This is a genomic window from Pseudomonas sp. GM74, from assembly GCF_000282455.1.
Lineage (GTDB): Bacteria > Pseudomonadota > Gammaproteobacteria > Pseudomonadales > Pseudomonadaceae > Aquipseudomonas.
This window is the reverse complement of the sequence record NZ_AKJG01000051.1, coordinates 1-57671: the sequence shown is the minus strand read 5'-3', so window position 1 is coordinate 57671 and position 57671 is coordinate 1. Positions and strand designations below refer to the sequence as shown.

The window sequence follows — 57671 nt, the reverse complement described above, 5'->3', positions numbered from 1 at the left end:
TGACCGGCCTCTGGCATCAACGACGGTTTCAGTGCATCCAACAGATTGCGGCTGGTGGAAAGGTCATCTGACAGCGGTACCAGCGTGTGGGCACTGCCGGCGTAAACAACGATGGCGGTTTGCGCGTCGCTGCGAATCTGCAGCAGGTCAAGCAGCTTGCGTCGTGCCTGTTCCAGTCGGTTGGGCGTGACGTCGGTGGCGAGCATTTCCGGGGTCAGCTCGAGAATCACCACCAGCGGATCGGCGGGCTTTTGACTGGTCTGCTCGACGCGCTGCCAGCTCGGACCCAACAGGGCGAGCACGGTCAACAGCCATGCCAGACCGAGGGCGATCCAGGGCAATTTACTGTCGCGACCACTGCCACCGCTGAGCAGTGCCGCGTGAAAGGCCGGTGGCAGGATCATCTGCCAGCGCCCGGCGCGCTTCTTGCGGTGCCAGAGTTGCCAGAGCAGCCAGCCAAGCACCGGCAGCAACAACAGCCACCAGGGGCGGAACCAGTAAGGCCACAGCGCACTCATCGGCGCCTCCGCAGGCGCAGGCGTTTGAGCCGTTGGCGCCAGTCGGGCAGCAATTGCGTTTGCAAAAACAGATCCTTGGTAACCAGGCGTTGCAAGGGGTTGTCCGGCCAGAGTACGGGGACCAGCAGCAACATGCTCAACCACAGCGCCAGGGCCAGTGGCCAGTGATACAAGGCTTGGGCCGGGCGGGCCTGGGTCGGTTGCTGGGCCACGGGTTCCAGTTGATCGAGGGTGTCCTTGATCGATTGCAGTTCCTTGCCATCGTGGGCGCGGAAATACTGGCCGCCGGTGGCTTCGGCGATGGCTTTGAGAGACGGCTCGTCGAGGTCCAGGCTCGGATTGACGCCGAGAAAGCCGACCGTGCCACTTTGCTCCGGATCGGCACCGATGCCGATCGGGTAGATTTTCACCCCTTCCTTGGCCGCCAGCCGCGCTGCGGTAAGCGGGTCGATTTCACCGCCATTGTTGGCGCCGTCGGTGACCAGGATCAGCACGCGGCTTGTTGCCGGGCGCGAGCGCAGGCGTTTGAGGGCAAGGCCGATGGCATCGCCGATGGCGGTGTTTTTGCCGGCAATGCCGATGCGTGCTTCGTCGAGCCAGACGCGTACGGTGTGGCGGTCGAAGGTCAGCGGGGCTTGCAGGTAGGCCTGGCTACCGAACAGGATCAGGCCGACCCGGTCACCTTCGCGGCTTTCGAGGAAATCGCCGAGCAGGTGCTGGACCAACGCCAGTCGGCTCACTTCTTCGTTCTGCCACTGCATGTCAGGGAAGTCCATGGAACCGGAAACGTCCACGGCTACCAGCAAGTCACGGCCACTGGCGGCTATCGGCAAGGGTTCGCCGAGCCACTGCGGGCGCGCCGCCGCGACCAGCAGCAACAGCCACAGCACGATGAAGGGGGCTTGCTGGCGCCATGCCGGCAGGTTGGCCCGGGCGCGACGCCCGGCGAGGCCTTCCAGGTCGCTGAGGAAGCTGACCTTGAGCGCCGGTTCGCCACTGTCGGCCACCGGCAATACGATGCGCATCAGCCACGGCAGCGGCAACAGGGCGAATATCCACGGCCAGGCGAACTCAAACATGCTTGCGAATCCATGTGTCGACGGCCTGGGTCAGGCCGGCGATGGCCTTGTCGTCGAGTTTGCATTCGGGTTTGTAGGCGCCTTCGACCAGCACCATCCAGCGGGTCAACCCGGCTGCCGGGCAGCGGTTGTCGAGGAATGCCAGCCATTTGCGGCCGTTGAGGGTGTGGCTCTGGCTGTAGGGATAGTGGTTGCGGCACAGGCGCTTGAGTAAACCGTTGAGTTGCTGCAGCCAGGCACCGGCCGGCGCACCGTCGTAGGGTTTGGGCATCAAGGCCAGCTCTGCAAGGGCGGCCAGGCGCACCGGGTCCAGCGGCTGTTCAGCGCGCACCACCGGGCGTTTGCGTGGAATGAAGTGTCGCAGCTTCCACAGGCCCAACCCGATCAGTGGCACCAACAAAAGCAGCAACCACCAACCCGGTGCCGGAGGCCAGAATTCCACCGGTGGCGGGGAAATCAGTGGTTGCAGTTGATCAAGGCCGCTCATCGACCTTTCCCCGAGTTCTGTGGGTTCAGGTACTCGCGCAATTGCTCGACCATCTCGCTCTGGGTGCTCAGGGGCATCAGCAGCACACGCAGTTTCTGCGCGAGCAGCTCCCAGCGAGCGATGCGTGCTTCGGCCTGGGCCCGGTAGGTCTGGCGCAGGTCGAAATTCAACGTGTCGAGCTCCAGTTGCGCACCGCGCTCGGCGAAACGTAAAAGGCCGGCGGCGGGCAGGGCATGATCCAGCGGATCGGACAGCGGCAGCAGCAACAGGTCGCAATGGCGCGATAACAGGCTCAGCTGTTGCTCGGCACTGTCCGACAGGGCGCGTTCATCGCAGATCACGATCACCAGGCTGCCCGGGCGTGACACTTCCCGAGCGCGGCGCAGGGCGATACCGAAGGCGTCGCGGTCCGGTTCGCCTTCGGTGGTCAGCGACTGGTTGACCCGCACCAGCCGGTTGAGCAACTGCAACAGGCTTTGCTTGCTGCGCCGAGGCTTGATTTCGTAGTGCACATTGTCGCCATACACCAGGCCGCCGACCCGGTCGTTGTGCCCCAGGGCTGCCCAACCGATCAGGCTTGCGGCCTGGGCGGCGAGCACCGACTTGAACATCAGGCCCGAGCCGAAAAACAGCCGGCGGCTTTGTTCGACCATGATGAAAATCGGTCGCTCACGTTCTTCGTGGAACAGCTTGGTGTGGGGTTCCTGGGTGCGCGCGGTCACACGCCAGTCAATGGTGCGCACATCGTCGCCGGCCTGATAGACCCGCACCTGATCGAAGTCGACGCCACGTCCGCGCAATTTGGAATGGTGCAGGCCGATCAGCGGGCTGCGTTGGCTCGGCGTGGAAAACAGCTGCACTTCGCGCACGCGATGGCGCATCTCGATCAGGTCGGCGAGGCTGACACGGATGCCCGGCTCGGGCGGCAGGCTGGCGTTCATCAGGGTCAAGCGACGGCTACGACGTCGAGAATCCGCTGGACCACCCGGTCCTGATCGATGCCAGCGGCTTCGGCTTCAAAGGACAGAATGATGCGATGGCGCAGCACGTCGAACAACACGGCCTGGATATCTTCGGGGCTGACGAAGTCGCGTCCGGCCAGCCAGGCGTGGGCGCGGGCGCAACGGTCCAGGGCAATCGAACCGCGCGGGCTGGCGCCGTAGGCGATCCACTCGGCCATCTCCGGATCGAACTTGGCCGGGGTGCGGGTGGCCATGACCAGTTGCACCAGGTATTCCTCCACGGCGTCGGCCATGTACAGACCGAGGATTTCCTTGCGTGCGACAAAAATCGTCTGTTGAGTCACCCGACGCTCAGGCTTCGCTTCGCCGTTGAGCGCTTCACCACGGGCCTGTTGCAGGATCTTGCGTTCAACCGTCGCGTCCGGGAAACCGATCTTCACGTGCATCAGGAAGCGGTCGAGCTGGGCTTCCGGCAGCGGGTAGGTGCCTTCCTGCTCGATCGGGTTCTGCGTGGCCATCACCAGAAACAGCGGCGACAGCTCATAGGTGCTGCGCCCGACACTGACCTGCCGCTCGCCCATGGCTTCGAGCAAGGCCGACTGGACCTTGGCCGGGGCGCGGTTGATTTCGTCCGCCAATACCAGGTTGTGGAAGATCGGGCCTTGCTGGAACACGAAACTGCCGGTTTCCGGGCGGTAGATTTCCGTGCCGGTAATGTCGGCCGGCAACAGGTCGGGGGTGAACTGGATGCGGTGGAACTGAGCTTCGATGCCTTCGGCAAGTTCTTTGATGGCCTTGGTCTTGGCCAGGCCAGGAGCCCCCTCGACCAGCATGTGGCCGTCGGCGAGCAGGGCGATGAGCAAGCGCTCGATGAGCTTTTCCTGGCCGAGAATCTGCGTTGAAAGAAAGGTTCGCAGCGCCAGCAGCGCTTCACGATGTTCCATCGATGACTGTTCCTGCAAAAGGGTGGCCGAGGACGTTCGAAAGACGCCAGGGCTGGGGGCGTTACTTTAATCCATCGCGGGGGGCGCCGACTAACGGCATTTTGCGCAAAGTGCAGGAAATGGTTGGCAATCGTTGTAGGAACTTTCTACAGGTTGCAGGCTGGTGGTGTTCTTTCGAGCCTCTTCGCGAGCAAGCCCGCTCCCACATTTGATCGCATTCTTGCCGGATTAACGCGGTCAACTGTGGGAGCGGGCTTGCTCGCGAAGGCGCCCGCTCAGGCACCATCAGATCTGGCTGATATAGGTGCCAGTACCCTTGAGAATGTTCTGCAGGGTTTCTTCCACTTCGGCCAGATCCGTCATGTCGGCATCAAAAGTGATCTCCAGCACATCATCCCCATTCAGCGCATCGGCATCGGCAGCCGCTATTTCGATCTTCAGCAGGGAAGGGCTCAGGGTGACTTTCACGCCATCCAGGGTCGAAGGTTCGCCGTCGAGGGTGATTTCCAGCTCTTCTTCATCCGGGTAGCGGCTCATCAGGAACATTTCGCCCTGGTCGCTATGGCAGCAGAGCATGGCCATGTTGTCTTCTTCGTCGTCGCAAGGGTTGACGATCAAGAGGGCGGTTTTCATTTTCATGGGAAATTCCTGGCTCGACGGGCGTGGTAAACGCAGTAAAGGGCGATTCTGCCAGCCCGCGCACATTTCTGCTCGTCCGGGTGTCAGAGGATGAGTTGTGACCGAGCAAAGTGTTGCTGGTCATTTCTGGTACGGATGTCCCGTAAAACCGGACGGAAAACCGTCATTTTCCTGTGCGAATGCTAGTGTTGTTCGATACGCCGCCCTCAAGCTGCGTGCCGTTGACCGAATATGTCGCAGCACCGCAAGCACGGGCCTTGCCGCACTCGTTAAGCTGCGCAACGGATGAGCACCTGTAAAGACATTGCGCTGCACGCAGCCCAGTCGTTTTTGCAGATGCCCATTCACGGAAGGTGAATGTGACCTGAGTGTCTCGTCCAGCTTCACCCACCTGTCACCCTGTTTCCTCTGCCCGAGAATCAGGAGCCGGGTGACGGCTAGCTTTGAAACGTAGCCCCGAAAGGGGTTTCGCGCGACGCTTTCATCAATAACAAGCCCAAGCGGAGTACCACAGATGGCGTTCTTCACCGCAGCCAGCAAAGCCGACTTCCAGCACCAACTGCAAGCGGCACTGGCGCAGCACATCAGTGAACAGGCACTGCCACAAGTGGCGCTGTTCGCTGAACAATTCTTCGGCATCATTTCCCTTGACGAGCTGACCCAGCGTCGGTTGTCCGACCTTGCTGGCTGCACCCTTTCTGCATGGCGCCTGCTTGAGCGCTTCGATCACGCGCAACCGCAAGTGCGCGTCTTCAACCCCGACTACGAACGCCACGGCTGGCAGTCGACCCACACGGCGGTTGAAGTGCTGCACCACGACCTGCCATTCCTGGTGGACTCGGTGCGTACCGAGCTGAACCGCCGCGGCTACAGCATCCATACCCTGCAAACCACCGTGCTGAGCGTGCGTCGTGGCAGCAAGGGCGAGTTGCTGGAAATCCTGCCGAAAGGCACCCAGGGCGACGACATTCAGCAAGAATCGCTGATGTACCTGGAAATCGACCGCTGCGCCAACACCGCCGAGCTCAATGTCCTGAGCAAAGAGCTGGAGCAGGTGCTCGGTGAAGTCCGCGTGGCCGTCGGCGATTTCGAGCCGATGAAGGCCAAGGTCCAGGAGATCCTGACCAAGCTGGACAACAGCCAGTTCGCCGTCGATGGCGACGAGAAGAACGAAATCAAGAGCTTCCTGGAATGGCTGGTGGGCAACCACTTCACCTTCCTCGGTTATGAAGAGTTCGTGGTCAGCGATGAAGCCGATGGCGGCCACATCGTCTACGACAAGGATTCCTTCCTCGGCCTGACCAAGCTGCTGCGTGCCGGCCTGACCTACGATGACCTGCGCATCGAAGACTACGCCGTGAACTACCTGCGCGAACCGACCCTGCTGTCGTTCGCCAAGGCTTCGCACCCAAGCCGTGTCCACCGTCCGGCTTACCCGGATTTCGTGTCGATCCGTGAAGTTGACGCCAACGGCAAGGTCATCAAGGAATGCCGTTTCATGGGCCTGTACACCTCGTCGGTGTATGGCGAGAGCGTGCGGGTGATCCCGTACATCCGCCGCAAGGTCGAGGAAATCGAACACCGTTCCGGCTTCCAGGCCAAGGCCCACCTGGGCAAGGAACTGGCGCAGGTGCTCGAAGTGCTGCCGCGCGACGATCTGTTCCAGACCCCGGTGGACGAACTGTTCAGCACCGTGATGTCGATCGTGCAGATCCAGGAACGCAACAAGATTCGCGTGTTCCTGCGCAAAGACCCGTACGGCCGTTTCTGCTACTGCCTGGCCTACGTGCCGCGTGACATCTACTCCACCGAAGTGCGCCAGAAGATCCAGCAAGTGCTGATGGATCGCCTGAAAGCGACCGACTGCGAGTTCTGGACCTTCTTCTCCGAGTCCGTGCTGGCCCGCGTGCAGCTGATCCTGCGCGTCGACCCGAAAAACCGCCTCGACATCGACCCGCTGCTGCTGGAAAAAGAAGTGGTGCAGGCCTGCCGCAGCTGGCAGGACGACTACGCCGCACTGACCGTCGAGAGCTTCGGTGAAGCCCAGGGCACCAACGTGCTGGCCGATTTCCCGAAAGGCTTCCCGGCCGGTTACCGCGAGCGTTTCGCCGCGCATTCCGCTGTGGTCGACATGCAGCATCTGTTGAGCCTGAGCGACAAGAACCCGCTGGTGATGAGCTTCTATCAGCCGCTGGGCCAGGTCGCCGGTCAGCGCCAGCTGCATTGCAAGCTGTACCACGCCGATACTCCGCTGGCACTGTCCGACGTCCTGCCGATCCTGGAAAACCTCGGTCTGCGCGTGCTGGGCGAGTTCCCGTATCACCTGCGTCACAGCAATGGTCGCGAATTCTGGATTCATGACTTCGCGTTCACCGCCGCCGAAGGCCTGGAACTCGACATCCAGCAACTCAACGACACGCTGCAGGACGCATTCGTCCACATCGTGCGTGGCGAAGCCGAGAACGACGCGTTCAACCGTCTGGTGCTGACCGCCGGCCTGCCATGGCGCGACGTCGCGTTGCTGCGTGCCTACGCCCGCTACATGAAGCAGATTCGTCTGGGCTTCGACCTGGGCTACATCGCCAGCACCCTGAACAACCACACTGACATCGCTCGCGAGTTGACCCGGTTGTTCAAGACCCGCTTCTACCTGGCGCGCAAGCTGACCGGCGACGATCTGGGAGACAAGCAGCAACGCCTGGAACACGCGATTCTCAGCGCCCTGGACGACGTCCAGGTACTGAACGAAGACCGCATCCTGCGTCGCTACCTGGACCTGATCAAGGCCACCCTGCGCACCAACTTCTACCAGACCGATGCCAACGGCCATAACAAGTCGTACTTCAGCTTCAAGTTCAACCCGCACTTGATCCCTGAACTGCCGAAGCCGGTACCGAAGTTCGAAATCTTCGTTTACTCGCCGCGGGTCGAAGGCGTGCACCTGCGCTTCGGCAACGTGGCCCGTGGCGGCCTGCGCTGGTCCGACCGTGAAGAAGACTTCCGTACCGAAGTCCTGGGCCTGGTAAAAGCCCAGCAAGTGAAGAACTCGGTGATCGTGCCGGTGGGTGCGAAGGGCGGCTTCCTGCCGCGTCGCCTGCCACTGGGCGGCAGCCGTGACGAGATCGCAGCCGAGGGCATCGCCTGCTACCGCATCTTCATTTCGGGCCTGTTGGACATCACCGACAACCTGAAGGACGGCGCCCTGGTGCCACCGGCCAACGTCGTGCGTCATGACCACGATGACCCGTACCTGGTCGTGGCCGCGGACAAGGGCACTGCGACCTTCTCCGACATCGCCAACGGCATCGCCATCGACTACGGCTTCTGGCTGGGTGACGCGTTTGCGTCCGGTGGTTCGGCCGGTTACGACCACAAGAAGATGGGCATCACCGCCAAGGGCGCGTGGGTTGGCGTTCAGCGCCACTTCCGCGAGCGCGGCATCAATGTCCAGGAAGACAGCATCACCGTAGTGGGTGTCGGCGACATGGCCGGTGACGTGTTCGGTAACGGCTTGCTGATGTCCGACAAGCTGCAACTGGTCGCGGCATTCAACCACCTGCACATCTTCATCGATCCGAACCCTGAGCCGGCGTCGAGCTTCGCCGAGCGTCAGCGCCTGTTCGACCTGCCGCGTTCGGCCTGGTCGGACTACGACACCAGCATCATGTCCGAAGGCGGCGGCATCTTCTCCCGTAGCGCGAAGAGCATTGCGATTTCCCCGCAAATGCAGGAACGCTTCGACATCTCGGCCGACAAGCTGACCCCGACCGAACTGCTCAACGCCTTGCTCAAGGCGCCGGTGGATCTGCTGTGGAACGGCGGTATCGGTACTTACGTCAAAGCCAGCAGCGAAAGCCACGCCGATGTCGGCGACAAGGCCAACGATGCACTGCGCGTGAACGGCAACGAACTGCGCTGCAAAGTCGTGGGCGAGGGCGGTAACCTGGGCATGACCCAACTGGGTCGCGTCGAGTTCGGCCTCAATGGCGGCGGCTCCAACACCGACTTCATCGACAACGCCGGTGGCGTGGACTGCTCCGACCACGAAGTGAACATCAAGATCCTGCTCAACGAAGTGGTTCAGGCCGGCGACATGACCGACAAGCAACGTAACCAGTTGCTGGCGAGCATGACCGACGAAGTCGGTGGCCTGGTGCTGGGCAACAACTACAAGCAGACTCAGGCCCTGTCGTTGGCAGCCCGCCGTGCATTGCCGCGGATTGCCGAATACAAGCGCCTGATGAACGATCTGGAAGGCCGCGGCAAGCTGGATCGCGCCATCGAGTTCCTGCCGGCCGAAGATGCAATCAACGAGCGCATTGCCGAAGGCCATGGCCTGACCCGTGCCGAGCTGTCGGTGCTGATCTCCTACAGCAAGATCGACCTCAAGGAGCAGTTGCTGGGCTCCCTGGTGCCGGACGACGACTACCTGACCCGTGACATGGAAACCGCTTTCCCGCCAACGCTGGTGAGCAAGTTCTCAGCGGCCATGCGCCGTCACCGTCTGAAGCGTGAAATCGTCAGCACCCAGATCGCCAACGATCTGGTGAACCACATGGGCATCACCTTCGTTCAACGACTCAAAGAGTCGACCGGCATGAGCCCGGCGAACGTAGCCGGCGCCTACGTGATCGTGCGTGACATTTTCCATCTCCCGCACTGGTTCCGTCAGATTGAAGCCCTGGACTACCAGGTCTCCGCCGACGTGCAACTGGAGCTGATGGACGAGCTGATGCGTCTGGGCCGTCGCGCTACGCGCTGGTTCCTGCGTGCCCGTCGCAACGAGCAGAATGCTGCCCGTGACGTCGCGCACTTCGGTCCGCATCTGAAAGAGTTGGGTCTGAAGCTCGACGAGCTGCTCAGTGGCGAGATCCGCGAAACCTGGCAGACCCGTTATCAGGCTTACGTCGAAGCCGGTGTGCCGGAGTTGCTGGCACGTATGGTGGCTGGCACTTCGCACCTGTACACCCTGCTGCCGATCATCGAGGCTTCCGACGTGACTGGCCAGGATCCGGCAGAGGTGGCCAAGGCCTACTTCGCCGTGGGCAGCGCGCTGGACATCACCTGGTACATGCAACAGATCAGCGCTCTGCCGGTTGAAAACAACTGGCAGGCCCTGGCCCGTGAAGCGTTCCGCGATGACGTCGACTGGCAGCAACGTGCGATCACCATCTCGGTCCTGCAACAGGGCGACGGCACCCAGGACGTGGAAACACGGCTCTCCCTGTGGATGGCGCAGCACGAAAGCATGATCGAGCGCTGGCGTGTCATGCTGGTGGAAATCCGTGCCGCCAGCGGCACGGACTACGCCATGTACGCGGTGGCCAACCGCGAGCTGCTGGACCTGGCATTGAGCGGTCAAGCGGTAGCGCCTGCCACTATCGCCGCCGAGCTGGAACCGGCTGCCTGATCAGGCGTTGAATGAAAAAGCCCCGCATTGAGAGATGCGGGGCTTTTTTCTGTCGGAGGTTTTCTGGTGACTGGCCGGACGCCTTCGTCGGAACGCCACCCGGACCAAGCCCGCTCCCACAGTGATTTGTGTCGTGCGCATCACCCATGTACACCAAATCAACTGTGGGAGCGGGCTTGCCCGCGAAGGGGATATAAGCACCCATTAATTACTTGAAGACTGAAGTTTTTTCAGCGTTCATCGATACATTACTTGTCGGGCTGGTCAGTAAATTACTGAGCGACTGGTCAAACCTTTGCAGCGCCCGGACTTGCACGTTCTGTTGTTCGTTAATGTCCGCAACTATCTCTTCACTACGTTTATAGTCCGCCCAGACTGGACTAAGTGCTTTAGCATCGTGACCTTTTGCAGTACCGATGTAATTGAAATTTTTGTCATAGAAATCCGCACTGACATCCGCCTGTATATCCGAACTACGCGACGTTATCAGTTGACTACGGGTGTCGACCACCGCCATCACATCCGGTTTTGCCGCCCTGAGGCTCTGCATGTCCGGATACACCGTAACCGAGCCGAATTGCCGCTGCAGGGAGGCCTTGACCCAATCCACGGCCAGGTCTGGCCTGGAAGTGGCTACGTAGGCGTCATGAATCGGCTGCACCAGCAGACTCTGACCGAAACCCGTGCCGGCGTTGGCCTGGTAGTCCCGAAGGTAGGCGCGGTTGGTCTGAGTATTCTGGCTGTAGACGATGCCCAGCGAGACATGGCTGCCGTTGGTTATACGGGTGGCACCGCTGCGGCCTACCGGTTCGGTAAAGATACCGTTCAGCGAAGAAACCGCTGTCGGCGCGGTGGGGATCGAGCAACCGGTTAAAACAACGGCCATGGTCAACGTACTGGCAAGCACAAGTTTCATGGTGTTTCTCCAGTGAATCAACTTCAGTCGAAAGTTAAAGTTGCCGGTGTTGTGCCGGCGGTGACTCAAGACTAAACCCTGGATGATTTATTTAAATAGCCAATATCCACCCTTGTCCGGCGACCAATAGTTTTGTTTGGTTTAAAAGCTTTCGGTTAATTGCGTGAGGAAATTAAAAGGCCCGAATTCGCGATTCGAGCCTTTTTATTTATAGCTGTACGTTCAGCCATCAGTGTTCCAGTGGGATCAACACTTTCTCGTCGGGGGCCAATACCATGAACACCAGCAACCTGGCCGGTTGGGTCGCGCTGGCATTTTTCGACACCATGTGTTCCGACCCCGCCGGCTCATACCAGAACTCACCGGCCTTGTAGGTTTTCGCCGCCTCGCCTTTGACTTGGGAAATGATCTCTCCCGAAAGGACATAAGCCATGGCGGTACCTTCGTGCTTGTGGGCGATGGAGGACTGCCCGGGCTCGTAATCGACTTCGATCATCAGCGCTTTTTTACCGGGGACGTTTTTCAACATCTCGTCTTGCAGGATAGTGACCTTTTCCGAAGGGTCATGGGCAAAAGCCGATGCGCAGACCATCAGGGCCAGGGCAGCAAGGGGGGCAGCACAAAAGCGCAATATGTTCATGGTTGTTTACCTGCGGTGGGTTAGTTGTCGTAAACAACAGTAGTGCGCAAGCAATAGAGGTTAAACAGCCAATATTCGGGAAGGTGGGGGGACCAATTGCAGAAGATTTCGGGCCAATGAAGAACGAATTGTGGCGAGGGAGCAAGCTCCCTCGCCACAGGTATTGGTTAAACGATCGGAAAACTGTTGAAGTCCACGGCATTGGCCAGTTGGCTATCGATCAGGCTGATGAAGCCCTGGACTTCGGGGCAGTTGAAATGCGATCGCATGGCCGCTTCCGATTGCCAGTGGGCGCTGACGGTCCAGCGATTGGTGTCCTCGGGGCAGCGGTCGACCATATAGGATTCGCAGCCGGGCAATTCACGCAGGGTTTCGACAATCTTCTGCAGTTGCTTGCCCAGTTCATCCGAGCGGCCGGCGGCGGCCTGTACCTGTACGGTATTGATCACTTCATAGGACATTGCTCACACTCCTGAATCAGGCCGGACGAATCCTGCTCATTGAGGGATAACGCCTATGCAGGATAGGCCTGCACCCCGGGACCGCCAATAGCCAATCGCCGGATAAAGACGCAGGCCAATCCGTCAGGCCACCTGTTGCAGGATGTCGCGCAAACGGTCCAGGGCGATGTCGATGTCGAGGGTTTCGATGGCGCCAAAACCGAACCAAAGCCCGGCCCTGGGCGCTTGCTGATAGAAAAAGCTGTCGATGGCATAGAGCCCGACTTCGACTTTTTTCGCCAGTTCGATCACTAATGGAATATCCAGCGGCACTTTGCACATCACCGTCATGTGGAAGCCGGCAGTGGTCGGCACGGCCTCCAGCCAGGGCGAGAGGTCGCCGGCCATGCGCGCCAGGATCCGCTCACGGCGGCCGGCATAGATCGTATGGCAGCGCCGAATGTGCTTGAGCAGGCAGCCTTCGGCGATGAACTTGGCCAGCGCCCATTGCGGCAGGGTCGAGGTGTGCAGGTCGGTGAGCTGCTTGGCGCGCACCACGGCCTCAAGGATCGCCGGTGGCAAAATCGCATAGCCCAGGCGCAGTTCGGGCAGCAGGGTTTTGGAAAAAGTCCCGACGTACGCGACGACCCCGCGTTCATCCATGCTTTGCAGGGAATCGGTGGGACGGCCCTCGTAGCGGAACTCGCTGTCGTAGTCGTCCTCGATGATGATCGCGCCCAACTCGTGGGCCTTGGCCAGCAGTGCCACCCGGCGCGCCTGGCTCATCGGCATGCCCAGCGGGAACTGGTGCGAAGGGGTGACGTAGATCAGGCGCGTGCCGTGCGGGATTTGGTCCACCACGATGCCTTCGGCGTCCACCGGCACGCCGATCACCGTCGCGCCATGGGTGCCGAACAGCAGGCGCGCCGGCGGGTAGCCGGGGTCCTCCATGGCGACCAGGCTGCCCGGACTGATCAGCACCCGGGCGATCAGGTCCAGCGCCTGCTGCGCGCCGTTGCACACCACCACATCCTCATCCTGGCAGTTGACCCCGCGGGAGAACGCGATGTGCCGCGCAATGGCGTTGCGCAAGGCCGGCAGGCCCTCTGGCAAGCTGTAGAAGCCCTTGGAACCGGCAATCTGGCGTAGTGCATGGGAGGTGCAGCGCCGCCAGTCATCCTGGGGAAACTGACCCTTGCTGGTCGCACCACCGATGAAGTCGTAGCGCAGCGAGCCTTCCAGGGTCGGGTGACGCAGAAACACCGGCAGGTTGCGCCAGGATTCGATCACCTCGAAACCGGCGAGCTCGCAATGGCTCTGTTTACGCTGCACCTTTGAGGTGCGCGCGTTGACGTAGGTGCCTTTGCCGACCACTCCGGTGAGGAAGTTTTCGTAGGTCAGCTGAGCGTAGGTATCGGATATGGTCTTGCGCGAAATACCCAATTGTTCGGCCAGCAAACGACTGGGCGGCAGCTGCGTCCCGGCGGCCAGGCGACCGGACTCGATGGCGCTGCGCAGTTGGTTGTACAGCTGGCCGGCCAGGTCCTTGCGACCGTTGATGACAACATGTAGTTCCATACCGGCGAGGCTCCGGGGCGAATGAGGCGCGTGTGCGTCGCGCAAGATTACCCTTATCCGCCGGTGGTGCAGAAGTTGTGCGGTGGAAAAACCGTCAATTGGTCTGGTGGCGGTGGTCCACGGGGAAATCGCCGAATTGGATCTGTCATGCCCCCGCGCCAGCGGCTACCGTGAAGATCACCTCACGGCTGCACGAGATCGTTCCATGAACCCCCGTCTGGATTACTACAGCGCGTCCCCCAAAGCGATGAAAGCCATGATCGCCATGGAGGCCCTGACCAGCAGCCTGAGCATCGAACAGAGCCTGCTGCACCTGATCAAGATTCGTGCTTCGCAGCTCAATGGCTGTGCCTTTTGCACTGACATGCACTCGGTGGATGCACGGCGCCTGGGTGAAAGCGACCGGCGTCTGTATGGCATTGTGGTCTGGCGCGAAAGTAACTTTTTCAATCCGCGGGAAAGAGCCGCGCTGGCATGGACCGAGGCGGTCACCTTGCTCTGCGAAAGCCACGTGCCGGACGATGTCTACGCGCAAACCCGGGAGCAGTTCAGTGAAAGCGAATTGGTCGACTTGACCATCGCCGTCACCACCATCAACAGCTGGAATCGCCTGGCCGTGAGCTTTCGGCAAACACCCAGCGCCTGAGTCATTGTCACAGCAGGTTCATGAATGATCCGCAGGATGCAACTGTCATTGCAAGGTCGACAGGGAGTCCTCGATGTCAGTCATGGAAATCAGCTCCCACCAGGGGGCTGCCGAGTATCGTATAGCCATCGATAAAAATGCGTCATGGCGCCAGTTGGCTGCGGGGCTCGACCCCGAACTGGCGCTGTATTTCACCGTCAGTGCCCGTTGCGGTTGTTTCATGCAGGCCGCCCGCAGTCTCAACATCAAGGCCACCCGCCTGCGCAGGCAATTGGTGCTGCTGGAAACACAGCTGCAGTGTTCGCTGTTCAACCATTCAGACAATGGCTTGAGCCTCAGCCGCGATGGCTTGCGCTTGCACGCACAATTGATAGCCCTGGCCCATGAGCGCAACTTGCCGGTGATCGAGCAGCCGTTGATTCGGCTGGCCGTGGCGGACTCGATCCTGCGTGACGTTCTCGGTCGCGACCTGGTTGCGCTGCTGCGGCGCAACGCCAGTGTGCGACTGGACATCATGACCCTGGACAGCGAATTGTCATTGCAGGCAGTCAGCGCCGACGTGGTGGTGTGGCTGGGCGAGACCGGATCGCCGTTACCTGGGCCGAGCTTTGCCACCACAGAACCCCGGCGCCTGGCGCAACTCGATTACCTGCCGCACATTGCCAAGCGCTATTCGCGGGTTGCCTCCAGGCCGGAACGCCTGGATGACCTGGCAGATTTTCTGCTGGTGCAATGGCGGCAGGATGGCCATGTCGAAAGCTTCCGGCCATGGAATGCACTGGTGGATGAACGCCTGGCCGGGGTGGTGCATCTGCAATCCTGGGAACTGATGCTGGAGATGATTCGTTGCAGTGCCTGCATCGGCCTGCTGCCGCACTACATGAGCCACTTCGACCGCGGGCTGATTGCCTTGCCGGACCTGTTTGACCAGCCGATGCGGCGTCAGGTGTGGATGGCGGTCAACGCCGATTCCGGGAACGACGCGCAGGTACGGATGATCGTCGAATTGATCGAAAACACCTTCAGCGAGCGCCGGGAGTGGTTCGAAAGCTGAGTGCTCCCACATTGGTTCTCGCCATACTGGAAGGAAGCGTTATAGAGTGAACGGCCATGTCTGCTTCAAGGATGATTCACCCATGCCAGCCACTGATCCCGTCATCACCCTCGAACGCTTCAACGAATCCCATATCGAAGGCATTACGGCGCTGTACAACGATCCTGCAATCGCCCGCCAAACCCTGCAAATGCCGTTTCAGACCACCGAACTCTGGCGCAGTCGCCTGGCGCTGGATAACGAACGCCTGGTGAAAGTGGTGGCCCTGCATCAAGGTACGGTCATCGGCAACATTGGCCTGGAGCAGTTCTCGCGCATTCGTCGCAGCCATGCCGGCAGTTTCGGCATGGGCGTTGCGGTGGCGTGGCAGGGCAAGGGCGTGGGCTCCAGGCTGCTCACTGCGGCGCTGGATATCGCCGACAACTGGATGAACCTGCAGCGCGTCGAGCTTTCGGTGTACGCCGACAACGAAGCGGCCATTGCGCTGTATCGCAAGTTCGGTTTCGAATCCGAAGGCCTGTTGCGTGATTACGCCGTACGCGACGGCGTGCTGGTGGACACCTTGAGCATGGCGCGCCTGCGTCGCATGCCCAAGGTCGGCTGAGTCACTCGCCCAGGGCGCTCGCGTACCTGCTGGTTGATCAGGCGGTAATACTCGGCGCTGGACTCCCGGCTCATGCCGCCGATCAGGCCGATGGTGCGCATATCGTGCTCCGTTTGTCAGGTGAAGTGCGCACCTGCAGTGCCCGCGATTACGCGACGGTGCAAACTGTCGTCAGGTATTAGTCGTACGCAGCGTGCGCGCATCTGCCATGCTCGAAGTCCGCAGTACCGCTCCAACCAAAGGAACACCGCAATGGACGACGTACGGCAACTGGGCGAGATGCTTCGCCACTACGCAGAAAGCGAAGCGCACAAGAAACAAGTGTTTGAGGCGCAATCGGCCGAGTGGGCGACGCGCATCGGCGATTTGTTCGATCAGATCCAGCAATGGCTGGAGCCGGTGCTGGCGCCGAATCTGCTGGAGGTGACACGTGAAGCCTATGTTGCGTTCGGGCCGAGCGTGCCGGTCGAGACGTCGACGTTCAAGACCGAGAAACTGTCCATAGCGATTGCCGGAAAACCGGTGGAGTTCGTGCCGGATGTGATGGGCGCCGGTGGGCAGATTTCCCTGGCAGTGATGGGCTTTACCGCTGCGCGCTATGGCAGCGTTTCGCTGGTGTGCCTGCCGCCGTCGAACGCCTGGCAGTGGCGCAAGACCAATGGCTTGAAGGACCCGGATACCTTTGCGTTCGATGCGGATTTTCTGGCGCAGCAGCTACAGGTTTTGATCCCCCGGGATCGTGTCTGACGGGTTCCAATTGTGTAAACAATAAATAACCCATGTGGGAGCGGCGGTGTTGCATCAGAAATCAGTGTTTCCCCAGCCTGGCTTCACCTCTTCGGGCGCCACTGCATTGATGGTCTTCCCGGTAGCCGCCTCCACCCGTCGCGCCACCTCCGGGTCGTCGGCAAACGGGATCAGGCTGGCGTCGTCGAGGCTCTTGGTAGTCTGGTGGCGCAGGCAGTATTCGATGGCGAACCACAGAAACGCCATACCCAGCAGGTTCAGCACGACTTCAGTCATCAGGCTGTCTGCGCCTCACGTTCCACCATCGCCACGTCCGAGACCCGCACCGTGCGCCACACGTTGTAGGCCATCAGCAACATGCCCGTGAGGAAGAGCACGCCGCCGGCGAAGCGCACCACAAACCCCGGATGGCTGGCCTGCAGGGCTTCGACGAACGAGTAGGTCAAGGTGCCGTCGTCGTTGATTGCACGCCACATCAAGCCCTGGGTGATGCCGTTGACCCACATCGAGGCGATGTACAGCACAGTACCGATGGTGGCGAGCCAGAAGTGCAGGTTGATCAGCGGCGTGCTGTGCATCTGCTCACGGCCGAAGATTTTCGGCACCATGTGGTATGTCGCACCGAAGGTGATCATCGCCACCCAGCCGAGGGCGCCGGCGTGTACATGGCCGATGGTCCAGTCGGTGTAGTGGGAGAGGGCGTTGACCGTCTTGATCGCCATCATCGGCCCTTCGAAGGTCGACATGCCGTAGAACGCCAGGGACAGCACCAGAAAACGCAGGATCGGGTCGGTGCGCAATTTATGCCACGCACCCGACAGCGTCATCATGCCGTTGATCATGCCGCCCCAACTCGGCGCCAGCAGGATCAGCGACATGGCCATGCCCAGCGACTGCGCCCAGTCCGGCAGCGCGGTGTAGTGCAAGTGGTGCGGACCGGCCCAGATGTACAGGGTGATCAGCGCCCAGAAATGCACGATCGACAGGCGATAGGAATACACCGGCCGACCGGCCTGTTTCGGCACGAAGTAATACATCATGCCGAGGAAACCGGTGGTCAGGAAAAAGCCCACGGCGTTGTGTCCGTACCACCACTGGACCATGGCGTCGGTAGCCCCGGAGTACACCGGGTAGGACTTGAACCAGCCCACCGGAATCGACAGGTGGTTGACCACGTGCAGCATCGCAATGACCACGATGAACGCACCGAAGAACCAGTTGCCGACATAGATGTGTCTGGTCTTGCGCTGCACCACGGTGGTGAAGAACACGATGGCATAAGCGACCCAGACCACGGTCATCCACACCGCGCCGGAGAACTCGATCTCGGCGTATTCCTTGGTGGTGGTATAGCCCAGCGGCAGGGTGATCAGCATCACCACAATGACCGACTGCCAGCCCCAGAAGGTGAAGGCGGCGAGTTTGTCCGAGAACAGCCGCACCTGACAGGTGCGCTGCACCGCGTAATAACTGGCGGCGAATTGTGCGCTGCCGGCGAATCCGAAAATCACCAGGCTGGTGTGCAACGGGCGCAAACGACCGAAAGTGGTCCACGGCAGATCGAGGTTCATCTGCGGCCACACCAGTTGCGAGGCGATCCACACACCCATCGCCATCCCGACGACGCCCCAGATCACGGTCGCCACGACGAATTGGCGCACGACCTTGTAGTTATAGGCCTGTCCAATAGTTGCTGTGCTCATGCTCAATGCTTCCACGGTTGCAATGCCGTGCACTGTAGAAATCCCGATGGAAACAAAACAGGCTCAGGAAACTTTCATTTATGCGGATCAGATTTGAGAGCCGCCTGCGGCCATCTCTCGCGCTCTGATACGGTTTTTATGCATTCAGGTGAATCTGTAATGATCTGCGCCGCAAGTCCATAGTCATGTCACACAAGAACCGCAAAGCCCCACCGGCCGTAGCAGCTGCCGAGCAACGCGAGGCTGCGTTCGGCGCGGGCCGCGTTCGGACGCAGCCGTCGTGAAATCCGAAGACGCGGAATGTCAGTTGAACCACGGACACAGGGTTTACGACGGCTTCGCCGCCGAACGCCGCCTCGCGCTGCTCGGCAGCTGCTACGGGCGAGGTGAAGTTACGGGGATGCGCGGTCAATCCTGATGAGGTATCTACATGTATCAGTACGATGATTATGACCGGGCTCTGGTGTTCGAACGGGTTGCGCAGTTCCGCGATCAGGTCGAGCGTTTCATGGCCGGCGAACTGAGCGAAGAAGAATTCCTGCCGTTGCGCCTGCAGAACGGCCTGTACATGCAAAAACACGCCTACATGCTGCGCGTCGCCATTCCCTACGGCACGCTGAGTGCCCGGCAGATGCGCACGCTGGCGAGCATCGCCCGGGATTACGATCGCGGATACGGCCACTTCACCACCCGGCAGAACATGCAGTTCAACTGGATCGAACTGGCCCAGGTGCCGGACATCCTCGAACGCCTGGCCCAGGTGGAAATGCATGCGATCCAGACCTCCGGCAACTGCGTGCGCAACATCACCACAGAAGCTTTCGCCGGGGTTGCGGCAGACGAAATGATCGACCCGCGACCGCTGGCGGAGATCCTGCGGCAGTGGTCGACCATCAACCCGGAATTCCTGTTCCTGCCACGCAAGTTCAAGATCGCCATCTGCTCGGCCGAACAGGACCGGGCGGCGATCATGATGCATGACATCGGCCTCTATCTTTACCCCGGCAACGATGGGCAAATGCTGTTGCGGGTGATCGTTGGCGGCGGTCTGGGGCGCACGCCTATCCTCGGTTTGCAGATCCGCGAAGGCCTGCCGTGGCAGCACCTGCTGTCCTACGTCGAGGCGGTGTTGCGGGTGTACAACCGCCATGGCCGACGGGACAACAAATACAAGGCGCGGATCAAGATCCTGGTCAAGGCCCTGGGCATCGAAGCTTTCGCCCAGGAAGTGGAGGAGGAGTGGCAGCACCTCAAGGACGGCCCGGCGCAACTGACCATTGATGAGTTCGACCGCGTGGCCAGCGCCTTCGTCGCGCCACCTTATCGCGAGCTGGCGGACACCAGCCTCGATTACGGCACGCACCTGGCCGACAACCCGGCGTTCGCGCGCTGGGTGCTGCGCAATGTTCAGCCGCATAAAGTGCCGGGCTACGCCAGCGTGGTGTTGTCGACCAAACCGGGCAGCGCTTCGCCACCGGGCGACGTCACGGACAAACAAATGGAGGCGGTGGCCGACTGGGCCGAGCGCTTCGGTTTCGGCGAGATCCGCATTGCCCATGAACAGAACATCGTCCTGCCGGACGTGCCAAAAGCCGAGCTGTTCGCGCTGTGGTGCCTGGCCTGCGAACACAATCTGGGCAGCGCCAACGCCGGTTTGCTCACCGATATCATCGCTTGTCCCGGCGGTGATTTCTGCGCACTGGCCAATGCCAAGTCGATCCCCATCGCCCAGGGCATTCAGGCGCGTTTCGACGACCTCGACTACCTGCACGACCTGGGCGACATCAGCCTCAATATCTCCGGCTGCATGAACGCCTGCGGTCACCACCACATCGGCAACATCGGCATCCTCGGCGTCGATAAGAACGGTAGCGAGTGGTACCAGATCACCCTCGGCGGTGCCCAAGGCAAGAACAGCGCGCTGGGCAAGGTCATCGGCCCGTCGTTCAGCGCAGTCGAAGTGCCGCAGGTGATCGAGCAGGTCATCGAGACTTTCGTGCGTTATCGCGAGAGTGAGGAGCTGTTTGTCGACACCGTACAGCGCATCGGTCTGGAGCCGTTCAAGGAAGCGGTCTATCCGAAAGTGTTGGAGGTGTCGGCGTGAACAATCTGTTGCGGCTAGAGGAGGGTGTGGCGCGGATTGTGGCGGATGATCCATGGACACTGGTGCGGGCCCCGGAGCAACCAGTGCCAGACGGTGCCGTGATCCTGCCGCTCGCCAGATGGCTGGAAAACCCTCGGCAACAGGGTGTGTGGCTGGGGCCGGACGATGAAGTGGAAAGTCTCAAGCCGTGGTTTGCCCAACTGCCGCTGATCGCCCTGGACTTCCCGAGCTTTCGTGACGGTCGCGGCTACAGCCAGGCTTATCTGCTGCGCACCCGATTGGGTTGGGCCGGCGAATTGCGCGCTATCGGCGACGTCCTGCGCGATCAACTGAGCCACATGCGCCAATGCGGTTTCGACAGCTTCGCCGTGCGCGAAGACAAATCCGCCGAGGATGCGTTGAAAGGTCTGGCGGGGATGAGTGTGCTGTACGGGCGTTCGGTGATCGAGCCGCGGCCGTTGTTCAGACGTCGTTGAAGTTTTTGCCCATTGTACGTTGTAGCAGCTGCCGAGCAGCGCGAGGCTGCGTTCGGCTGCGTAGCAGTCGTGAAATCAAACGACGCGGTATTCAGGAACACCGCATTCGCAGGGTTTACGACTGCTTCGCAGCCGAACGCAGCCTCGCGCTGCTCGGCAGCTGCTACAAGAGGTTCTACTTCAATGCCGGATCCCCCATATTGATTTTCTTCCAGCCTTGCAGCAGCACCTGGGCCTTCTGTTCCTGTCCGTTGTCGAGGTAGTACTGGATCAACGACAGCCGCACATTGCGGTTGGCCGGCTGAACTTTCAACAACCTTTCCAGCTCCTCGCACGCGGCATCCACTTTGCCACTGTCATGCAGGGCTACTGCCAGCACGTAGCCGTACTGCGGGCTCTGCGGCTCCAGTTGCGCGGCTTTGCGCAGGAACGGCATGGCCTGGTCGGCTTTGCCCGCGCGTACCAGCGACAGGCCTTGAGTATGTTGCAGCAGGGCGGCGTCCGGGTGTTCCTTGAGACTTTGCACCATGAGCGCCTGGGCTTCCTGAGTGCGGCCGTTGGCTTCCAGCCATTGCACCAGCGTTACCAGTGCCGGGTAGAAGTCCGGATCGCGTTGGAGCGCAATTCGCAGCAGGCCTTCGACATCACCACCACGACCACTGGCCTGATACAACATCGCCAGATTGAGATTGGCTTCGCCGCGTTCGGCCAGGCTTTTCTGCACCGTTTCGTACTCGGCTATGGCGGCATTCCAGCTGTCCTGGGCGCCGCCCAGACCGTTGCGCGCCACGCTGAGCAAGTCCCGGGCTGCGGCAATGCGCACGGCTTTCACCGGGTCACTGAGCAACGGCGTCAATAGCTGTGCACGCTCTGCTGGCGGCAGGAAAGCGCTGATCGCCCGGATGGCGCTTTCACGTACTTGCGGGGCCGGATTGCCCAGATCCCTGGTCGCCAGTTTCAACGCCTGTTCGCTGGGGTACATCGGCAATTCGGTCAGCAGGGTCGCCCGTTGAATCGCTGGCAGATTGCTGCGTTGCAACTGCTCGTACAAGGCTTGCGCCGCGCCGGGCTGGCCGTTGCGAATCAGCCACAGGCTTTCGTCGTAGCGCGGGGCTTGCGGGGTACTGGCGGTATTCCACAACTTGAATTGTCCGGTGATTTTGTCGCCGTCCTTGCCCAGGTGGCAGGTCAGGCAAGCGTCCGGCGTGCCGAGTTTTTTCGCTCGCTCGGGATTGGGAATGCTGAAGCTGTGGTCATGCCGGAAGTCGTTGCCCATGTAGAACTTGCCGGGCATGTGGCAATCCACGCACTGCGAACCCGGTTGGCCCATGGTGTGGCGGGTGTGTTCGATGGAGTCATAGTTTTTCGCTTGCAGGCCTTTGCTGTCGACGCCTTCCACGGTGGTTTTGCCGGCGGTGTTGTGGCATTGCAGACACAGACCGTTGCCCGGCGCCCTTAGCTGGGTGCTGTGAGGGTTGTGGCAGTTGCTGCAACGCACGCCCTTGTCGAACATTTTGCTCTGGGCAAAGGAGCCGTGTTCGAACACTTCGTCCTTGATCTTGCCGTCCAGCGCATACAGTTCGCGGGTCAGGACACTCGGTAGATAGTCATCCATCAGGCGCTTGCCAACCGTGTTACCGTCGCCCAGCGGTGCGCGGCGCGAGTGGCAGCGGGCGCAGGTTTCGATTTCCACTGTGGCGTTTTTGTCCTTGAGGTCGACGGCAAATCCGGCATGGATCAGGTCGGTTTTCTTCGCGGTCCACTCCAGGTGACTGGACGCCGGGCCATGGCAGGCCTGACAGCCGACACCGAGGCTGTTCCAGTGGCTGTCGAAGGTGTTTTTTGCCGCGTCGAAATTGCGCTTGTACCCGGTGGTATGGCATTCGACGCACATGAAGTTGGCGTTCTGGCTGGGTTTGCTCCAGTGCAGCGGGTTCTTGAAGGTCACGCCCTGGCCCGGATAAAGGTGAAACCAGCGCTGCTTCTCGGTATCCCAAGCCACGCCGAGGGCCTGTAGCCGACCATCGCCGACCTCGATCAAGTATTGCTGCAACGGGGCAATGCCAAAGGTGTAAGCGACCTTGAAATCGGCATTCTTGCCATCGATACCCGGTGTGTTGACCCAGAATTCGTCGCCTTTGCGCGAGAACACCGTGGCCTCTTTTTCGGCCCTGAAAGTGACCTTATTGAAGTCGCCTTGCACCGTTTCGACGTTGGCCTCCTGCATCGCCAATTGGTGATGGGAGCCTTGCCAGTCCTTGACCTGCTCGCCGTGGCAGCCCTGGCATTGTTGCTCATCGACCATTTTCGCCGGCGCGATAGCGACCGGTTGCACGGCGGGTGTGCTGACGGGAGCAAGCTTGAGTGGCGTCGGGGTGCTGCTTAGCAAAAACCAGCCGATGCCCGCCACGGCCAGGAGCAGGATGCCGATGGTGACAGGGAACAGATAACGCTTGATCAGGGGTGGTTGCGAATCAGGGTTTGGGGCTGCAACTTTATTTTTATGTTTTGGCATCACGACTTCCATGGTCCAGGTGCGTTTACCGTCAGGCGCGCGTTGAAGCTCGATGCAGCTTTGCCGGATAGTCGGCGTGTGTCAAAGATATTGTATTGAGGCTGATGGCCCCTTCGCGGGCAAGCCCGCTCCCACAGGGGAACGCATCCCATGTGGGAGCGGGCTTGCCCGCGATGGCGGCCGCCAGGACTCCGCATCACTCCCCGACAAACCACCGGTAATACGGATTCCCCGCATCCCCGCGCATTACCTCGCGAATATCCCTGACCCAGGCCTCACGGTCACCGTCGTACGCATGCAGGCTCGCCCGATAGAACTGCATGAGGCGTTGCTGTTGAGTATTCATGCGCTCGATGAACCCGGCGTCGGCGTTCAGCAGTGCTGGCGGCTGGTGCAAGTCGAGCAGGGCAGGCAACACGCGACTGATTTCCCCGGAGCGTACCCACGGCGCGTATTCGATCTTCGGCTGATCGTCAGTCACCGGTTGCGCATCGCCAGCGAAGCGTTCAAGCCCAGCGCGGTCAGTCACCCAGGTGGCGAGCAACGCCGCGGCCGAACCGATGCCGACATCCTGCAAGGTGCTGCGAATGCTGTCCTGCTGGAAGCGCGCATTGATCTTCGCCGCATCCAGTTCAATCGGCTCCATCGAGCCTACCAGCAGCATCTCGTGGAACTCGCTGGTCCACAGGGTCGCGTAAGGGAACACGTCGAGGAAGCTGCGCACCAGTGAGCGCGAGTCATCGATGTTCTGCGTCGGCAGCGGCAGCCATTGGGCGACCAGGCCTTGTTTCTGCAAACGGCTGGCGGCCAGTTGATAGAAGTCCCGGGAATACAGATTGACCACGCCGGCAGCGGAGGGCGGTGGCGGTTCGAGGGTGATCAGGTCGTAGCGCTGCGGGTTGCTCAACAGTTCCTGGCGCCCATCGCGCAGACGGACATCGACCCCCGGATTGGCCGCTGCATTGAAATTGCCCTTGAACAACGGCGCCGCCCTGACCACCGAGGGCAGCAGTTCGGCGACCACGCGATGTTCCAGGCCGGGGAAGCGGGTCAGGGCGCCGGCGGTAATGCCGGTGCCGAATCCGATCACCAGCGCCGAACGCGGCTCACCGTTGTGGATCAGCAAGGGCAGCAACGCCTGAATCCGCATGTAACGCAGGGATGGCATGGCGTCGCCGGTGTTGGACACGCCCTGAATGTACAAACGCTGGAACGCTCTTTCGCCCCTGCCTTGGGAAACCACGGCGACGGTCCCGCCACGGCCTTCTTCATAGAACGTCAAAGTGCCATTGCGCGCACCCGGCAGCAGGCTGGCGAGTTTGTTGACCTGCGTAAACACCGCGAGCGCCAGCGACACCAGGCCGATGGCAATGACCGCCTGACGCCGGCCTTTCTTTACCCCATGGCCCTTGCGCACAGCGAAGCAGGCGATACCGGCGGCGATAATCGCCAACAGACCCAGGGTCCGCACCAGTCCCAGCATCGGGATCAGGGCAAAGCCGCAGAGCATCACGCCGATAATCCCGCCAAGGGTATTGAATGCGACGACTTCACCGACATGGCGTCCTATCCGTTCACCGCCGACGCTCAAGCGCAGGGCCAACGGAAAAGCCGCGCCCAGCAGCAGGGTCGGCACAAACACGATGCTCAGGGCGGCCACCGCAAACCGCGTGCTCATGCCCGCCAGTTCGCTGCCGCCCAATGACAATACCCAGGATTCGGCCAGGGTCTGGGCGAACACCAGCCAGCGCCCCAGCAAGGCGATTTCCAGCAAGGCGACCAGCCCGGCCCCGGCGATCAACAAGCCGAACACACCCCAGGGATCGCGCAGGCGATCGACCCGACGGGCCAGCAGCATGCTGCCCAGAAACAGCCCGGTGAGGTAAGTCGCCAGCACCACGGCAAAGGCGTAGGTACGGGTGCTCATGAATTGCACGATCGATTGCGACCACACGACCTCGTAGCCCAGGGCCACGCCACCGGCAATGGCGTACAGCCACAAGGCCAGGCGATCGGTTTTTTTGTCGGTGTGATGTTTCACCGGGGCAAGGCCTGGCGCCACGCGCTGACGCTGGAACCACAAGGCCCCCGCGGCGGCCAGCAGGTTCAACATCGCGGCGGCCAGCGCGCTGCCGCGCACGCCGAGGGTGGCAATCAGCACAAACCCAGCGAGCAGGGTGCCGGCGATGGCCCCGGCGGTGTTCGCCGCATAAAGCTGCCCGCCGGCCTTGCCCAGGTGTTGCGGGTCAGAGGCCAGGGAGCGAACCAGCACCGGCAGCGTGCCGCCCATCAACAGTGCGGGTATGCCCACCAGCACAAACGGCAACACCCAGGCCAGCAGGCCGATGTGTTCTTCCAGCCAGGCAAACGGGCTGGCCGCCAGGCTCATGGCGAAAGTCGCGCCAACACCCAGCACCGCCACCAGCACTTCCAGCCCGGCGTACAGCACAACCGGTTGCTGCATCCGGTCCGCCCAGCGGCCGAACAGCAAACCGCCCAAGGCCAATCCGGCAAAGAACGCGCTGATTCCGGTGGTGATGGCATAGACCTCGACGCCTACCACCAACGACAGCTGCTTGATCCACAGCACCTGGTACACCAGCGCCGCGGCACCGGAGACAAACAGCAGCAGGGCGGGAATCAACACCGCCGGGGCAGCGACATGGGGCGCAGGTATGGCCGACGACTTGCTGGCGACACGTGAGGTCATTGCGGATTGCCTTTCCAATTCAAGAAAACTGCGACTGTGCGGGCCTCATCGCGGGCAATACGGCCCCACACTGGGTCTTCGGTACGACAAAATCCCTGTGGGAGCGGGCTTGCCCGCGATTGGGGCCAATACGGTCCCAAGTCGGAAACAGTACCGCTCGCCAATGAAGGCAAGCGGCGGTCTGACGGTCTTACTGTGCAGCTTTCATTTTTTCAGCAATTTTGGCGTCTACCGCAGCACGGATCTGGTCGATGCTGAAGCTGGCCGGTTTCTGGCTTGGTGGATATTCGATGAAGGTTTCAAGGAACGCCGCCGACTTGCCAACGGCTACAGCCGCCAGGTAAACGTTCTTGGTGGCCCAATCGTAGTACTGATCGGAAACCACGTCGGCACGTTCATACGGGTCCATTCGCAGGTTGAAGATTTTCGGTACGCGCAAGCATACGAATGGTTCGCTCCAGACCTTGAAACCACCGGGTGCGCGTTGCTCGCAGAACACGGCTTTCCAGTTGTCGAAGCGCATCGATACCAGCACGCCGTCGTCGTTGAAGTAGTAGAACTCCTTGCGTTCACTCTTGGGTTGTTGGCCGGTCAGGTAAGGCAATTGGTTGTAGCCATCCAGGTGCACCTTGAAGTTGGTCCCGCCAGAGGTCGGTGCCCAGCCTTTGAGCAGCTTGCTTTTCACCTCGGCATCACCCGCCGCCGCGAGCAGGGTCGGGAACCAGTCCATGCCCGAGAACATCTCGTTGGACACTTCACCCGGCTTGATCTTGCCTGGCCAGCGGATCATCGCCGGAACCCGGTAGGCACCTTCCCAGTTGGAGTTCTTCTCGTTACGGAAAGGCGTGGTCGCTGCATCCGGCCAGGAGAACTGGTTCGGGCCGTTGTCGGTGGTGTAGACGACGATGGTGTTGTCGGTGATTTTCAGGTCGTCGAGGGTTTTCAGCAGTTTGCCGACGTCGCCGTCATGCTCGAGCATGCCGTCCGCGTAATCGTTGCCGGGCATGCCGCTCTGGCCCTTCATCGAATCGCGTACGTGAGTGAACAAGTGCATGCGCGTGGTATTCATCCAGACGAAGAACGGTTTGTCCGCCTTGGCCTGTTTCTCGATGAACGCTTGCGCTGCGGCGGTGGTCTCGTCGTCGATGGTTTCCATGCGCTTGGCGGTCAAGGCACCAGTGTCTTCGATCTTGCCGTCAGCGAAGCTGTGGATCACACCGCGCGGGGTGTTGGCTTTGACGAATGCGGCATCGTCTTTCGGCCAGTAAGGGCGCTCAGGCTCTTCTTCGGCGTTGAGGTGATACAGGTTGCCGAAAAACTCGTCGAAACCGTGATTGGTCGGCAGGTATTCATCCTTGTCACCCAAGTGGTTTTTGCCGAATTGGCCGGTGGCGTAACCCTGGGACTTGAGGGCCTGGGCGATGGTGATATCACGCTTTTGCAGGCCCACCGGCGCGCCCGGGATGCCGACTTTCGACAAACCGGTACGCAGTGGCGTCTGCCCAGTGATGAAGGACGACCGTCCGGCAGTGCAGCTGTTCTCCGCGTAGTAGTCGGTGAACATCATGCCTTCCTTGGCGATGCGGTCGATGTTCGGAGTCTTGTAGCCGACCACGCCCATGGAGTAGGCGCTGATGTTGGTCTGGCCGATATCGTCGCCGAAGATCACGAGAATGTTGGGCTTTTCAGCGGCCCCGGCAGTTGCCGAGATCGCCATGACCGACGCTGCCACAAAGGCGAGTTTCGGTATCCACTTACGTATGCGAGTCATCTGACTGGCTCCTTATGCTCACTGGTGTCGCGTGCTGCGACAAACGTTTTTGCGGTCCTGCATTACGTCTTTTTATTGCACTTGCTCAGGTGTGGCGGCATCGAATGGATAGATCCGACGCCATTCGGACGCCATGTCAACGACGGTCCAGCCTCGGGAGTTTGCTTCGTCCAGGGCCTTGTCCAGACGGCCGATCTGCGACTGCCGATCGTAAGCCCATTCACGTTTGGCGTCGGTGTGATGCACCAACCCCATGAAACGTTTACCGGGACCGGCGGCGGTCCACTGGAGCATCTGCAGGTCGCCATCGGAGTTGCCGAACGCGAGGATCGGCCGGCGCCCGATTACCGCGTCAATGCTTTCCGGTTTGCCCGGGCCGTCGTCGTTGTGCGCCAGTTTCGGTGTGCGCAGGATCGACGCCTCGCCATCCTTGTACTGAAAGGCCGTGACGAAGGTGGTGCCGATGACCTGTTCTGGTGGAATGCCGTAGACCTTTTCGGCGAAGGCGCGCATGAACCCGGTATCGCCGCCGGAAACAATGTAGGTTTTGAAGTCCTGGCTGCGCAGGTAGTCGAGCATTTCCAGCATGGGCTGGAAGATCATCTCGGTGTAAGGCTTGCCGGTTTTCGGATGCCGGGCCTGGCTCAGCCAGGTCTTGGCGTAGTCGTCGAAGGCTGCGGTGGTCATGCCCGTGTGGGTCGCCGCGAAAATCTTCAGGAGGCCCTCCATGCCAGCGGCGGCCAGGGCCTTGTGATCGTTTTCCAGTACCGCCTGGAACGGTTGAGTGGTTTTCCACTCCGGGTGCTGCGGCGCGGTGCGTTTGACTTCGTCGAGGGCGAACAGCAGCTCGAAGTACATCGGCTGCTCGCTCCACAAGGTGCCGTCGTTGTCGAACACGGCAATGCGGTCCTCGGGTTTTACGAAGTCCTTGCTGCCTTGATCGGTCACGGCCTGGACGAACTCGATGATGTTCTTTTTTGACGGGCCGTCATTCCACGATGGTAGTGGCTCGGCTGCCTGAACCAGCAGCGGCAGGCTCAAGACCAAGGTCAGTAAAAATCTAAACCCGTGGTGATGGCGCAGCGACATCGGGTTTGTCATGGGAAATCCTTCTCATGAACGGGGTTGAGTGGATGCAGTGCAGATGCGACAGATTCCCTGTTGAGCTCGGCCTGACTATGCAGCGTAGACAAGGATTCCCTGATTTGGCGCAGCGCCTGGTCTTTGGCCGGTTCACGGCCATAACAGGCGCGCAGGAACGTTTGCAGGCGCGGGCCGAGTTGCGTCAGTTTCAGACCTTGGCGAGTGCGCCGGGTCCACAGGTACAGGGCGCTGAGTTGCGCCGGTTTGCCCTCGATTTGTGCCGGGATCTGCCGCCAGGCGTAGTCGGCGGACTCGAGCCAGGCGGCATGTCGGGTGCGGCGTCGGGCTTGCCACTTGAGGTACACGCGGTGTACGAGCGGGCGACTGAACCAGCCGAGTGCCACCACCGCCAACACCAGTGCCAATAGTCCGAACCAGTGCCCGGAAAGATGCAGACGGTTTTGCTGGCCGAGTTTTTTCAGGTCTTCGGTGATTGAAAACACCGGCTTGTAGGCGCTGTTGGTGGCAGCGTCGAAGGTCACGGCAGGTACCGTGGCCGCGCGGGTTTTCTGGCTGCTGGCATCCCACCATTTCAGTTCGACGGATGGCAGGCTGTAGTGGCCTTCGGTGTCGATTCGATAGGTCACGGTGTCGATGCGCTGACCGCCATTGAAGTTGCCCCGACCGTCGTCCAGATTGCGGATTTGCGGCGCTTGCGGGTAGAGGCTCAGCCCCTTGATCTCGTCCGGCGTCGGTGTCGGCAATGACATGGCCAGGGCACCGTCGGCCTGCAACGTCAGTTCTCGGGTGATGCTGTCACCGACTTTCAGCGGGGTCGCCGAACTGAAGGTCTTTTGCGTGAACCGCAGTCCTTGGGCCACCAGCACCGGTTCTCCAGGTTCGAACCCCGGCGGTTGCGTCGCGCTGAAGTGCAATGGCTGGCTCTGGGCACTCAGCGCGCTGGTCGCCTGACCCGGAGTGGCGCGGACTGTCAGTGCCGGAATGTCGAAATCCTGGGCCAGATTCGGCGTGATCAGGTAGCTGTAGCGCATGCCGCTGAAGGCTTTGCCGTTGATTGTCTGGTTCAGGTGTTCGGCGTGGCCGTCCGGTGGCATCACCAGTGCACCGGGCAGTTTCAGGTCGGGCAGGGTGGGGACGCTGGTGAACCAGGAATCGGTGAAGACATCGAGTTGCAGTTCGACCAGGCTGCCGACCATGACGGGGTTGGCGGGTTGCAGGGTGGCGCTGACCCGCAGTTCGGGTTCATTGCCCCACGCTCCGAGGCTGATCAGGCATAGAAGCAAGGTGCCAATTGCTGCGGTGATTGATCGGACGCCTTCGCGGGCAAGCCCGCTCCCACAGTTGATTGAAGTGATCCCCACAATTTGTGTACGACACATAGTCCCTGTGGGAGCGGGCTTGCCCGCGATGGCGGCGACCCGGTCTTGAAGATAGGTCATGGCTTGGCCCCCGCCTGATCCTGCAAGCTGAATTTCTGCTTGAGGAATTTCGCCGGCGATGTGGTGAGGTTCTGCAACCATTGCTCATCCGAGGCCGCTTGCTGGGTCTCTACCTTTTTGCTTTGGCCTTTACCCGGCGCCTTGTCCATCTTGATCTCGTCGGGTTTGACCTGCGGGGTGTTTTTCCCGGCGCTTTCGGTGTCCTTCTGCAAGGCAATGGCCAGCGCCAGATTGGCCGTGGCTTGCGGAAACTGCGGTTGCAACTTCAGCGCCTGGTTATAGGCCGCGATGGCCTGATCGAACTTGAAGCGCCGCACGTAGATGTTGCCCAGATAGAAATAGGCCTGCGGTGTGTCGAGGCGCGCGAAACTGGCCAGTGCCAGGTCGAAATCCGCCGCGTGGTAGGCGGCAACGCCTTTCCAGTACGGATCGACAAACAAGGCCGCCGCCTGAGGGAAGTGCTGATGCTCGAAGGCCCAGCGACCTTGCTGGTCGCGGGTAAAAAAAGCGTCGGTCAGCGCATTGGCCCGCGCCGGCACCGGTTGCAAGCCCAAGCCTGCCGTCAGCAACAACCCAGCCATCCAGTTCAAGCTCCAGCCCTTGCGTACGCTGAAAAAGGCGATCAACAGCAGCGGCCAGCACAGCCAGTAACCTGCGTCTTTCCAGTGCAGTTCACGCTGTTCGTCACTGGCAGACTGGAAGTGCTGCCGGGCGTGCAGTTCGACCCAGTCCAGGTCGTCATCATTGAGGGTCAGGCTGCCCAGCGGGGCATCCATCGTTGCTGCAAGCTGCTTGAGGGCGTCCTGATCGAAACTGCCGAGTTGCGGGCGACCGTTGCTGTCGGTGCGCGGCCGGCCAGCGGCATCGCGAATGATCCCGCCATCGGTGCTGCCAGCCGCCAGAATCAGCACTTGCAGCGCACTGCCAGTCAGCTGTTTATCCAGCCCGGCCAGTGCCGAAGTGTCGGCGCCATCGGTGATCAGCAGCAGGGTGCCGGGGGTTTTCTCGGTGGCGAGCAGGCGCTTGGCCTGATCGATGACCGCGCCGACATTTTTCCCCGGCTTGCTGATCAGGTCGGTGCTCAGGGCCTGAATGAACGTATCGAGCAGCGCCGCATCGTCGGTGGCGGGCAATACCAGATGCTCGCTGCCGGCATAGGCAATCAAGGCGCTGCGCGACCCGGCGCGGCGCTGGATCAAGTCGTGGAGCTTGTGCCTGGTCGCTTCCAGGCGACTCGGTGGAACATCGCTGGCGTCCATGGACGGCGACAGGTCGACGGCGATGATCAGCGGCGCACGGTTCTCCAGAAAATCTGGCCGATCCCGCTCCCAGGTCGGCCCGGCGGCGGCAATGGCGCCGAGTACCAGCAGCGCACACACCAGGTGCACCGGACGCAGGCGTTGCCGGTCTTGCGGGGTGATCAGCAGATGCGGCAGCAGGTGCGCGGCGATGTTGCTGCGCAAGCGCCGTTGCAGATCCCGGTTGCGCCGCCACAGCAACGGCAGCAGCCCACCGAAGATCGCGAGCAAAAGCCACAGGGGGCGCAGGAAATGGAAGTCGCTGAGGTTGATGTCCATCTCAGGCCTCCTGCCGCTGACGCGCGAGCATCAGGCGGGGAAGCAGCAGGGCGCCCAAGTGATAAGTCGCGAGCAGGGCAACGGCAGCGCCCAGCGGCCACCAGAACAGATCGCGTTTGGGCTGATGGCTGAGGGTTTTCACTTGATGCGGGGTGAGTTTGTCGAGGGTGCTGTAGACCTGATCTAGGGCATTGCGGTCTTCGGCGCGGAAGAAGTGTCCGCCAGTGACTTCGGCAATGTCTTGCAAGCCTTGCAGGTTGACCTTGGCTTCGCCTTCGGCATTCGGGTCGCCAATGCCGATGGTATGAATCACCACGCCTTTGGCGGCGGCCATGGATGCTGCGTGGTCCGGGGTGATGGCGCTGCTGGTGTCGTTGCCGTCAGTGAGCAGAATAAGCACCTTTTCCCGCTCGTGGGCCTGATCCAGCAGTTTCAGGCTCAGCCCGATGGCATCGCCGATGGCCGTGTTGGGGCCGGCCATGCCGACGCCTGTGTCGTCCAGCAGCAGTGACAGGCTGGCGTGATCCAGGGTCAACGGCGCCTGCGGATAAGCACCAGTGCCGAACACGATCAGTCCGATTCGATCGTCTTTACGTTTGTCGATGAACCCGTGCACCACTGCCTTGACCGCTGCCAGGCGATTGATGTTTTGGCCGTTGGCGTCGGTGAAGTCGGTGGTTTCCATCGACTGAGAAATGTCGATGGCCAGCATCAGGTCACGCACCGGCTGCTGGCGTTCGATGGGTTTTTCCACGAGTACCGGCCGACTCGCCGCCACCAGCAACAGCGTCCAGACCAGCAGGTTCAGGAGCAATTGCCAGCGGTTGCTGCGGGTGCCAGCCCGGCTCGGGGCCTGGCCGACGGCGCGGCTCATGGCTCCGAAAAACGGCACGCGCACCGCACTGCGCGCTTCGCGGTAGTCGGGCAAGTAGCGATAACCGAACCACGGCAACGGCAACAGGATCAGCAGCCAAGGGTAATCAAGCTGCCACATGATGACGCTCCACCCAGGTTTTGCAGGTGCTGAATAGATGCTGGCGCTGTTCATTGGGCATGGCCCGCAATACGGCGTCAGGCGCGTAGGCCAGCAGCGCCAGTTGTTGGCTGAAGTCGGTGGGCAACGGCTGTATACAGTGCCGCTGCAAAAACGCCTGCCAGTCCTCTTTCCCCAACGCCGCAGGGGTTCCCTGTGGGAGCGAGCTTGCTCGCGATGAGGCCATTACATTCAAAGTTGATGTTGGCTGACCCGATGCCATCGCGAGCAAGCTCGCTCCCACAGGTTTTGTGTTTTGTCGGGAGGGCATTGAAAGGGCCACGCGCTTGAGCAGCTCCGGAAGTTCGCGCAATGCATTCAGGTCATTACTGCGCTGCTGCAATTCCGCCAGTCGTGCCAGCGCCTCGCGCCGATAGCGATCACGCAGCCATTGCCGGTATTGCCGCACGCCTGTCACCAGCAGCGCGACGATCAGCAGCGCCAGCAACGCCCACCAACCCCACGTCTGCGGCGCAAAACTGACCGGCGTTGGCAGTGTCATTTCCTTGAGTTGGTCGATGCTCGGGACGGTGGGGTTCATCGGCGCCCCCCGGCGAGCTTGCCCAGTTCGGCGCGCAGTTGTTCCCGGGCCTCTGTGGCGGTGCTGAACATCATCAACGGCACCCGGCTGCGGCGCAGCAATGTAGCGACGTCCTTGAGCCGGCCGCTGAGAAAATCACCAAGTGGCTGATGCACCTGATGTCGTTCCACCGCCAGTTCCACCTGCAACTGTCCTTGGGTGATCAGCAAGCGACCGTTTTTCGGCAGGTTCAGCGCCAATGGGTCATAGACCTGCATGGCAATCACATCGTTATGTGCCGTCAGTTGCCGCATCAGTTGCAAGGTGCGTTCGCCGGCCCCGGCGAAGTCGCTGATGATACAGATCAGGTGATCGTGACCGGCCACGGCCAGGCAATGCTGCAAGACCTTGTCGAGCTGGTATTCACCTTCGGCGTCCGGGTTGGCGGCATTGAGTGCCTGGTTCTGTTGGGCGATGCGGCTGCACAACGCTTCGATCCGTTTGCGACTGCGCAGCGGGGCGATGCTGTCGATGCGCCGGTCGTTGAACACCAGTCCACCGACGCGGTCGCCGGCGTTGAACACCATCCACGCCGCCAGGGCACCGAGTTCGGCTGCGACGGTGGATTTGAAGCTGCGTTGCGAACCGAAGAACATCGACATGCGCTGGTCCACCAGGATCAGCGCCGGACGGTCACGCTCTTCGGTGAAGGTGCGCACCACCGGTTTGCCGGTGCGCAGTGATGCCCGCCAATCGAGGTGGCGCAGATCGTCCCCCGGCTGATAGCGGCGCAATTCATCAAAGTTCAAGCCACGGCCGCGCAAGCGCGAAGCATGGTTGCCGGCGAGGATGCTGCCCTGGGGCTGGCGCGCGACAAAACTCAGATCACGGGCCTTGAACTCCAGGGCCATCAACTGCGCCAGAGAGACATAGACCAATCCATCGGTGTTCACGCCACAATCGCCACTTTGTCGAGTAGACGGTCGAGTACCTGATCGGCAGTCACGCCGTCGGCCACCGCGTCGTAACTCAGTTGCAGGCGATGACGCAGCACCGGGTGCGCCACGGCGCGCACGTTGTCCGGCGAAACGAAATCCTGGCCCTGCAACCACGCGTCGGCCCGGGCACAGCGGTCCAGGCCGATACCACCGCGGGGGCTGGCGCCGATGCTGATCCAGCGTCCAAGGTCGGCGTCGTAGTCGGCCGGATGGCGCGTGGCGTTGATCAGGTCGATGAGGTAACGGTCGATGGCCGGGGACACATGCACGGCACTGACTTCCTGGCGCGCCGCGAAAATTACCTCCTGTGCGAGAGCAAAACCCTGCACGGCGGCTGTTTTGGCGCCGAGTGCCTGTTCTTCCTCACGCAACAGCCGTAGTACCTGGCTTTCGTTTTCCGTGCTCGGGTAATCGAGTAGCACCTTCATCAGGAAACGGTCCATCTGCGCTTCCGGCAGCGGATACGTGCCTTCCTGTTCGATCGGATTCTGGGTCGCCACCACGATGAACAGCTCCGGCAGGGCATGGCTGTTGCCGGCCACGGTGATCTGGCGTTCTTCCATGGCTTCGAGCAGCGCGGCCTGGACCTTGGCCGGGGCACGGTTGATTTCGTCGGCCAGGATCAGGTTGCCGAACAACGGCCCCGGCTGAAAGCGGATCTCGTGTTTACCCTCGACCTGATGCAGCACCTCGGCCCCGGTAATGTCCGACGGCAGCAAGTCCGGGGTGAACTGGATGCGGCTCATTTTCGCATCCAGGTGTTTGGCCAATGCTTTCACCGTGCGGGTCTTGGCCAGGCCGGGCAAGCTTTCGAGCAGCAGATGCCCGTTGGCCAGCAAACCGACCAGCACTTGCCGGATCACCTGATCCTGGCCGAGCACGGCTTCGGCGATGCTGGCTTGCAGAGCGTTGAGGTCGTTGAGTGTGCTCATGCGATCTCCTAGAAAAACGCCAGGGTCAGGTTGACGCTCAAACCATTGCCCTCAGGCCGGTTCTTGGTGTCGAACTCCGGCACCCAACGGGCACTGATGTTGGCCTGGGCGTCGGCGAACTTGCCGCTCCAGCCCACCACCGGGCCGGCACCCACGGAACGACCACGGAAGCCGCTGCTGGCGCCGGAACCCGAGTCATCGGTGACCTGCTGGATGTATCCGGCTGCGATACCGGCGTTCCATCCGTTGCCAAAGCCGTGGGTCCACAGTGCATCGAGGGTGTAGATGTTGCCGTTGCGATAGTCGGTGGAGTCGTTCTCGGTGTAGAACTCCAGGCCACTCGACAGCGTGAATTCACCGCCCTTGCCGTCCAGATGGGTGAACGCGACGGTGGGCATGAAGGTGTAATTGTTCTGTCCGGGGTTGGCCAGGCGATCGTCGTTGTAGGCACCGGTCGGCACGTAGATCGGCAGCGAGAACGAGATGTGGTTGAATTCGTCGAAGTGGTAGCCGGCGGCAATCGGTGTCACCAGCATGTCGGCAAACTGGGTGCCGCTGTCCGAGGTGCCCAGGGTTCTGCCGCGAGGGCCGGTGATGTTCGCAGTGATGTCGGTGTACTGCACCGGCACACCGATGGCCGAGGCGTAATTCCAGCGACCCTTGCCGGTGTCCCAGACATGGGTGAAGTTGGCCATGGTGTAGGACACTTTCATATCCAGCCCGGTACTCAGGGCACCCACGATCGGCACCTGGGCGTTGCCCTTGAGGTCACCGTCGTACCAGATGCTGGTCAGGGACATGACCCAACCCGGCCCCGGGGGCACGATCCCGGCGTTGGAAAACACTTGTTGCCCGGTGATGGGGCGGCCGACGCCACCCTCGGCCGCCAGTACCAATGGACTGCTGCTGACCATGCACAGCGCCAACAAGGGGCGCACTACGAAAGGCCTGATCATGAATGACTCCGTTTATTGTTGTGAGGTCGCCGGAGTCAGCAGCGGCAGTTTCCACTGGCCGTTGGTGACTTCCGGTCTTGGCAGATACAGGCGCAGAACGCCGTAAAACGGACCATTCGGTGCCGGCAGCCAGTTGCTTTGCAACTCTTTGGCCGGTGCCTTGTGCTGCACGTAAAGGGTCAAGCCGCCATCGGCATCGAGCTTGAGGTCGGGCAACATCCGCGAATTGATCAAGGTGCCGGTGCTGTAGCCGTTATGCGGATCAGGACGGGTGCTGATGACGGGGAGGGTGGCGCGCAGTAGTTGCGGGACGCCGATAAAGTCATTCGGAGCCATCGGCAGCGCACCACGCAACAAGACATCGTTGGTGTGAACGTTGGAGTCGAACAGCTTGGGTGTGTAGTAATCCTGAAAGTTGACGCCAGACGCCAGGTTCAGCGGGTTGTTACTTTTGTTGGCCGTCTCGGCGTTATCCCCGTGAGCACAAAAAACAGGCGCAAGCGAAGTCGCCCGGACAAAGGCGTGCTTCCCCAATTTCTTAGACATCATTCCCCCGGATCCCTGGTGGCTGATTGGGCATACGGCCGTTATGTTTGGCCGTAACCGCGTAATCCCTTTCAGATCAAGCCTGTAGGACTCGTCAGATGACGTTAGCAGCTAACCACGGGTTATCCAGTAGAACGGATTAATTCGTTGGTTTTTTGTGCAGGTTCCGGTTATTTTCGATTGCTAAAAAGTTAATGCAGATGAAGGGCTTGCCCGGTCAAGTTGAGTGGCTGTCTAGTCAATGTGGGAGCGGGCTTGCTCGCGAAAGCGGAGTACCGGTCGACATCGTTGCTGGATCAGACGGCCTCTTCGCGAGCAAGCCCGCTCCCACAGGAAACTGAGGAAAGGGTTGAGTCAGTCAGTTTTTCTTCGCCTGCTCCCAAACCCGCTCTTCCTGCTCGCGCAGTTCCGGCGTGAACTCGGCTCCAAAGTCTTCAGCCTCAAACACCTGGCGAATCTCGATCTCGGCCTCGGTGCCCGGCATCGGGTTGGGGCAGCGCTTGACCCATTCGATGGCTTCTTCCCTGGACTTCACTTTCCACAACCAGAAACCGGCAATCAGTTCCTTGGTTTCGATGAAGGGACCGTCGATCACCGAGCGTTTGTCTCCTGAAAACTTTACACGAGCGCCTTTGCTGCTCGGGTGCAGGCCTTCGCCCGCGAGCATTATGCCGGCCTTGACCAGTTCTTCGTTGTAGTTGCCCATGGCCGTCAGCAGCTCCTGGCTGGGCATGACGCCGGCTTCGGATTCCTGGCTGGCTTTGATGATGATCATGAATCGCATGGTGATGTCTCCGTTGTAATTGAATGATTCGCTTAATGGTCGAATGGCTGCGGCGCAAATCGACAGCACGCTGAACAAAATTGTCGTAGGTGACAACATGGCAGATTTATTTTCGACTTCCATTTCACTACACGGTATTTCTGGCCTATCCGTTTACTGACCAAAGGAATGTGTCCCCGATGCCAACCTTGCAGATCACCACGCTCATTCCCGGTCGCATACCCGAAGACGTCCTCGAATTTTGCCTGGAGGGCATCAACTTCCCGAAGATTTTCCCTGAGCGCATCACCCCACTGGGTCATGTCGACCTGAGTCTTTTGCGGATTGAAGCCGGGCGGCAATTTCGCTTTCGCCACTGGATGTTCAATGTGATTCCAATGAACTGGACGGTGCTGATCCGTGAAGTCGGCGAAACGCATTTCATCGACGAAATGCTCAAGGGGCCGATGCGTGCCTTTCGTCACGAACATCGGGTAGCAGCGGGCGAGGGCGGTACGCTATATACCGACCGGGTCACCTACTCGGCGTTGGGGGGGGCTCCCCTGGAGTGGTTGCTGGTCAATGGCTACATGCGGCGGATTTTCGAGGCGCGACATCGCAATATGCTGGAGTTACTCAAATAACACCGCTCCCACAGGGTTTTGTAGTGAGTGAGAAAGCGCGTGTATCCAGTTTTGTGCGCTGATACATGACAATTTATGTTTGGCCATAGGTCGTCGGACAATTTCGTGGTTAACTTCGGCCTGGTCAAAATTATCCAAACCAACGTCAGAAGGACTCCGTTCATGGCTCAAGTCACTCTCAAAGGCAACCCGGTTCAAGTCAACGGCCAACTGCCACAAGCCGGTTCCAAGGCGCCAGCCTTTTCCCTGGTTGCCGGCAATCTGTCCGACGTCACCCTGAAAGACTTTGCCGGCAAGCGCAAAGTACTGAACATTTTCCCAAGCGTTGACACCCCGACCTGCGCCACCTCCGTGCGCAAATTCAACGCCCAGGCCAGCGACGTGGCCAACACTGTCGTGCTGTGCATCTCCGCCGACCTGCCATTCGCCCAGGCCCGTTTCTGCGGCGCCGAAGGCCTGGAAAACGTACAGAACCTGTCGACCCTGCGCGGTGCCGAGTTCATCCAGAACTACGGCGTTGCCATCGCCGACGGCCCGCTCAAGGGCCTGACCGCTCGTGCCGTCGTGGTTCTGGACGAAAACGACAATGTGTTGCACAGCGAACTGGTTGGCGAAATCGCTGACGAGCCGAACTATGAAGCGGCACTTGCTGTTCTGAAATAAGCGTAGCTTTACAATGTTTAACGGCCTGGCCCTGTCCAGGCCGTTTTCATTTGTGCTTCAGTGTCTTACACAAAACTCCTGTTACGTAAGCCAAAGGTAAATTGCCGGTAAAGGCGCTTTGCTTAAAGCCCGCCAGTGCTTATCGTTCAGCCTCATGTAAAAAAAGCCCACGCGCCCAATGGTTGATCACTCAATGCAATCCTCCGCTTCCCGTAGTCCTCGTCGTTGGCTGTTCGGCCTGCTTGTCCTGTTGGTCATCGCTGGCCTGTGCTGGAAATTCTGGCCCGGCAGCGCTGCGCCCAAAGAGGCTGCGGGGCAGAAAGCCGTTGCCGGGCATACCGGCCGATCGGGGGGCATGCGTCCGGGGTTCGGTGGCGCGTCCGGGCCGGTACCGGTGCGAGTGGCACCGGCGGTCAAGGGGGATTTCCCGCTGTATTTCAAGGCGCTGGGCACGGTCACGGCGCTGAACACCATCAATGTGCGCAGCCGCGTCGGCGGTGAGCTGGTCAAGATCTATTTCGAAGAAGGGCAGATGGTCAAGGCCGGCGACCTGCTGGCCGAAATCGACCCGCGCCCTTACCAGAACGCCTTGCTTCAGGCCGAAGGCACCTTGCTGCAGAATCAGGCGCAGTTGAAGAATGCTCAGGTCGATGTCGAGCGTTATCGCGGCCTCTACAAGGAAGACAGTATTGCCAAACAGACCCTGGACACCGCCGAAGCGCTGGTCGGTCAGTTTCAGGGCACGGTCAAGACCAATCAGGCAGCGGTGAACGACGCCAAACTCAACCTCGAATTCACCAGGATCCGCGCACCGATCACCGGTCGCGTCGGCCTGCGTCAACTGGACGTCGGCAACCTGGTCGCGGCCAACGACACCACAGCACTGGCGATCATCACCCAGACCCAGCCGATCAGCGTGGCCTTCACCCTCCCGGAAAACAGCCTCGACACCGTGCTTGCCCGTTATCGCAGCGGTGCCAAATTGCCGGCTGAAGCCTGGGATCGCGGCGACACCAAACTCCAGGCCACCGGCGTGCTGCAGAGCCTGGACAACCAGATCGACATCACCACCGGCACCCTGAAATTCAAGGCCCGTTACGAGAACCGCGATCAGTCGCTGTTCCCCAACCAGTTCGTCAATGTGCGCCTGTTGGCCGACACCCTCAAAGACGTAGTGCTGGCGCCTTCCGCCGCGATCCAGTTCGGCACGAACGGCACGTTCGCCTACGCCCTGGACGGTGACAAGAAGGTCAAGATACGTCAGTTGAAAGTCGGCGCAAGTGACGGCGTGAACACCGTAATCACCGAAGGCCTGTCGGCGGGCGACCGGGTCGTACTGGAAGGCACCGACCGCCTGAAGGACGGCAGCGACGTGGAGGTGGTCAACGACAGCCAGGACGTGCCGACCACGCCGACCGAACACCTGCAAGGCAAGTCGGCGGTCAACGCGGCTGAGCCTGCGACCACCGACAAGGCGAAAAAGGGCGGCGCATGAATCTCTCGCGGCTGTTCATCCTTCGCCCGGTAGCCACCACCCTGAGCATGCTGGCCATTATCCTGGCCGGTGTGATCGCCTATCGGCTGCTGCCGGTGTCGGCGCTGCCCCAGGTCGATTACCCGACCATTCGCGTCATGACCCTGTACCCCGGCGCCAGCCCGGATGTCATGACCAGTGCGGTGACCGCGCCGCTTGAGCGCCAGTTCGGGCAGATGCCTGGCCTGACGCAAATGGCCTCCACCAGTTCCGGCGGGGCGTCGGTGCTGACCCTGAGGTTCAGCCTCGACATCAACATGGACGTGGCCGAGCAACAAGTGCAGGCGGCGATCAATGCCGCGACCAATTTGCTGCCCAAGGACTTGCCGGCACCGCCGGTGTACAACAAGGTCAACCCGGCCGACACGCCGGTGCTGACCCTGGCCATCACCTCCAGGACCATGCTGTTGCCCAAGCTCAATGACCTGGTCGATACGCGCATGGCGCAGAAGATTGCCCAGATCAGCGGCGTCGGCATGGTCAGCATTGCCGGCGGCCAACGTCAGGCCGTGCGCATCAAGGTCAACCCCGAGGCCCTGGCGGCCAATGGCCTGAACCTGTCGGACGTGCGCACCCTGATCGGCGCGTCCAACGTCAACCAGCCCAAGGGCAACTTCGACGGCCCGACCCGGGTTTCGATGCTCGATGCAAACGATCAACTGACGTCGCCCGAGGACTACGCCAACCTGATCCTGGCCTACGCCAATGGCGCGCCGTTGCGCCTCAAGGACGTGGCGGAAATCGTCGACGGTGCCGAGAACGAGCGTCTGGCCGCGTGGGCCAACGAGAACCAGGCCGTGCTGCTGAACATCCAGCGTCAGCCCGGCGCCAACGTGATCGAGGTGGTGGACCGGATCAAGGCCCTGCTGCCGAGCATCACCGACAACCTGCCGGCCGGCCTCGACGTGGTGGTGCTGACCGACCGCACCCAGACCATCCGCGCCTCGGTCAAGGACGTGCAGCACGAATTGCTGATCGCCATCGCCCTGGTGGTCATGGTCACCTTCCTGTTCCTGCGTCGCGCCAGCGCCACGATCATTCCGTCGGTGGCCGTGCCCCTGTCGCTGATCGGTACGTTCGGCGTGATGTACCTGGCAGGGTTTTCGGTCAACAACCTGACCCTGATGGCCCTGACCATCGCCACCGGCTTCGTGGTGGACGATGCGATCGTCATGCTGGAGAACATTTCCCGATTCATCGAGGAGGGCGACAGCCCGTTGAACGCGGCGCTCAAGGGTGCCAGGCAGATCGGTTTCACCCTGATCTCCCTGACCTTGTCGCTGATCGCCGTGCTGATCCCGCTGCTGTTCATGGCGGACGTGGTCGGGCGCTTGTTCCGCGAGTTCGCCATCACCCTGGCGGTGGCGATCCTGATTTCCCTGGTGGTTTCCCTGACCCTGACGCCGATGATGTGCGCGCGGTTGCTCAAGCGTGAACCCAAGGAATCAGAGCAGGGCCGCTTCTACCGTGCCAGCGGTGCGTTCATCGACTGGATGATCGCCGCCTACGGACGCAAATTGCAGTGGGTACTCAAGCACCAGCCGCTGACCTTGATGGTGGCCATTGGCACTCTGGCGCTGACGGTATTGCTGTACATGGTGGTGCCCAAGGGCTTCTTCCCGGTGCAGGACACCGGCGTCATCCAGGGCATTTCCGAAGCGCCGCAATCGATTTCCTTCGCCGCCATGAGCGAGCGCCAGCAGGAACTGGCCAAGGTGATCCTTGCCGACCCGGCGGTGGAGAGCCTGTCTTCCTACATTGGCGTGGATGGCGACAACTCGACCCTCAACAGCGGTCGCTTGCTGATCAACCTCAAGTCGCACCACGACCGTGACCTGAGCGCCACGCAAGTGATTGCCCGCCTGCAACCGGAACTCGACAAACTGGTCGGCATCCGCCTGTTCATGCAGCCGGTGCAGGACCTGACCATCGAAGACCGGGTCAGCCGCACGCAGTACCAGTTCAGCATGTCGTCGCCGGACTCGGAGTTGCTGAGCCTGTGGAGCAAGCGCCTGGTCGAAGCCTTGGCCGAACGGCCGGAACTGACCGACGTTGCCAGCGATCTGCAGGACAAGGGGCTGCAGGTTTATCTGGTGATCGACCGCGATGCGGCGTCCCGGGTCGGTGTGTCGGTGTCGAACATCACCGACGCGCTGTACGACGCCTTTGGTCAGCGGCAGATTTCCACGATCTACACCCAGGCGAGCCAGTACCGCGTGGTGCTGCAATCGCAGTCCGGCGAGAAGATCGGCCCGGATGCGTTGAACCAGATTCACGTCAAGACCACCGATGGCGGGCAGGTGCGCCTGTCCAGCCTGGCGCACATCGAAGAGCGTCAGGCTCAACTGGCGATCACCCACATCGGCCAGTTCCCGGCAGTAATGATGTCCTTCAACCTGGCGCCCGGCGTGGCGCTGGGGCATGCGGTCGAGATCATCGAGCAGGTGCAGAAGGACATCGGCATGCCGATTGGCGTGCAGACCCAGTTCCAGGGTGCGGCGCAGGCGTTCCAGGCCTCGCTGTCGAGCACCTTGCTGCTGATTCTGGCGGCGGTGGTGACCATGTACATCGTGCTGGGCGTGCTCTACGAGAGCTACATCCACCCGATCACCATTCTCTCGACCCTGCCGTCGGCGGCGGTGGGCGCCTTGCTGGCGTTGATCCTCAGCGGCAACGACCTGGGCATGATCGCGATCATCGGCATCATCCTGCTGATCGGCATCGTGAAGAAGAACGCGATCATGATGATCGACTTCGCCCTGGACGCCGAGCGCAACCAGGGCATGGACCCGCAAACGGCGATCTATCAGGCGGCCTTGCTGCGTTTCCGCCCGATCCTGATGACCACGTTGGCCGCGCTGTTCGGTGCCGTGCCGTTGATGCTGGCCACCGGTTCCGGCGCGGAACTGCGCCAGCCGCTGGGTCTGGTGATGGTCGGCGGCCTGTTGCTGAGCCAGGTTCTGACGTTGTTCACTACGCCGGTGATTTACCTGTATTTCGATCGGTTGGGACGCCGCTTTGGCAAGTCTGACTCGAAAGAGGTGGTGGTATGACGGCGAGCTACAAACTTCAAGCTTCAAGCCGCAAGTTAAAGCCTGCGCGATCCCTGCTTTTATCTTGCAGCTTGCAGCTTGCAGCTAGTGGTTGCCACCTATGAATCTCTCGGGACCATTCATCAAACGCCCCGTGGCAACCATGCTGCTTTCACTGGCGATCATGCTGCTGGGCGGCGTGAGCTTCGGTTTACTACCTGTGTCGCCGCTGCCGCAAATGGACTTTCCGGTGATCGTGGTCCAGGCCAGCCTGCCCGGGGCCAGCCCCGAGGTGATGGCGTCGACCGTGGCCACGCCGCTGGAGCGCTCCTTCGGCAGCATTGCCGGGGTCAACACCATGAGCAGCCGCTCCAGCCAGGGTTCGACCCGGGTGATCCTGCAATTCGACCTGGACCGCGACATCAACGGCGCGGCGCGGGAAGTGCAGGCGGCCATCAATGCTTCGCGCACCCTGCTGCCGAGCGGGATGCGCAGCATGCCGACCTACAAGAAGGTCAACCCGTCCCAGGCGCCGATCATGGTGCTGTCGCTGACGTCGGATGTGCTGGAAAAAGGCCAGCTCTATGACCTGGCCTCGACGATTCTGTCCCAGAGCCTGTCCCAGGTGCAGGGTGTCGGCGAAGTGCAGATCGGTGGCAGTTCGTTGCCAGCGGTACGTATCGAGCTCGAACCGCAGTCGCTGAACCAATACGGCGTGGCCCTGGACGATGTGCGTAACACCATCGCCAATGCCAACGTGCGCCGGCCCAAGGGCTCGGTGGAAGACGATCAGCGGCTGTGGCAGGTCCAGGCCAACGACCAGTTGGAAAAAGCCCGGGACTACGAATCGCTGATCATCCACTACAACGGTGGCGCGGCCTTGCGCCTGAAGGATGTGGCCAAGGTCAGCGATGGCGTCGAGGACCGCTACAACAGCGGTTTCTTCAACGATGACGCGGCGGTACTGCTGGTGATCAACCGGCAGGCCGGCGCCAACATCATCGAGACGGTCAACGAGATCAAGGCGCAATTGCCGGCGTTGCAGGCGGTGCTGCCGGCCAGCGTCAAGCTGAACCTGGCCATGGACCGTTCTCCGGTGATCAAGGCCACGCTGCACGAAGCGGAAATGACCCTGCTGATCGCCGTGGCGCTGGTGATCCTGGTGGTGTTCCTGTTCCTCGGTAACTTCCGCGCTTCGCTGATCCCGACCCTGGCGGTGCCGGTGTCGCTGGTCGGCACCTTTGCCGTGATGTACCTCTACGGTTTTTCGCTGAACAACCTGTCGCTGATGGCGCTGATCCTGGCCACCGGGCTGGTGGTGGACGATGCCATCGTGGTGCTGGAGAACATTTCCCGGCACATCGACGAAGGCGTGCGGCCGATGCGGGCCGCCTACCTCGGTGCCCAGGAAGTCGGCTTTACCTTGTTGTCGATGAACGTGTCGCTGGTGGCGGTGTTCCTGTCGATCCTGTTCATGGGCGGGATCATTGAAAGCCTGTTCCGCGAATTCTCCATCACCCTGGCGGCGGCCATCGTGGTTTCGCTGGTGGTGTCGTTGACCCTGACGCCGATGCTCTGCGCCCGCTGGCTCAAGCCGCACACGCCGGGGCAGGAGAACCGCCTGCAACGCTGGAGCCGGCGGACCAATGACTGGATGGTCGGCAAGTACGCCACCAGCCTCGACTGGGTGTTGCGCCACAAGCGCCTGACCTTGCTCAGTCTGTTCGTGACAATTGGTGTGAATATTGCGCTGTATATTGTTGTTCCTAAAACATTTTTACCGCAGCAGGATACCGGCCAGCTGATCGGTTTCGTGCGCGGCGACGACGGCCTGTCGTTCAGCGTGATGCAGCCGAAGATGGAGATTTTCCGCCGGGCGGTGTTGAAGGACGAGGCGGTAGAAAGCGTCGCCGGGTTTATTGGTGGCAACAACGGCACCAACAACGCCTTCATGCTGGTGCGCCTGAAGCCGATCAAGGAGCGCAGCATTTCCGCACAGAAAGTCATCGAACGCCTGCGCAAGGAAATGCCCAAGGTTCCCGGGGCACAACTGATGCTCATGGCGGACCAGGACCTGCAATTCGGTGGCGGTCGCGAGCAGACCACCTCGCAGTACTCGTACATCCTGCAGAGCGGGGATCTGGGGGCATTGCGCGAGTGGTACCCGAAAGTCGTCACCGCGCTCAAGGCCTTGCCGGAGCTGACGGCGATCGATGCGCGGGAAGGCCGGGGCGCCCGGCAAGTGACCCTGATCGTCGACCGTGACCAGGCCAAGCGCCTGGGTGTCGACATGGACATGGTCACGGCGGTGCTGAACAACGCCTACAGCCAGCGGCAGATTTCGACCATCTACGACAGCCTCAACCAGTACCAGGTGGTGATGGAGGTCAATCCGAAATACGCCCAGGACCCGATCACCCTCAAGCAGGTCCAGGTGATCACCGCTGACGGCGCGCGGATCCCGCTGTCGACCATCGCCCATTACGAAAACAGCCTGGAAAACGACCGGGTCAGCCACGAAGGCCAGTTTGCTTCGGAAAGCATTGCCTTCGACATGGCCGAAGGCGTGACCGTGGAGCAGGGCGGTGCGGCCATCGAGCGGGCGATTGCCAAGGTCGGCCTGCCAGAGGACGTGATCGCGAAAATGGCCGGCACGGCCGACGCTTTCGCGGCGACTCAAAAAAGTCAGCCATGGATGATTCTGGGGGCGCTGGTGGCGGTGTATCTGGTCTTGGGGGTGCTGTACGAAAGCTACATACACCCGCTGACGATTCTCTCGACCCTGCCGTCGGCCGGGGTCGGCGCATTGCTGTCGATCTACGCGCTGGGCGGCGAGTTCAGCCTGATTTCGTTGCTGGGGCTGTTTCTGCTGATCGGCGTGGTGAAGAAAAACGCGATCCTGATGATCGACCTGGCGTTACAGCTGGAACGAAGCCAGGGCATGGCCCCGCTGGAGTCGATTCGCAGCGCCTGCCTGCAACGCCTGCGACCTATCCTGATGACCACTCTGGCGGCGATCCTCGGTGCCTTGCCGTTGCTGCTCAGCCGCGCCGAAGGGGCGGAAATGCGCCAGCCGCTGGGCCTGACCATCATCGGCGGGCTGATCTTCAGCCAGGTGCTGACGCTTTACACCACCCCGGTGGTTTACCTCTATCTCGACAGACTGCGCCATCGCTTCAATAAATGGCGTGGGGTGCGTACCGATGCTGCCCTGGAAACTCCGCTATGACTGACCGTTCGCTTTTCAACCTGGCTGCACCGCTGATCACGGCCCGAGGCTCGCGCCTGTTGAGCCTGTCACTGTGCGTGGCGATGCTCAGTGCCTGCGCCATCGGCCCGGATTACCAGCGCCCGCAAACCGCCGAACCTGCGCAATACAAGGCGGCAGAAGGCTGGCGTCAGGCCAACCCCAGCGATGCCCTGGCGCGTGGCGCGTGGTGGGAGTTGTATGGCGACCGGCAGCTCAACGACCTGATCGAAAAACTCAACAGCGCCAACCAGACTGTCGCCCAGTCCGAAGCGCAGTACCGCCAGGCCCAGGCCTTGGTGCGCAGCGCACGGGGTGCGTTTTTCCCGACGGTGGACCTGAACGTCAGCAAGAACCGTTCAAGCCAGGGTACCGGTAGCAGCAACTCCAGCCTGAGCAGTTCGTCCAGCGGCATTCGCGATACGTACTCGGCCCAGGCGGGCGTCAGTTGGGAAGCGGACGTATGGGGCAAGCTGCGCCGGGGCCTCGAAGCCGACACCGCCAATGCCCAGGCAAGCTTTGCCGACCTGGCGGCCATGCGCCTGAGCCAACAGTCGGAGCTGGTGCAGAATTACCTGCAACTGCGGGTGATCGATGGCCAGAAGCGCTTGCTCCAGGACACGGTCGAGGCTTATCGGCGTTCGCTGAAAATGACCGAGAACCAGTACCGCGCAGGCGTATCGGGCAAGGACGCGGTGGCCCAGGCCCAGACGCAACTCAAAGGCACCGAAGCCGATATGGTCGACCTGATCTGGCAACGCGCCCAGTTCGAGAACGCCATCGCCGTGCTGATCGGCCTGCCGCCGGCGCAGTTCAGCCTGGCGGAAAGCCTGGACATCCCGCAGTTGCCGCAAGTGCCGCCGGCATTGCCTTCGCAGTTGCTGGAGCGTCGCCCGGACATCGCGTCGGCCGAGCGCTCGGTGATGGCCGCCAACGCCAATATCGGCGTGGCCAAGGCCGCCTATTACCCCGACCTGACCCTGAACATGAACGGCGGTTACAGCAGTAGCACCTATGCCAACTGGATCAGCCTGCCGAACCGCTTCTGGTCGGTCGGACCGCAATTGGCCATGACCCTGTTCGACGGCGGCCAGCGCTCGGCGGAAGTCGACCGCAGTGAAGCGGCCTATGACGAAACGGTGGCCAAGTACCGCCAGACCGTGCTGGACGGGTTCCGCGAGGTGGAAAACTTCCTGGTGCAACTCAAGGTGCTTGAGGACGAAGCCGTCGTGCGCCAACAGGCACTGGATGCTGCCCGGGAATCGTTGCGCCTGACCCAGAACCAGTACAAGGCCGGTTTGATCGCGTACATCGATGTGGTGGTGACCCAGGCCGCGGCGCTGAGCAATGAGCGCAGCAACCTCGACCTGCTGCAAAGCCGCCTGATCGCCAGCGTGCAGTTGATTGCCGCGTTGGGAGGTGGCTGGGACGGGCAGCTTGAGGTGAGCGACAGTCGATAGCGCAATCTAACGAACGCTGCAATCCCTGTGGGAGCGAGCTTGCTCGCGATGGCTGCGTCACATTCAGAATGGATGTTGCCTGACCCACCGCTATCGTCGGAACGCCGCCCGGAGCAAACTCGCTCCCACAGGTTTTGTGGTACCAGCAGCTTCAAGCGAGTTAATGTAAAACCTTAAAACAAGCGTTTCATCGGACTGATGGCCCTTTGCTCATTTTGTGGGTGCGTTCTCATTTGGAATCAGTACAATCGCCGCATTTGCCCCCACCCGAGAATGAAAGCCACTAACAAGGGGGGCGTTCGCGAGAAGTCTCCATGCTCATCGGCAGCTATTCCCCCACCCTGGTCATCATTTCGCTCTGCGTAGCGATTCTCGCCTCATACACCGCACTCGACCTGACCGGACGCATTGCCACCGCCAAAGGCCGCGCCGTGCATTTGTGGACCGCGGGCGGAACCGTTGCCATGGGCATCGGCATCTGGTCGATGCATTTTATCGGCATGCTCGCGTTCAAGCTGCCGATCGATCTTGGGTACGACGGCACCATCACCCTGTTGTCGCTGCTGATCGGCGTGCTTTCCAGCGGTTTTGCGCTGTGGCTGGTCAGCCAGCCGCAATTACCGGCCTGGCAACTGGCCTTTGGCGCGTTGGTCATGGGCGCCGGCATCAGCGCGATGCACTACACCGGCATGGCCGCCATGCGCATGCAACCGGGCATCGACTACGACCCGACTCTGTTCGGCGCCTCGCTGCTGATCGCGGTCGGTGCTTCGGGCGCGGCATTGTGGATCGCGTTCCGTCTGCGCCAGCACACACCTTATGTCCGTCTGATCCGTGGCGGTGCCGCCGTGATCATGGGTATCGCCATCGTTGGCATGCACTACACCGGGATGGCCGCCGCACGCTTTGCCGACGGCAGTTTTTGCGGCGCAGCGGTCAATGGATTGAGCGGCAATGGCCTGGACAACCTGGTGCTGATCACCACGCTGGCGGTGCTGAGCATTGCCTTGCTGACCTCGATCCTCGATGCACGCCTGGAGGCTCGCACCGCGAGCCTGGCCCGGTCGTTGACCGAGGCCAACCGTGAACTGACCCAACTGGCCTTGCATGACACTCTCACCGGGTTGCCGAACCGGACGTTGCTCGCCGATCGAATCGATCAGGCCATGTCGCGGGTCCGGGAACAGGGGGGGTGCTTTGCCCTGATGTTCATCGACCTGGACGGCTTCAAACCGGTCAACGATGCCTTCGGCCACCACATGGGTGATCTGCTGTTGCGTGAAGTAGCCGTGCGCCTGCGCGAAGACTTGCGCAGCCAGGACACTCTGGCGCGCATCGGCGGCGACGAGTTCGTGTTGCTGGTGCAATTGAGCGAACAGAACGACGCCTTGAACCTGGCGGCCCGCCAGGTCGGGATGATCGCGCGCGCGTTCCGGGTTGCCGAACATGATTTGCACATTTCCGCGAGTGTCGGCATCGCGCTCTACCCGGGTAACGGCCAGTCCGCCCATGAATTGCTGATGAACGCCGACGCGGCGATGTATCACGCCAAGGGCGCGGGTAAAAACGGCTACAGCTTTTTCGACGCTTCGATGAACAGCAACGCCCGCAAACAGCTGCAATTGCTGCAAGACTTGCGCAATGCCGTGGAACAGCAGCAATTCAGCCTGCATTACCAGCCCAAGTTCGACGCCGCCAATGGCCGTCCGGTGGGCGCCGAGGCCTTGTTGCGCTGGGAGCACCCGACGCAAGGGATGCTGTTGCCGGACAAATTCATCGAAATGGCGGAAAAAACCGGGCTGATCATTCCAATCGGCGAGTGGGTGCTCAACGAAGCCTGCCGTCAGATGCGCGAGTGGTACGTGCTGGGCTACACCGATTGGCGCATCGCGGTGAACCTTTCGGCCATCCAGTTCTGTCATTCCGGGCTGGTCCAGAGTGTCGCCAAGGCCCTGGCGGCTCACCATTTGCCGGCCAACAGCCTGACCCTGGAAATCACTGAAACCACCGCCATGAGCGATGCCGATGCGAGCATGACGGTGCTGCAGGAACTGTCGGAAATGGGCGTCGACCTGTCCATCGACGATTTTGGCACTGGCTATTCGAGCTTGATGTACCTCAAGCGCCTTCCGGCCAACGAGCTGAAGATCGACCGGGGGTTTGTGCGGGACCTGGAGCGCGACAGCGACGACGCCGCCATCGTGTCGGCCATCGTCGCCCTCGGCCAGGCACTGGGGTTGCGCATCGTCGCCGAAGGCGTGGAAACCGGTGTGCAGCAGGACTTCCTGACGCAACTCGGTTGTGATTCGTTGCAGGGTTACCTGCTGGGGCATCCGCTGCCGGCCGCAGGTTTCATGATGGAAATCCATCGCGGCGAGCAATTGGTCGAACAGCTTGAAGCCAGTGCCGAGCGTGAAATGTCGATGACATGACAGCTGACGTGTAGCCATGCAAAAACCGCCAATGGCGGTTATTCTTGCCCCCGACCGCTTAAGCTTTGATTGGGGGAAAAGCTCGCATGGACAAAGTCATCGTCATCACCGGCGGCAGCCGCGGCATTGGTGCGGCCACCGCTCTGTTGGCCGCCGCGCAGGGCTATCGGATCTGCATCAACTATCAGGCGGACGAACAGGCCGCACTCGGCGTGCTGGAGCAAGTCCGCGCCCTCGGTGCGCAGGCCATTGCGGTACGGGCCGACGTCAGCATCGAAGACGAAGTCATCGCGCTGTTCCATCGGGTGGACAGTGAACTGGGGCGGGTCACCGCGCTGGTGAACAACGCCGGCACCGTAGGGCAGAAGTCCCGGGTCGACGAGATGTCCGAGTTCCGCATTCTCAAGATCATGAAAACCAACGTCCTGGCGCCGATTCTCTGTGCCAAGCACGCGATCCTGCGCATGTCGCCCAGGCACGGCGGGCAGGGCGGCAGCATCGTCAACGTATCGTCGGTCGCCTCGCGCTTGGGGGCTCCCAACGAGTACGTGGATTACGCGGCGTCCAAAGGCGCGCTGGACACCTTCACCATAGGCCTGTCCAAGGAAGTGGCGGGCGAGGGGATTCGCGTCAACGCCGTGCGTCCGGGCTACATCTACACCGATTTTCATGCCTTGAGCGGCGATCCGGATCGGGTCAGCAAACTCGAATCGGCGATTCCCATGGCCCGGGGCGGGCGCCCGGATGAAGTGGCGGAGGCGATTGTCTGGTTGTTGTCGGACAAGGCTTCTTATGCGACCGGGACTTTCGTCGATCTTGGTGGTGGGCGTTGATCTGAGGTTTGCGTTGTCAGTGCTGGCCTCTTCGTCGGAACGCCGCCCGGAGCAAGCCCGCTCCCACAAGGAATCTCGGGTGTTCACAGACTTTGCGTACACCAGGTAACCCTGTGGGAGCGGGCTTGCCCGCGAAGGCATTTGACCGGGCGACGCCTATTGATCAGAACGACCGCACAATCCGCCCCAACGTCTCCATCGCCTTCTCCGATTCCTCGGTCCACGGGCTGCCGTAATTCAACCGAATACAGTTCCTGAAGCGCTGGGTCGGTGAAAAGATCGGCCCCGGTGCAATGCTGATGCCTTGGGCCAATGCCATCTGGAACAACTTCAACGAATCCATCTGCTCCGGCAATTCCAGCCACAGAAAGTACCCGCCGGCCGGTTGGCTCACCCGTGTCTGCGCGGGAAAATATCGGGCGATTGCGGCGAGCATGGCGCTTTGCTGGTCTTCCAGGGCGTGGCGCAACTTGCGCAGGTGCCGGTCGTAGCCGCCATGTTGCAGGTAATCGGCGATGGCGGCCTGGGCCGGCATCGAGGCGCACAGCGAGGTCATGAGTTTCAGTCGTTCGATCTTTTGCGCAAAACGCCCGGCGGCGACCCAGCCGATGCGGTAGCCGGGGGCCAGGCTCTTGGCAAATGAACCGCAATGCATCACCAGCCCTTCAGTGTCGAAAGCTTTGGCCGGTTTCGGCGCCTGCTGGCCGTAATAGAGTTCGGCGTAGACATCGTCTTCGATCAGCGGCACCTGGTGGCGGCGCAGCAGTTCCACTAGCTGCTGTTTCTTGGCCTCGGGCACGGTCGCGCCCATGGGGTTCTGGAAGCTGGTCATGCACCAGCAGGCCTTGATCGGATGGCGTTCAAGCGTTTGTTCGAGCACGCCGAGGTCGATGCCGTCGCGCGGGTGCACGGGGATTTCCACGGCTTTGAGTTTCAGGCGTTCGAGCACTTGCAGGCAGGCGTAGAACGCCGGGGCTTCGATGGCCACCAGGTCGCCAGGTTGCGTCACCGCTTGCAGGCACAGGTTGAGGGCTTCCAGGGCGCCATTGGTGATCAGCAGTTCTTCCATGGGCAGCATCAGTCCACCGACCATGTAGCGCAGAGCGATTTGCCGGCGCAGCTGCGGGTTGCCGGGCGACATGTCGGTGACCACCATGCGCGGGTCCATCTCGCGGGTGGCGCTGGCCAGGGAGCGGGACAAGCGTTGCAGGGGGAACAGCGTCGGGCTGGGGAACGCCGAGCCGAAGGCCACGGTGTTCGGGTCCTTGATCGAATCGAGCACCGAAAATACCAGTTCGCTGACGTCGACTTCCGTGGACTCGTTGACCTCATTGCTGATCACCGGCTCGGAAAACGGCCGGGGCGCATGGGCGTTGACGAAGTAGCCGGAACGCGGGCGGGCGCGGATCAGGCCGCGACGTTCCAGCAGGTAGTAGGCCTGGAACACCGTGGACGGGCTGACCCCGTAGGTCTGGCTGGCGTAGCGCACCGACGGCACCCGCTGGCCGGGACCCAGGACGCCGGAGCGGATCAGTTCTGCGATGTCGTCGGCGAATTTTTCGTAGCGTTTCATCGAGTGTCCGGAAGGTTGTCATTCAAGAAAATCGAGGTGACTTCATCGCGGGCAAGCCCGCTCCCACATGGACGATGCAATACCTGTGGGAGCGGGCTTGCCCGCGATGGAAGCACAGCAGTCTAAGGGATCAGCGATTCATCGGCGCAACAAACCGGCTCTTCGCGATGCTAGAGACGCCGGGCTCATCGCTGTCGACCACCTTGAAGCTGATGCTCTGCGAACTGCTGGCCGGACGTTCCGTGAGCATCACCACCGACACCGGCACATCGACGATCTCGCCCGGCGCCAGGCTGAGCACGGTCTTGCCCTGCAACGCGAAGTCATCGGCGTCCACCAGGCTCAATTGATAGTCCTGACGCTGCTGAGTCTTGTTGATCACCTTCAGACTGTAGATGTTTTCGATCTGCCCCTGGCTGTTCTCGCGGAACAGGCCCCGGTCCTTGCTGACGTCGAGAGACACCATCGGCCGTTCCACCAGCGCCACCACCAGGGCGGCGATCATCACCAGCAGCACGGCGCAGTAGCCGATCAGGCGCGGACGCAGCAGGTGTGTCTTGCCACCCTGCAACTGATGCTCGGACGTGTAGCTGATCAATCCCGGGGCGTAACCCATTTTGTCCATGATCGAGTCGCAGGCGTCGATGCATGCGGCGCAACCGATGCATTCCATCTGCAAGCCGTCGCGAATGTCGATGCCGGTCGGGCAGACCTGTACGCACAGCTGGCAATCGATGCAATCGCCCAAACCGACTTCGGCGGGTTTGACCTCGCGTTTGCGCGGGCCACGGTTTTCGCCCCGGGCCACGTCGTAGGAAATGGTCAGGGTGTCCTTGTCGAACATCACGCTCTGGAACCGCGCATAGGGGCACATGTGCATGCACACCGCTTCACGCAGCCAACCGGCATTGATGTAGGTGGCGCCAGTAAAAAACAGCACCCAGAACAGGCTGACGCCGCTCATCTGGAAGGTCAGCAGCTCTTCGGCCAGTGGCCGGATCGGCGTGAAATAGCCGACGAACGTCAGGCCGGTCAGCAGGCTGATGGCCAGCCACAAGGTGTGCTTGGCCGAGCGACGCATCAGCTTGTTCAGGCCCCACGGCGCGGCCTGCAACTTGATCCGCTGGTTGCGTTCGCCTTCGGTGATCTTTTCGCACCACATGAAGATCCAGGTCCACGAACTTTGCGGGCAGGTGTAGCCGCACCAGACCCGGCCCGCGAACACGGTGATCGCAAACAGGCCGAACGCGGCGATGATCAACAGCGCCGAGAGCAGGATGAAATCCTGCGGCCAGAAAGTGGCGCCGAAGATATGGAACTTGCTTTCCGAAAGGTCCCAGAGCACCGCCTGGCGGCCGCCCCAGTTCAGCCACACAGTGCCGAAAAACAGCAAAAACAGAAAACCGGCACCGCTGATGCGCAGGTTGCGGAACAGCCCGGTGAAGCTGCGGGTGTGGATCAGGTTGTCGCTGGATTTGGCCTTCATCCCGGGACGCGAAGGCTCGAATGTTTCTACGGTTCGGACGGGGATTCTCTCGCTCATGGTCTTTCGCTCATCAGCCTCCATCAGGCATGAGCACTATGAGCGGCGATCTGTTTGCATAACAGACTCAGGTATTGCATTAAAAAGCGGATCAGATGGCTGTGTTTGCACCGCCTGCGACAACTTGAAGCAGCCGCCGCACAAAGCTGCAAACGCCTATGCAAAACAGCGGCGGCGGGTGTTGATCAACGTCAGTCAAATCACCGAATCACTGTTGGTGGCTTTCAAGTGCCGGCGTCCATCCACCGCGCCTGCCTGTCAGGGATTCACCCTGTCGGCGGAGGTCGTTTCACCGCTGTGCGCCAGCTCGGTTTGTGAATTCGTTGACGCTGGGAAAAATCGTTTTCATGGCTGGCCACGTTCAAGGCTGATGGAGTGATGGCCATAAAAGGCGAGGAATGATCGTTCCTGGTTTCGACGCAGGAACGATCAACTGTCGTCATTCAGGGTTCACAATCACCGGCGGCATGGTCGTTGGCGGTTTTTCCCTTGGCGGCGGGTCCTTGTCGGGTGGATCCTGTTCGGGCACCGGTTGCGGTTCGCTGGGCGGTATCACCGGGTTATCGATGTTTGGGTCGGGGGTTTCAGCCGGGAATGGATTGTTCATTGTTTAGCCTGCGGTGGCACATGGCGTGAGTCGTGCTTAAGTAGGTGGACTACTTGGTTGACCACGACGCGATGGACTTGATTCCGGAAATTGTCGATGAAACTTTCCCGGCGGCTGTCGTTCGGAACCTAAGTGAGTGCATCCCGGGGCGGATTGCCCGGCGGGGTGGCGACCAGACACAAGCGCGTCCATGGGGCGTAAGGAGAGAGGCTCGATGACGGCTGAAAAACCGACTGAGTTGAGCTACAACCCGCACATGCCGCTGTCGCAGGCCTTGTTGCTGCCGCGCATCGTCATTGAAAACATCATGCCGACCCTTGAAGGCGGGCAGTTCGCGGTCAAGGCCGTGGTGGGGCAGGACGTGGTGGTGACGGCCAAGGTCTTCGCCGACGGGCATGACAAGCTGGCGGTTCGCGTGCGCTGGCGGGCCGAAGACGAGGACGTCTGGCAAAGCGCGGCCATGAACGACCTGGGCAACAACGGTTGGCAAGGGCAGTTCCGGGTCGCCAGCCAGGGCCGTTATCTGTTCTGTATCGAAGCCTGGATCGATCAGTTCGCCAGCTTTTGCCATGAGCTGGAAAAAAAGCATGCGGCTGCCGTACCAGTCAGCCTGGAATTACAGGAAGGGCGGATTCATGTGCAACAAGCCGCCGAACGTAGCGAAGGGCAACTCAGCGAGCAACTGGCGGCCTTGCACCATGAACTGTCAGGGCTGCTTGAAACCGAGCAGATTGCACTGTTTTTGCACCCGCGTAGCGCCGACCTCATGGCCCGTGTCGATCACCGCGCCTACCTGAGCCTGAGCCCGGAATACCCGGTGGATGTGGAGCGCGAACTGGCGCAGTTCGCCAGTTGGTATGAATTGTTCCCGCGTTCGATCACCGACAGTCCGACCCGCCATGGCACTTTCAATGACGTGCATTCGCGGCTGGCGATGATCCAGGACATGGGTTTCGACGTGCTGTATTTCCCGCCGATCCACCCGATCGGACGCAGTTACCGCAAGGGCCCGAACAACTCCCTCACCGCCGGCCCCGATGATCCGGGCAGCCCCTATGCGATTGGCAGCGAGGAGGGCGGACACGAGGCGATTCACTCGCAGTTGGGCACCCGTGAAGACTTCCGCCGACTGGTGGCGGCCGCCTCGGCCCATGGCCTGGAAATCGCCCTGGATTTTGCCATCCAGTGCTCCCAGGACCATCCGTGGCTCAAGCAGCATCCCGGCTGGTTCAACTGGCGGCCGGACGGCACGATCAAATACGCGGAGAACCCGCCGAAGAAATACCAGGACATCGTCAACGTCGACTTCTATACCCCCGAGGCGATTCCGAGCCTTTGGGTGGAGCTGCGCGATATCGTGATCGGTTGGGTCGAGGAGGGCGTGAAGATCTTCCGCGTCGATAACCCGCACACCAAGCCGTTACCGTTCTGGCAGTGGCTGATCGCCGATGTACGGGCGCTGTACCCCGAGGTAATTTTCCTCGCCGAAGCCTTTACCACCCCGGCCATGATGGCGCGCCTGGGCAAAGTCGGATACTCCCAGAGCTACACCTATTTCACCTGGCGCAACACCAAGGCCGAACTGGCGACCTACTTCACTGAACTCAACGAATCGCCTTGGCGCGAATGCTGCCGGCCGAATTTTTTCGTCAATACGCCGGACATCAACCCGGCGTTCCTCCACGAATCCGGACGCCCCGGGTTTCTCATCCGCGCCGTGCTGGCGACCATGGGCTCGGGCCTGTGGGGCATGTACTCGGGTTTCGAGTTGTGCGAGTCGGCGCCGGTGCCGGGCAAAGAGGAGTACCTCGACTCCGAGAAGTATGAGATCCGCCCGCGGGACTTCAACGCGCCGGGCAACATCATTGCCGAGATCGCCCAGCTCAACCGCATCCGCCGGCAGAACCCGGCGTTGCACACGCATCTGGGCCTGAAGGTCTACAACGCCTGGAACGACAACATCCTGTACTTCGGCAAACGCAGCGCCGATGGAGGCAATTTCATCCTGGTGGCGGTCAGCCTCGATCCGCACAACGTGCAGGAGGCGAACTTCGAGTTGCCGTTGTGGGAAATGGGCTTGCCGGACCACGCCAGCACCCAGGGCGAAGACCTGATGAATGGCCATCGCTGGACCTGGCATGGCAAACAGCAATTCATGCGGATCGACCCGGCGTATCAGCCGTTCGGGATCTGGCGCATCACCACCTCTTGAATGCGCCGCCCCCCCCCTGTAGGAGCTGCCGAAGGCTGCGATCTTTTGATCTTGATTTTTCAGATCAAAAGATCGCAGCC

Annotated in this window: 43 protein-coding genes and 3 pseudogenes (1 of these 46 running past the window's edge); 16 read left to right on the top strand and 30 right to left on the bottom strand. The window is 61.1% G+C overall.

Annotated features, from left to right (window positions below; translation table 11 throughout):
• The 6 genes from PMI34_RS15855 to PMI34_RS15880 all read right to left on the bottom strand — a co-directional run.
• On the bottom strand, positions 1–518 hold the start of the coding sequence (locus PMI34_RS15855) for a tetratricopeptide repeat protein (RefSeq protein ID WP_008049515.1). It extends 1222 nt beyond the left edge of the window; only the first 518 of its 1740 coding nucleotides appear in the window; it begins with the start codon at positions 516–518; its stop codon lies beyond the left edge, outside the window.
• Positions 515–1597, bottom strand: coding sequence for a vWA domain-containing protein (locus PMI34_RS15860; RefSeq protein ID WP_008049513.1), 1083 nt, complete (start codon positions 1595–1597; stop codon positions 515–517). Before PMI34_RS15860 ends, PMI34_RS15855 begins: the two co-directional genes overlap by 4 nt.
• Positions 1590–2084, bottom strand: coding sequence for a DUF4381 domain-containing protein (locus PMI34_RS15865; protein ID WP_008049512.1), 495 nt, complete (start codon positions 2082–2084; stop codon positions 1590–1592). The genes PMI34_RS15860 and PMI34_RS15865 overlap by 8 nt, the downstream gene beginning before the upstream one ends.
• Positions 2081–3025, bottom strand: coding sequence for a DUF58 domain-containing protein (locus tag PMI34_RS15870; protein WP_008049511.1), 945 nt, complete (start codon positions 3023–3025; stop codon positions 2081–2083). The genes PMI34_RS15865 and PMI34_RS15870 overlap by 4 nt, the downstream gene beginning before the upstream one ends.
• Before the next feature lie 5 nt (positions 3026–3030).
• Entirely contained in the window at positions 3031–3990 is a 960-nt protein-coding gene (locus PMI34_RS15875; RefSeq protein ID WP_008049510.1) for an AAA family ATPase, read from the bottom strand.
• A gap of 285 nt (positions 3991–4275) precedes the next feature.
• Positions 4276–4629 (bottom strand): hypothetical protein, encoded by a 354-nt coding sequence (locus tag PMI34_RS15880; RefSeq protein WP_008049509.1) that lies wholly within the window; start codon positions 4627–4629, stop codon positions 4276–4278.
• A 514-nt stretch (positions 4630–5143) separates the two neighbouring features.
• Here PMI34_RS15880 and PMI34_RS15885 point away from each other — a divergent pair.
• Positions 5144–10039, top strand: a complete 4896-nt coding sequence (locus PMI34_RS15885) for an NAD-glutamate dehydrogenase (protein WP_008049508.1) — start codon at positions 5144–5146, stop codon at positions 10037–10039.
• 208 nt (positions 10040–10247) lie between these two features.
• Here the strand turns inward: PMI34_RS15885 and PMI34_RS15890 are convergent, their stop codons facing one another.
• The 4 genes from PMI34_RS15890 to pdxR form a co-directional block, all read right to left on the bottom strand.
• Positions 10248–10955 carry a hypothetical protein gene (locus PMI34_RS15890; RefSeq protein WP_008049507.1) on the bottom strand — a complete coding sequence of 236 codons (708 nt, stop codon included), beginning with the start codon at positions 10953–10955 and terminating at the stop codon, positions 10248–10250.
• A 229-nt stretch (positions 10956–11184) separates the two neighbouring features.
• Positions 11185–11595, bottom strand: a complete 411-nt coding sequence (locus PMI34_RS15895; RefSeq protein ID WP_008049506.1) for a cupin domain-containing protein — start codon at positions 11593–11595, stop codon at positions 11185–11187.
• 167 nt (positions 11596–11762) lie between these two features.
• A complete protein-coding gene (locus PMI34_RS15900; RefSeq protein ID WP_008049505.1) occupies positions 11763–12056 on the bottom strand; it encodes an antibiotic biosynthesis monooxygenase family protein in 294 nt (97 codons plus the stop codon).
• A gap of 123 nt (positions 12057–12179) precedes the next feature.
• Entirely contained in the window at positions 12180–13613 is a 1434-nt protein-coding gene (pdxR, locus tag PMI34_RS15905; protein ID WP_008049504.1) for a MocR-like pyridoxine biosynthesis transcription factor PdxR, read from the bottom strand.
• A 205-nt stretch (positions 13614–13818) separates the two neighbouring features.
• On the opposite strand from pdxR, the gene PMI34_RS15910 reads away from it, so the two are divergent.
• The 3 genes from PMI34_RS15910 (at position 13819) to PMI34_RS15920 (ending at position 15917) form a co-directional block, all read left to right on the top strand.
• The gene (locus tag PMI34_RS15910) at positions 13819–14259 is read left to right on the top strand and encodes a carboxymuconolactone decarboxylase family protein (RefSeq protein WP_008049489.1); all 441 of its coding nucleotides are present in this window, start codon (positions 13819–13821) and stop codon (positions 14257–14259) included.
• Positions 14260–14332: 73 nt separating this feature from the next.
• Positions 14333–15313: a LysR family transcriptional regulator gene (locus tag PMI34_RS15915; protein WP_008049488.1), complete on the top strand. Its 981-nt coding sequence runs from the start codon at positions 14333–14335 to the stop codon at positions 15311–15313.
• Between the two features lie 82 nt (positions 15314–15395).
• Positions 15396–15917 (top strand): GNAT family N-acetyltransferase, encoded by a 522-nt coding sequence (locus tag PMI34_RS15920; protein ID WP_008049487.1) that lies wholly within the window; start codon positions 15396–15398, stop codon positions 15915–15917.
• Here the strand turns inward: PMI34_RS15920 and PMI34_RS28765 are convergent.
• A pseudogene (locus tag PMI34_RS28765) lies at positions 15899–16018 on the bottom strand (aspartate/glutamate racemase); the annotation flags it as partial. The gene PMI34_RS15920 and the pseudogene PMI34_RS28765 sit on opposite strands and share 19 nt — an antisense overlap.
• Positions 16019–16169: 151 nt before the next feature.
• On the opposite strand from PMI34_RS28765, the gene PMI34_RS15925 reads away from it, so the two are divergent.
• Complete coding sequence (locus tag PMI34_RS15925) at positions 16170–16664, top strand: hypothetical protein (RefSeq protein WP_007987037.1); 495 nt, start codon at positions 16170–16172, stop codon at positions 16662–16664.
• Positions 16665–16718: 54 nt separating this feature from the next.
• Here PMI34_RS15925 and PMI34_RS15930 read toward each other — a convergent pair whose 3' ends face one another.
• Together PMI34_RS15930 and ccoN are read right to left on the bottom strand one after the other, a co-directional pair.
• Positions 16719–16940, bottom strand: a complete 222-nt coding sequence (locus tag PMI34_RS15930) for a hypothetical protein (protein WP_007982365.1) — start codon at positions 16938–16940, stop codon at positions 16719–16721.
• Positions 16940–18367, bottom strand: a complete 1428-nt coding sequence (gene ccoN / locus PMI34_RS15935; RefSeq protein WP_008049485.1) for a cytochrome-c oxidase, cbb3-type subunit I — start codon at positions 18365–18367, stop codon at positions 16940–16942. Before ccoN ends, PMI34_RS15930 begins: the two co-directional genes overlap by 1 nt.
• Positions 18368–18797: 430 nt before the next feature.
• Here ccoN and PMI34_RS15940 point away from each other — a divergent pair, with 430 nt between their 5' ends.
• Together PMI34_RS15940 and PMI34_RS15945 are read left to right on the top strand one after the other, a co-directional pair.
• The gene (locus PMI34_RS15940; protein ID WP_008049484.1) at positions 18798–20471 is read left to right on the top strand and encodes a nitrite/sulfite reductase; all 1674 of its coding nucleotides are present in this window, start codon (positions 18798–18800) and stop codon (positions 20469–20471) included.
• On the top strand, positions 20468–20947 hold the full coding sequence (locus PMI34_RS15945) for a DUF934 domain-containing protein (protein WP_008049483.1): 480 nt from the start codon (positions 20468–20470) through the stop codon (positions 20945–20947). Before PMI34_RS15940 ends, PMI34_RS15945 begins: the two co-directional genes overlap by 4 nt.
• Positions 20948–21122: 175 nt before the next feature.
• Here the strand turns inward: PMI34_RS15945 and PMI34_RS15950 are convergent, their stop codons facing one another.
• From PMI34_RS15950 to PMI34_RS16010, 14 genes and pseudogenes are all read right to left on the bottom strand, one after another.
• Positions 21123–23462: a tetratricopeptide repeat protein gene (locus tag PMI34_RS15950; RefSeq protein ID WP_008049482.1), complete on the bottom strand. Its 2340-nt coding sequence runs from the start codon at positions 23460–23462 to the stop codon at positions 21123–21125.
• Positions 23463–23658: 196 nt separating this feature from the next.
• Positions 23659–26172 carry a fused MFS/spermidine synthase gene (locus PMI34_RS15955; protein ID WP_008049481.1) on the bottom strand — a complete coding sequence of 838 codons (2514 nt, stop codon included), beginning with the start codon at positions 26170–26172 and terminating at the stop codon, positions 23659–23661.
• Between the two features lie 190 nt (positions 26173–26362).
• Entirely contained in the window at positions 26363–27943 is a 1581-nt protein-coding gene (locus PMI34_RS15960; RefSeq protein WP_008049479.1) for an arylsulfatase, read from the bottom strand.
• Between the two features lie 72 nt (positions 27944–28015).
• Positions 28016–29044 (bottom strand): HAD family hydrolase, encoded by a 1029-nt coding sequence (locus PMI34_RS15965; RefSeq protein WP_008049478.1) that lies wholly within the window; start codon positions 29042–29044, stop codon positions 28016–28018.
• Positions 29041–30486, bottom strand: coding sequence for a BatD family protein (locus PMI34_RS15970; RefSeq protein WP_008049477.1), 1446 nt, complete (start codon positions 30484–30486; stop codon positions 29041–29043). Before PMI34_RS15970 ends, PMI34_RS15965 begins: the two co-directional genes overlap by 4 nt.
• The gene (locus PMI34_RS15975) at positions 30483–32063 is read right to left on the bottom strand and encodes a VWA domain-containing protein (protein ID WP_008049476.1); all 1581 of its coding nucleotides are present in this window, start codon (positions 32061–32063) and stop codon (positions 30483–30485) included. The genes PMI34_RS15970 and PMI34_RS15975 overlap by 4 nt, the downstream gene beginning before the upstream one ends.
• Position 32064: 1 nt before the next feature.
• A complete protein-coding gene (locus PMI34_RS15980; RefSeq protein ID WP_008049475.1) occupies positions 32065–33057 on the bottom strand; it encodes a vWA domain-containing protein in 993 nt (330 codons plus the stop codon).
• Positions 33044–33637, bottom strand: coding sequence for a DUF4381 domain-containing protein (locus tag PMI34_RS15985; RefSeq protein ID WP_008049474.1), 594 nt, complete (start codon positions 33635–33637; stop codon positions 33044–33046). The genes PMI34_RS15980 and PMI34_RS15985 overlap by 14 nt, the downstream gene beginning before the upstream one ends.
• Positions 33634–34569 carry a DUF58 domain-containing protein gene (locus PMI34_RS15990; RefSeq protein ID WP_008049473.1) on the bottom strand — a complete coding sequence of 312 codons (936 nt, stop codon included), beginning with the start codon at positions 34567–34569 and terminating at the stop codon, positions 33634–33636. The genes PMI34_RS15985 and PMI34_RS15990 overlap by 4 nt, the downstream gene beginning before the upstream one ends.
• A complete protein-coding gene (locus tag PMI34_RS15995) occupies positions 34566–35546 on the bottom strand; it encodes an AAA family ATPase (protein WP_008049472.1) in 981 nt (326 codons plus the stop codon). The genes PMI34_RS15990 and PMI34_RS15995 overlap by 4 nt, the downstream gene beginning before the upstream one ends.
• 8 nt (positions 35547–35554) lie before the next feature.
• The gene (locus tag PMI34_RS16000) at positions 35555–36502 is read right to left on the bottom strand and encodes a SphA family protein (protein WP_008049471.1); all 948 of its coding nucleotides are present in this window, start codon (positions 36500–36502) and stop codon (positions 35555–35557) included.
• A 12-nt stretch (positions 36503–36514) separates the two neighbouring features.
• Positions 36515–36736: pseudogene (locus PMI34_RS29290) on the bottom strand (DUF1214 domain-containing protein); the annotation flags it as partial.
• Between the two features lie 3 nt (positions 36737–36739).
• A pseudogene (locus PMI34_RS29285) lies at positions 36740–37048 on the bottom strand (DUF1214 domain-containing protein); the annotation flags it as partial.
• A gap of 358 nt (positions 37049–37406) precedes the next feature.
• Entirely contained in the window at positions 37407–37832 is a 426-nt protein-coding gene (locus tag PMI34_RS16010; protein ID WP_007991867.1) for a YciI family protein, read from the bottom strand.
• Between the two features lie 179 nt (positions 37833–38011).
• Between PMI34_RS16010 and PMI34_RS16015 the strand changes: the two genes are divergently transcribed.
• The 8 genes from PMI34_RS16015 (at position 38012) to PMI34_RS16050 (ending at position 51656) form a co-directional block, all read left to right on the top strand.
• Positions 38012–38455 (top strand): SRPBCC family protein, encoded by a 444-nt coding sequence (locus tag PMI34_RS16015; RefSeq protein WP_008049469.1) that lies wholly within the window; start codon positions 38012–38014, stop codon positions 38453–38455.
• A gap of 162 nt (positions 38456–38617) precedes the next feature.
• Positions 38618–39118: a thiol peroxidase gene (gene tpx, locus PMI34_RS16020; protein ID WP_007974363.1), complete on the top strand. Its 501-nt coding sequence runs from the start codon at positions 38618–38620 to the stop codon at positions 39116–39118.
• Positions 39119–39296: 178 nt separating this feature from the next.
• Positions 39297–40613 carry an MdtA/MuxA family multidrug efflux RND transporter periplasmic adaptor subunit gene (locus PMI34_RS16025; protein WP_032829611.1) on the top strand — a complete coding sequence of 439 codons (1317 nt, stop codon included), beginning with the start codon at positions 39297–39299 and terminating at the stop codon, positions 40611–40613.
• Entirely contained in the window at positions 40610–43705 is a 3096-nt protein-coding gene (locus tag PMI34_RS16030) for an MdtB/MuxB family multidrug efflux RND transporter permease subunit (RefSeq protein ID WP_008049462.1), read from the top strand. Before PMI34_RS16025 ends, PMI34_RS16030 begins: the two co-directional genes overlap by 4 nt.
• A 100-nt stretch (positions 43706–43805) precedes the next feature.
• Positions 43806–46913 carry an efflux RND transporter permease subunit gene (locus tag PMI34_RS16035; protein WP_032829610.1) on the top strand — a complete coding sequence of 1036 codons (3108 nt, stop codon included), beginning with the start codon at positions 43806–43808 and terminating at the stop codon, positions 46911–46913.
• Positions 46910–48391, top strand: coding sequence for an efflux transporter outer membrane subunit (locus PMI34_RS16040; RefSeq protein ID WP_008049450.1), 1482 nt, complete (start codon positions 46910–46912; stop codon positions 48389–48391). Before PMI34_RS16035 ends, PMI34_RS16040 begins: the two co-directional genes overlap by 4 nt.
• A gap of 314 nt (positions 48392–48705) precedes the next feature.
• Positions 48706–50823, top strand: coding sequence for a putative bifunctional diguanylate cyclase/phosphodiesterase (locus PMI34_RS16045; protein WP_008049448.1), 2118 nt, complete (start codon positions 48706–48708; stop codon positions 50821–50823).
• A gap of 86 nt (positions 50824–50909) precedes the next feature.
• Positions 50910–51656, top strand: coding sequence for an SDR family oxidoreductase (locus tag PMI34_RS16050; protein WP_008049447.1), 747 nt, complete (start codon positions 50910–50912; stop codon positions 51654–51656).
• A 163-nt stretch (positions 51657–51819) separates the two neighbouring features.
• On the opposite strand, the gene mapR is transcribed toward PMI34_RS16050, so the two are convergent.
• From mapR to PMI34_RS28980, 3 genes are all read right to left on the bottom strand, one after another.
• Complete coding sequence (gene mapR / locus PMI34_RS16055; RefSeq protein WP_008049446.1) at positions 51820–53229, bottom strand: GntR family transcriptional regulator MpaR; 1410 nt, start codon at positions 53227–53229, stop codon at positions 51820–51822.
• A 130-nt stretch (positions 53230–53359) separates the two neighbouring features.
• Positions 53360–54772, bottom strand: a complete 1413-nt coding sequence (gene ccoG, locus PMI34_RS16060; RefSeq protein ID WP_008049445.1) for a cytochrome c oxidase accessory protein CcoG — start codon at positions 54770–54772, stop codon at positions 53360–53362.
• A 439-nt stretch (positions 54773–55211) separates the two neighbouring features.
• Positions 55212–55379 (bottom strand): hypothetical protein, encoded by a 168-nt coding sequence (locus PMI34_RS28980; RefSeq protein WP_008049444.1) that lies wholly within the window; start codon positions 55377–55379, stop codon positions 55212–55214.
• 214 nt (positions 55380–55593) lie between these two features.
• On the opposite strand from PMI34_RS28980, the gene PMI34_RS16065 reads away from it, so the two are divergent.
• Positions 55594–57591 carry an alpha-1,4-glucan--maltose-1-phosphate maltosyltransferase gene (locus PMI34_RS16065; protein WP_008049443.1) on the top strand — a complete coding sequence of 666 codons (1998 nt, stop codon included), beginning with the start codon at positions 55594–55596 and terminating at the stop codon, positions 57589–57591.
• Positions 57592–57671: the final 80 nt, after the last annotated feature.

Coding starts and splice junctions, on each gene's coding strand:
- PMI34_RS15985 (WP_008049474.1), bottom strand. CDS start 33,637: ATGAACCCCACCGTCCCGAGCATCGACCAACTCAAGGAAATGACACTG.
- PMI34_RS15910 (WP_008049489.1), top strand. CDS start 13,819: ATGAACCCCCGTCTGGATTACTACAGCGCGTCCCCCAAAGCGATGAAA.
- PMI34_RS15955 (WP_008049481.1), bottom strand. CDS start 26,172: ATGACCTCACGTGTCGCCAGCAAGTCGTCGGCCATACCTGCGCCCCAT.
- tpx (WP_007974363.1), top strand. CDS start 38,618: ATGGCTCAAGTCACTCTCAAAGGCAACCCGGTTCAAGTCAACGGCCAA.
- PMI34_RS15890 (WP_008049507.1), bottom strand. CDS start 10,955: ATGAAACTTGTGCTTGCCAGTACGTTGACCATGGCCGTTGTTTTAACC.
- PMI34_RS15975 (WP_008049476.1), bottom strand. CDS start 32,063: ATGGACATCAACCTCAGCGACTTCCATTTCCTGCGCCCCCTGTGGCTT.
- PMI34_RS16035 (WP_032829610.1), top strand. CDS start 43,806: ATGAATCTCTCGGGACCATTCATCAAACGCCCCGTGGCAACCATGCTG.
- mapR (WP_008049446.1), bottom strand. CDS start 53,229: ATGAAACGCTACGAAAAATTCGCCGACGACATCGCAGAACTGATCCGC.
- PMI34_RS15915 (WP_008049488.1), top strand. CDS start 14,333: ATGTCAGTCATGGAAATCAGCTCCCACCAGGGGGCTGCCGAGTATCGT.
- PMI34_RS16040 (WP_008049450.1), top strand. CDS start 46,910: ATGACTGACCGTTCGCTTTTCAACCTGGCTGCACCGCTGATCACGGCC.
- PMI34_RS16015 (WP_008049469.1), top strand. CDS start 38,012: ATGCCAACCTTGCAGATCACCACGCTCATTCCCGGTCGCATACCCGAA.
- PMI34_RS15950 (WP_008049482.1), bottom strand. CDS start 23,462: ATGCCAAAACATAAAAATAAAGTTGCAGCCCCAAACCCTGATTCGCAA.
- PMI34_RS15900 (WP_008049505.1), bottom strand. CDS start 12,056: ATGTCCTATGAAGTGATCAATACCGTACAGGTACAGGCCGCCGCCGGC.
- PMI34_RS15980 (WP_008049475.1), bottom strand. CDS start 33,057: ATGTGGCAGCTTGATTACCCTTGGCTGCTGATCCTGTTGCCGTTGCCG.
- PMI34_RS15880 (WP_008049509.1), bottom strand. CDS start 4,629: ATGAAAATGAAAACCGCCCTCTTGATCGTCAACCCTTGCGACGACGAA.
- ccoN (WP_008049485.1), bottom strand. CDS start 18,367: ATGAGCACAGCAACTATTGGACAGGCCTATAACTACAAGGTCGTGCGC.
- PMI34_RS16030 (WP_008049462.1), top strand. CDS start 40,610: ATGAATCTCTCGCGGCTGTTCATCCTTCGCCCGGTAGCCACCACCCTG.
- PMI34_RS15895 (WP_008049506.1), bottom strand. CDS start 11,595: ATGAACATATTGCGCTTTTGTGCTGCCCCCCTTGCTGCCCTGGCCCTG.
- PMI34_RS15970 (WP_008049477.1), bottom strand. CDS start 30,486: ATGACCTATCTTCAAGACCGGGTCGCCGCCATCGCGGGCAAGCCCGCT.
- PMI34_RS15865 (WP_008049512.1), bottom strand. CDS start 2,084: ATGAGCGGCCTTGATCAACTGCAACCACTGATTTCCCCGCCACCGGTG.
- PMI34_RS15860 (WP_008049513.1), bottom strand. CDS start 1,597: ATGTTTGAGTTCGCCTGGCCGTGGATATTCGCCCTGTTGCCGCTGCCG.
- PMI34_RS15960 (WP_008049479.1), bottom strand. CDS start 27,943: ATGACTCGCATACGTAAGTGGATACCGAAACTCGCCTTTGTGGCAGCG.
- PMI34_RS16010 (WP_007991867.1), bottom strand. CDS start 37,832: ATGCGATTCATGATCATCATCAAAGCCAGCCAGGAATCCGAAGCCGGC.
- PMI34_RS15930 (WP_007982365.1), bottom strand. CDS start 16,940: ATGACTGAAGTCGTGCTGAACCTGCTGGGTATGGCGTTTCTGTGGTTC.
- PMI34_RS15965 (WP_008049478.1), bottom strand. CDS start 29,044: ATGACAAACCCGATGTCGCTGCGCCATCACCACGGGTTTAGATTTTTA.
- PMI34_RS16050 (WP_008049447.1), top strand. CDS start 50,910: ATGGACAAAGTCATCGTCATCACCGGCGGCAGCCGCGGCATTGGTGCG.
- PMI34_RS28980 (WP_008049444.1), bottom strand. CDS start 55,379: ATGAACAATCCATTCCCGGCTGAAACCCCCGACCCAAACATCGATAAC.
- PMI34_RS15870 (WP_008049511.1), bottom strand. CDS start 3,025: ATGAACGCCAGCCTGCCGCCCGAGCCGGGCATCCGTGTCAGCCTCGCC.
- PMI34_RS16065 (WP_008049443.1), top strand. CDS start 55,594: ATGACGGCTGAAAAACCGACTGAGTTGAGCTACAACCCGCACATGCCG.
- PMI34_RS16045 (WP_008049448.1), top strand. CDS start 48,706: ATGCTCATCGGCAGCTATTCCCCCACCCTGGTCATCATTTCGCTCTGC.
- PMI34_RS15885 (WP_008049508.1), top strand. CDS start 5,144: ATGGCGTTCTTCACCGCAGCCAGCAAAGCCGACTTCCAGCACCAACTG.
- PMI34_RS15925 (WP_007987037.1), top strand. CDS start 16,170: ATGGACGACGTACGGCAACTGGGCGAGATGCTTCGCCACTACGCAGAA.
- PMI34_RS15995 (WP_008049472.1), bottom strand. CDS start 35,546: ATGAGCACACTCAACGACCTCAACGCTCTGCAAGCCAGCATCGCCGAA.
- pdxR (WP_008049504.1), bottom strand. CDS start 13,613: ATGGAACTACATGTTGTCATCAACGGTCGCAAGGACCTGGCCGGCCAG.
- PMI34_RS16025 (WP_032829611.1), top strand. CDS start 39,297: ATGGTTGATCACTCAATGCAATCCTCCGCTTCCCGTAGTCCTCGTCGT.
- PMI34_RS15875 (WP_008049510.1), bottom strand. CDS start 3,990: ATGGAACATCGTGAAGCGCTGCTGGCGCTGCGAACCTTTCTTTCAACG.
- PMI34_RS16000 (WP_008049471.1), bottom strand. CDS start 36,502: ATGATCAGGCCTTTCGTAGTGCGCCCCTTGTTGGCGCTGTGCATGGTC.
- PMI34_RS15920 (WP_008049487.1), top strand. CDS start 15,396: ATGCCAGCCACTGATCCCGTCATCACCCTCGAACGCTTCAACGAATCC.
- ccoG (WP_008049445.1), bottom strand. CDS start 54,772: ATGAGCGAGAGAATCCCCGTCCGAACCGTAGAAACATTCGAGCCTTCG.
- PMI34_RS15940 (WP_008049484.1), top strand. CDS start 18,798: ATGTATCAGTACGATGATTATGACCGGGCTCTGGTGTTCGAACGGGTT.